The organism is Vibrio harveyi, from assembly GCF_030060435.1.
Classification (GTDB): domain Bacteria; phylum Pseudomonadota; class Gammaproteobacteria; order Enterobacterales; family Vibrionaceae; genus Vibrio; species Vibrio harveyi.
On sequence record NZ_CP125875.1, the window covers coordinates 922742 to 980412 of the forward strand.

Here is a 57671-nt window from a genome sequence, read left to right on the forward strand (position 1 = left end):
ACTGACTTGGTTATCGGCTGGTCAACTTCTTGATCAGACGCGTTCAGGTGTCTATTCACGAGCACAAAGCCTAAGTAACGCCGCTTCAGAAGGTATTTCTGACTGGGTGGCAATTCGTAAAGATATTGCGACGGCTTTCAACGACTACTCAACTGAGCAAGACGTTGTGCCTTTCCTACAACAAGCACGTAAAGCTGGTGGCTTTGACGATATCTTCTTAGGTACACCAGAAGGTGGTATGTATCGTTCTCATCCCGAGCGTAACCGTGCTGATTACGATCCTCGCACGCGTCCTTGGTACAAAGACGCAAACGCAGCAGGCAAGCAAATCATCACAGAAGCTTACCAAGACGCTATCACTAACGCGCTATTGGTGACAATTGCTGAGCCAGTAATGAAAAACGGTAAGTTCATTGGTGTTGTCGGTGCAGATGTATTGATTGACCAGTTGATCAATGACGTCATCAGCCTAGACGCAGGTGACAATGCTCATGCAATGCTGATCGATATGAACGATGGCACTTTCCTTGCTCATCCAAATAAGAGCCTAACGCTTAAGCCAATCACCGACCTTTCTAAAGAATTTTCTAAAGATTCTATTGAGCGCGCAGCCAACTCTGGTGCGATTGAAAGTGCAACAATCAAAGGCAAAGAGAAGCTTTACTACTTCAGCAAAGTGCCTGGCACACATTGGATGTTTGCGATTGAAATGGATCGTGCGACAGAAGAGGCAAGCCACGCTCAATTGCTACGAGAAATGCTGATCACCGCTGTGTTGATCACTATCGTCGTGATTGTTGCTGTTTCATGGCTAGTAGGTTTCTTGTTCCGCGATTTGGGTCGTGTTTCACAAGCATTGGAAGAAATTGCTTCTGGTGAAGGTGACTTGACGCAACGTCTAGAACCGCGCAGTGATGACGAAGTCGGCAAGCTGGCTGATAACTTCAACCGTTTTGTCGGCAATATGCACACGATGGTGACGAAACTAAGTCACGTATCGTCCGCACTGTCTGAGCAAGCTCGTACAACGGCACAGCAAGCCGAAGAACGTAGCCAGCGTATTTCTTACCAGCAAGACGAAATCAACATGGTGGCGACTGCGGTTAACGAAATGGCGGCAGCAACACAAGAGATTGCTGGTAACGCGGACAACACAGCATCAAGCTCGGAAGAAGCGGTACAAGCATGTGTGCATGGCTCTGGTCAAGTAACGCAAACGCAAGGTTCGATCCAAAACCTAGCGCAAGAAGTTCAAGTCGCGACCAACGTGATTCAAGAGCTAGAAGCGCACGGTAACGCGATTAATACGATTCTTTCGACTATTCAAGGTATTGCCGAACAAACTAACTTACTGGCACTGAATGCGGCGATTGAAGCAGCGCGTGCTGGTGAACAAGGTCGCGGTTTTGCGGTGGTTGCGGATGAAGTTCGTGTATTGAGCCAACGTACTCACGCTTCAACGCAAGAGATTCAAGAAACCATCGAAATGCTGCAAGGTACTACGGCGAAAGCGGTGGGTATTATGGATGACAGTCGTCGTCTAGCAGATACTAGCGTGGATGATGCAAACTCTGCGGCAGTTAGCCTGACGCAAATTCACTCTGCGGTAGAGCGAATCAGTGATATGGCAACTCAAATTGCTTCAGCAGCAGAAGAGCAAGCGTCAGTAACCACTGAGATTACTCGTAATACAGAGGGCATTCGTGACGTATCGAATGAGCTTTCTGTGGAAGCGCACCAGGCGGCTGAGCAAGCAGCGCACCTGTCTGAGCTTTCTCACGAGCTAGAACAAGAGATCAGACGCTTTAAGCTGTAAGCTTTTGTTGTTTTGAATAAAAAGGAGCCATATAGCTCCTTTTTTGTTGCTCAAAGATAACGTAAGCCGAATTACAACCACAGGCTACTGATAGGTTGCTCTGGGTTATAATGATGGGCAATTTGGGCTTGCAGCAGCTCTGCTGTAGCAATGGCATCGGTTAGAGCATGGTGCGGTGTATAGTCTGGTAAGCCATAACGACGGCGAGACTGGGCTAAGCGTAATGATTTTGGCTTATTGCCCTTGAGCTTGTTCCAAAGACCGCCCGCTGCTTTTTGTTGAATGTTTTCTTCAATTTGCAACGTATCAAGAACTGGAAACTCAATACCTTCGCCAATACGAGAGCGCAGTGCTTGGTCGAGAAACTCACGCTCGATACGGCGGTAATGTACCACTACAATCTTACCCGCTAAGCTTTCTAGCAAGGGAGCGAGGATTTCACCCAGATCGGGAGCGTCAATCAGTTCACTGTGAGTGATACCATGAATGATGACTGATTCTTCATCGAGTTTTTCCTGTGGTCGTACCTTCCAGTGCTTTGCTTGGCGTAGGAAAATTCGATTGAGATCGAACGGCACCAAACCAATGGTGATGATGCCGTTTTTTTGTGGGTTCAAACCGGTAGTCTCAAAATCAAGCGCAACGAACTCCACTTGGGATAGTGGCGTCTCAGGTGCTGGCAGCGCTTTACCGTAAAAGGCGACTAAGCGTTCATCAGTGGCACGCTCAAGTTTCTGTTGAAACTTCACTGGCCACTGAATACTCGGCTTTTGAAATAACTTCTTTATCACTTCACGCCTCACTTAAACTTGTTACTAGCCTGATAGCGGAACTTAAGGAAGTTCTGGCCATTACTTAGGATCTGGAACGCATCTTTCAAATTACGACGTTCAAAATCCGACAAGTTTTCAGGCTCAATGTTGTTGTCTGGTTCAATACCTAACTCAACATCAATTGCTTGGTGGCGGATACGCACCATTGAGATGAACTCCATGGCGTCTTTAAGATCTTGTGCGCGCCCTTTTGGTAAGATGCCAGCATCAATGATGTCATCGAGACGCTCAAATGAATTCTGTGCACGTGAGCCTACCGCAAGAGAATGAACGCGGATCAGATCGACCAATGGCGCAGTACCACGGCGTTTCAAGTTGATTGAGTTTTTATGTTGACCGTCTTTTTCCATCACAAAGTCTTTGAAGAAGCCAAGTGGTGGAGTTCGATTTAATGCGTTACGTGCCAAGCAGGCTAGGAAGCGATTGTTCTTGCGGGCACGACGTACGATGAAGCTGGTGAGCTGCTCTGCCCATTTTAAGCGGCCGTAAACCCCATCTAAATCAAAGAAGATGGATGCGTTGAGTAGCGCTTTTGGATTGGGGTCATCAATCCAATCGGCAAAGCATTCTTCCCATTGTGAGCGGGTCATTCGCCACATCGGGTTGGTCGCCATAATGTCGCCAGTACAGTACTTGTAACCGCATACGTTCAAACCATCACTGACATATTGTGCGAGAGCCTCAAAGTATTTACCGTGTTTCTCTTCTTTGTAGGTGTCGTCTAGGATGATTGCATTGTCTTGGTCAGTGACCAGCAACTGTTCGTCGCGTCCCATTGAACCAAGAGCAAGGAAGCAATAAGGGATAGGAGGTGGACCGAGTTCTTCTTCTGCCATTTCTAAAAGGCGTTGCTTAAAGCTGCGACCGATCACCGACATCGCGCTGCCCACCATGTGTGAGTTGGCGTCTTCGTTGACCAAGCGAACAAAACTGCTCTTTACTTCTTCTGCCACAATCGCTAAATCTTCGATGCTTTGCTGCTGGAAGATACTACTGACCAGCAACAGTGAGTTTTGCGATTCATAACGTACAATATCGGTAGCTTCGATAATACCAATCGGCATTTGATCTTTAACCACTGGCAAATGATGCACGTTGTAGCGCAACATGGTCAGCATGGCTTCGTATACGTATGCGTTATGATCGAGTGAGATAACCTCAGTGGTCATCACCGTGGAGACATCGTCTTGCGGTGATAAGCCTTCGGCTAACACTCGGGTACACAAATCACGGTCGGTAATGATACCTAGCACCGGAGATTGTGGGTCTTCTTCGTCCAGCACAAAGTCTGGGTCCACAATCAACAATGAAGAAACATTGTCTTGCGCCATCAATTGCGCGGCTTCTTGGATCGTCTGTCCACGTTCAATCGTCGGTGCGTCACGGGTTAATAAGGTTTTGACCTTAGAAGTGGTTAGGTCATTGGCATCGTTGTTTTCTGACACTGCTTGGCGCAAACGAGCACTGTTCTCTACTTCAACAAAATCAGCGAATGAGTCGAAGTTATCATACAGTTCTTGGAAAATGTCTTGAGGAATGCAGTAGAGTAGGGAATCTTCGATCGCTTTTACTGGGAAGCGAACTTTGTTGTTGGTCAGAAGCCCCATTTGACCAAAAAGGTCACCCTCGTCGAGTCGGTTGTAAAGTTCACCTTTGCGTCGATAGACCTCAACCACGCCACTACGAACCATGTATAGATCGTGGATCTGGTCGCCGAAATGAATGACGGGAGTATCTTGACGATAGTATGAGATTTCGATGTTCTCGGTCACTTTGGTGAGCGTTTCTTCCGGAAGCTCGTTGAATGGGGGATACTTGGCGAGAAAGTTATATATCTCGAGAAGTTCTGCTTCCATTAAGGTGCCTTTTGGTTTGCAAGTGATAGGGTAATCTTAACTTAGTTTTAAAACAGAATCTTATCGGATCACTGTTTTTCGTGCGCAATGATAAGATTCGGACAAGTCGCACGGCAAATCGCCATCAATTCGGCTACGCTGTCATCAAGATGCCGAATTAAATCAATACAATGGGCGTATTAAAGAAGAGTTTTGGATGACACTCATGGAAGGAAGTAGAATGGTAAGACTATTATTCGCTGCACCTCTTGTAGCATTACCACTAATGAGCGTTGCCTCAGAGTCAGAACAGGTCGAGAAGTTTGGTTACGAGCACATTAATTTAGACATTGGTGCCGGGACAACGAATGAAGAGTGGCTCGATAATTCTAACGCTACCACTCTAGGGCTTGGCGGTAATTACCTATTTACCGATAACTGGCTGTTTAACGTTGACTACTCGGCGCAATTTTTCCACCCAGACAATTTCACTTTGCGTATTGACCGTTTGTTGTTCGGTGGTGGTTATCGTTATGGCGTCAACGAGAAGTTTGATATCTACGGGATTTATGGGCTTGGCGCAATTAAAGCCAAAGCGACTGATGATAAAACCGACCGTACACTGTCCTCGGATAGCGAGTTTATTCAAGGCGTCACGTTTGGCGCAAATTACCTATTTAGTGAAAAGTTAATGGGGACGGCAGAAGTGCACTTGAATCGAAGTGATATCGTCGACGAGAACAACTATAAGATTGCCTTTAACTACCAATGGCATCGCGTGATTGGTACCGGTCTTTATTACCAGTTCCGTGACACCGATTATCAAGGTCAACCGTCAGATCACATCAATGAAGTTGGAATTAGCTTTAAGTTTGTGTATTAGTTCATAGGAGTGTAGCGCCACCTTGTATAGTGGCGTTTCAACAAGCGGTAGAATCAAAAAAGGTCAGCGAGTGCTGACCTTTTTAATTTGTGACTTTCGACGCGATTACAGAACCGCAGCGATGCCTTTACATAGAGGACCCATGTTTGCTTTTGTCATACCTGCAACGCTGATACGACCTGAGCCTACGATATAGATACCGAACTCTTCTTTTAGACGGTTTACTTGCTCTTTGGATAGACCAGAGAACGAGAACATACCGTTTTGGCGCTCGATGAAGCTGAAGTCAGCATCCACACCTTCTGCCTTAAGAGTAGCAACGAATAGTTCACGCATCTCTTGGATTCGGTCACGCATTTCCGCTACTTCCGCTTCCCATTCTGCGCGCAGGTCTGCGTCACCAAGAATGTGAGTCACAACAGCGCTACCGTGCGCTGGTGGGTTAGAGTAGATAGAACGGATGATGGCTTTTACTTGTGAGAACGCCGTTGTTGCAACGTCTTCTGATTCAGCAACCAGAGTGAATGCACCAACACGCTCATTGTATAGACCGAAGTTCTTAGAGAAAGAACTCGCGACTAGGATTTCTTTGTTGTACTTAGCGAAAGTACGAAGACCTGCTGCATCTTCTTCTACACCTTTAGCAAAGCCTTGGTATGCGAAGTCGAATAGAGGAAGCAGTTTTTTCTCTGCAACCAGCTTAGCCAGCGTTTCCCACTCTTCAGCTGTTGGATCGATACCTGTAGGGTTGTGACAGCAGCCATGCAGAAGAACAACGTCACCTTCAGATGCACCTTGCAGGTCGTTAACCATAGCAGCGAAGTCTTTATCTTTGGTTTCTGCGTTGTAGTAGCTGTATTGTGTTGTTTCGATACCAGCTGCAGTGAATACGCCGTTGTGGTTTGCCCAAGTAGGGTTGCTGATCCAGATCTTCACATCACCAAGCTGACGCTTAATGAACTCACCTGCTACACGTAGAGCACCTGTGCCACCTGGTGCTTGTGCTGTTTTAGCACGCTTGCCAGCAACAATTTCCGCGTCTGCACCGAAAAGCAGTTTTTGTACTGCTAGACCGTATTCTGCTGTACCTTCGATTGTTAGGTAAGATTTGGTTTTTTCAGTTTCAATCAGTGCGGCTTCGGCTTTTTTAACAGTCGCAAGAACAGGGGTTTCACCTTGTTCGTTCTTGTAAATACCAACGCCTAGGTTAATTTTTTCGGCGCGAGCATCTTTTTTAAACTCTTCAGTAAGTCCAAGAATAGGGTCAGCCGGAGCGGCAACTACTTTTTCAAACATAATCTTCATCCATGTTAATCGAAGGGGTCTGCTGACATTTATACCTTTCAGCAATATTCGTTACAACAGTTAGTGATAAGAAAACTTAAAAAAGTTTTGATTTGAAACAGAAATCTAACATAACGGAGGCTTTTGATATAAAAACCCCTCTTAACAAGCGTTTTAAGAGGGGGATAATTGGCTAAGCGGCGATGTTTTGCTCATCTTGATATTGATGTGCGATATGTTGAAATTCAGTTTCAACTGCAAGAAATGCATCGACGATTTGAGGATCGAAATGTTTGCCTTTACCCTCTAGGATGATGGCTTTCGCCTTGTCATGGCTGAAAGCAGGCTTATATACACGCTTAGAAATAAGAGCGTCATACACATCTGCTAATGCCATTAAACGACCGGATAAAGGGATGTTCTCGCCGCTTAATTGATTTGGATAGCCACTACCATCCCACTTTTCATGGTGTGTTAGGGCAATCTCTTTAGCAACGCGCAAAAACGAACTACTTCCTAGCTGTTTTTCAGCAATTGACAGCGCTTCGGCACCAATTTGTGCATGTCCTTTCATGATCTCAAACTCTTCATCGGTCAGTTTTCCCGGTTTCAGTAACACGCTATCTGGTACACCGACTTTTCCGACGTCATGCAGCGGCGCCGATTTGTAAAGTAGTTCGATATAATTTGGAGTCAGTAATGAACAATGTTGTTCAAATTGGCTTAAATGTTCAGCCAATACTTTTACATATTGTTGCGTGCGCATAATGTGCGCACCGGTTTCGTTATCACGTGATTCAGCCAATGCCGACAAACTGACAATGGCAACATCTCGCGTGGCTTTGACCTCATCTTGCGAAACTTGCAAACTGTCGAGCATTTGGTTAGTTAAACAGGCCATCGAGCCAAGCTCATCATGTTGGAAAACTGGTAAACGTTGCGCAATTTTCCCTTGTGTCACTTCCAGCAAAGCTTGCTCTTGGCTAAACAAGATTTTTTGCATCAAGCGAGTCCAAAGCACCATAATCGCGATTACATAGCCTCCGACGACAAGTGCGATGTAAACCAACTCTTTAATGAAGCTGATTTTGCCTAGCCCATTGGTGATTTGCTCTGGGTTTTGCTCCAACCAATAAATGTCTTTGACTGCGACCATGGTCAAAATGGTGGTCAAGGTGATGAGCAAGGCGATCATCATGCCTATCATTTGTTTCACCATGGATTGGCGCTGACCTGATAACGCAAAGCCAAATTGGTTTTGTTGACGTAGGCTGTCAAATTGAACCAGCTTGCTTTGCAGTTGCAAGATAGAACCAGTTAAAAAGCCAAAGAGCGCCATACCAAACAACACTTTCACATTGCTGTCGAAGGTAAAGTCGTATTGAAGGTTATAGTACGCAGCAAAAGGAATACTTACAGCGGTAAACAACACAGTATCAAGCTTGGCTTGTCGGTTTTGTGCAATCAAAGGATGTGAGACAAGAATAAAGTGGCGAACAAGATAGAGGAACGTAAAAACCACCGCGCAATGTAAGATCACTTCGTATACGCTCAGCGTGCTGAGCATCGGGCAGACGCGTCCACCGTATGTGCCAAAAAAGAACGCCGCAGCTAGGTAAAGTTGGAATGTAAGTGGTGCATTGTAGTTAGTATTCACCATGGTTATCCTTTTTTGGACAAATCTCAGCATCGTTTTCTCTCTTAGTTGAGCAAGAAGAGAGAGGTACTGTGGAATTGATGTCTGTTGATTGATCTGTCACTAGTAAAATCGAGACCTGAAATTTTATCGATAGATTCTTATAAATGATAGAAATTTGTTATGTATATGCTCAAGTAACCTTGAGATGCTTGCTTCAGCGAGGATGGCTTGGTTTGAAGGTGAGGCAACAATTTGAAGATCTAGGGGGGCTAATTCGAAAATTGTTAAAGAAGCATGTGAACTAAAGCCACTCGCCCTTCGGGAGCCTGTCACTGAAGTACGTTCTTTGCTAACTAAATAGCATCGTCAAACAACTTGGATATAGCTTGCAATTCCGCTTCGCTGTTTTCCTTGCTGTCTTTTGGTAAAGAGGGAATAGTGACAATACTCTGAATCTATACCCAAGTAACCTCGAGATGCTAGGTTCAGCGAGAATGACTTGGTTTGTAGACGCGGCGACGATTTAAAGATCTAGTCACTCTAAATCAAGAATCGGCAACAAAGTATACAAGCCAAGACAACTCGCCCTTCGGGAGCGTGTCATTGCCTCGATTTCTGCGTCAAACAACTTGGAAAGAGCTGGCTATTACGCGGTGTTGTTTTCCTTGAACTCGAATCAATGACAACGCTCTGAATCCTGCATCTTGAAGTCACTTGGGTATAGCATCTTGAAGTGACATTGATATAGCGAAGGATTTACAAAAAAGCCCCGCTATGGCGAGGCTTGGTCTCAATCATCGACATGAAAAAGGGTAGGAATTACTTTTTTAAATCCATTTGTGATTCATGTGCATTCGTTTCGATGTCTGGGTTAGAAGACAGTTTGCCTGTTGCCCAATCGTTCATGTGCTTAAGGATAGCTTTCAATGCATGTTTTTCTGTTGGTGCTTCAGCGGATTCTACTTCGATTTTTTGTTTAGGATGAGAACCCGTTGCGTCTTCAGCAACGTGCAACCAATCTGGGTGCCAGTAGTAAGGCTGACCTGATGTTGTACTCCAAGAGTGAACACCATTAGATTCGCCTTTGTATTGAATGTCGTTTTCGTTGTATTTCGTCATTATTATCGTCTCTCATAGTCATGAGTTGAGGTGTGCGTCACCATTACTCTATAAATGTAACAGATGTCATCGGAATTAATGTGACTGCTATCTATTTATCTTGTTGATAAATGATCCATTCCGTTGCACAGCTCTCATTCAGATATATTTGTTGATCCCACCTAGCAATAACCGCCTGAAAAATAGGTATTTATGCCCAAGTAACCTCGCCCTTTGGGAGCGTGTCGTTGATTCGATCTCTGAGTCAAACAACTTGGAAAGAGCTAACTATTCCGCTGCGGTTGTTCTCCTTGACCTCGAATCAATGACAGCGCACTGAATCCTGCATCTTGAAGTCACTTGGGTATAATCAATATTATTGCCCATTGAGATGTTTGATAATTGCTGCCTTTGCATGCTCAGGTGTGGCTGCTTCACCCTCTGGGACATCGAGCTCTGCTTTTGGGTGCACCCCTAGTGCATCCTCAGCGATGTGCAACCAATCTGGGTGCCAATAATATGGGTTATTGCCTTCTGGGTGGTCCCAGCTATGAACTCCTTCGTGTATGCCTCGATAAGAGAGGTCATCCATCGTAAACATTTTCATCATTTCCTCCCGTAGAATATTCATACCTTTGAAAGTATGGAACATAAATTCTCATTTCGTAACGTCAATTGATATCACTAAGATTGATTAATTACCTTTCGAGTTTGATAAGTCGAAGATCGGAATCAGGGCGTGAAGTATGCTAAGGTGCGCTCGGTAGTAAGAAATGAGGGAAGCATGAACCGATACCGCCAACTGGCTGAGCTGTTTAAAACGCAAATTCAACAAAATACATGGAGAGCAGGAGAGAAGTTGCCCTCCGTGCGTGTCACTAGCCGCAACCATTCGGTCAGTACAGGAACTGTGTTACAAGCCTATCAATTGCTCGAAGCGCAAGGTTGGGTGATTGCTAAACCTCAGTCGGGTTACTTTGTTACTGCTGAGCTCGAACGTCTCGACGCTGCTGGTGCTGATAACAATGCGTATCGTACTTCACTAAACGATGAGTTGTACGATTTCCTCAAACAACAAACCGTGCCAAACGCGACAAAGCTAGGCTCCGCGTTTCCTGACCCAGCACTTTTTCCTCTCGAAGCACTAAACCGTAACCTTGCCAGTTCCGGGCGAAAAATGGGACCAGATACCTTGTTAGATAACCTACCACCGGGTAGTGCTTCTCTACGCCGCTCGATTGCCCAGCGCTATATACAGCAAGGCATGACTTTAACGCATGATGATATCGTTATTACCTCTGGCGCGTTAGAAGCGCTCAACCTCAGTTTGCAAGTGGTTACTGAGCCAGGGGATATGGTTGTCATTGAGTCGCCAACATTTTATGGTGCGTTACAAGCAATTGAACGACTAGGGTTGAATGCCATTGAGATCTCGGTAGATGCCGAGAAAGGGCATTCCTTGGCTCAGATGGAACAAGCTTTTGCACAGCACAATGTTAAGGCTTGCTGGCTTATGAGTAACTTTCATAATCCCACAGGCACTTCGTTGAGTGACGAACAAAAGCAACGTGTTGTTGAGCTTGCCAATCTACATGATGTGTATCTGATTGAAGATGATGTTTACGCAGAGTTGTATTTCTCCGACAAGAAGCCGACATCGCTGAAAACCTATGATGACCAAGAGCGCGTTTTGCATTGTGGCTCTCTTTCAAAAAGTCTTTGTCCTGGCTATCGGTTGGGGTGGGTGATCACCAAGCGCTTTAACGAGCGTGTTCAAAAGCTTCAACTGATGTCGACGCTATCTGGCAGTGCACCTATTCAACAGGGAGTTGCGCATTACCTGCAAAATGACAGCTATGACAATCATCTAAGAAAGTTGCGTAAAGGGCTTGAACAGCGCCAAGCTATGTTTGTGCAAACAATGAAAGAGTGTTTGCCTAAATCTATCGAGTACTATCTTCCTCCTGGCGGTTATTTCTTATGGCTTAAGTTGCCTCAAGGGATAAGCAGTAAAGCGGTTCATCACACCTTGCTATCACAGCAGGTAACTGTTGCGCATGGTGCGTTGTTCTCGGTCGATGAGCAATATCAGGACTATCTGCGTTTGAATACTTCTCTGCCCATTGATGACAATCTGTGTCAGGCTTTGCGGAAATTGGGTGAGTTACTTCACTAAAGAAACTGTTTAATCCTTTTTTGACCTAACTGTATCAGAGTGGTTTACTTGGGTTGTGCTTCAATCGGATACAGAAATATTGTGATGATTGGAGTGACAATGAAAAAGCAGTTGGTAAAACATGAATTAAGATTGATCGCCGTTGCCATTTTTAGCGCATTTCTGTTGGTATTTGCGCACCTTATTTTGGCGAAATCGTTCTCTCACATGGCGTGGACGGAATACACCGCGGCTGTGATCCCCTTTATTATGTTTGGTTTGTGCGTACTGGGTGTTAAGTATGCCGCCAAGGCAGATAAAGATGATGAGGATAAGCCTTAGATTCATGAGATAGAAGTTAGGAATAAACACTATGAAACATGCATGGCTACTGGCACTGTCTGCTATCACTTTTGGTTGCACGGCTAATCAAGGTGATGAGCCCGAATCGGTGATCTTACACTACGGCAAGTCGGAGCTTGTTGCTCAAATACAAGCCAACGAACAGTTCGAAGCCCAAATCAACAATGATCAAGAGCAGGTTGATTTTTCTGGCTTTGTGAGAAAACAGTCGTCGGGCTACCTCGTTGACGTTGTTGCTATGCAAGAAAGTAAAACCCAGCATTCTAGCTCTAGTGTGAACACACAAGTGTTAATCAAAGAGGGTGACGTAGGTAAGCCACTCATGATTGGTGCGGTTAACGACAATGCAATGAGTGTGATGCTGAAATAGTTGAAATAACAGAAACGATGAAACTGCCACTAAAAGACCTCCACTTGGGAGGTCTTTTTAATTCTGTATCACTCTAGGTGATTAGAAGTTCGCAGAGCGAGGAGTACGTGGGAATGGGATCACGTCACGAACGTTGCCCATACCTGTTACGTAAGATACTAGACGCTCAAAGCCTAGACCGAAGCCTGCGTGTGGCACTGTGCCGTAACGACGTAGGTCGCGGTACCAGCTCATGTGCTCAGGATCGATACCCACTTCACGCATACGTGCATCTAGGATATCGAGACGCTCTTCACGTTGAGAACCACCGATGATTTCGCCGATGCCTGGTGCTAGTACATCCATCGCTGCAACTGTTTTACCGTCATCGTTAGCACGCATGTAGAATGCTTTGATGTCTTTCGGGTAGTTCTTAACGATTACAGGTGCTTTGAAGTGTTCTTCAGCAAGGAAGCGCTCGTGCTCAGAAGACATATCGATACCCCATTCAACTGGGAATTCGAATTCACGACCAGAATCAAGCAGGATTTGGATCGCGTCTGTGTAGTCAACTTGTGCGAAGTCAGAAGAGACAAACTGCTCTAGGCGAGTGATTGCTTCTTTGTCGATACGTTGAGCAAAAAACTCAAGGTCATCACGACATTCTTCAAGAACGGCTTTGAATACAAACTTCAGCATGTCTTCAGCCAATTTTGCAACGTCGTCTAGTTCTGCGAACGCAACTTCAGGCTCAACCATCCAGAATTCCGCTAGGTGGCGGCTTGTGTTTGAGTTTTCAGCACGGAAAGTAGGACCAAACGTGTAAACTTTGCTTAGTGCACAAGCGTAAGCTTCTGCGTTTAGCTGACCAGATACCGTTAGGAAAGTCTCTTTACCGAAGAAGTCTTCGTTGTAGTCAACTTTACCATCGTCAGTGCGAGGCAGGTTTTCCATGTCTAGCGTAGATACGCGGAACATTTCACCAGCACCTTCTGCGTCAGAAGCTGTGATCAATGGCGCTGATACCCAGAAGTAACCTTGCTCGTGGTAGAAGCGGTGGATTGCTTGAGATAGGCAGTTACGTACGCGTGCTACTGCACCAATCACGTTTGTGCGTGGACGTAGGTGAGCTACTTCGCGTAGGTACTCGATAGAGTGACGAGTTTTTGCCATTGGGTAAGTGTCAGCATCTTCAACCCAGCCAACAACTTTAACGTCAGTTGCTGCTAGTTCGAAGTCTTGACCTTTCGCAGGAGAGGCAACAATCTTACCAGTTACTTCAACAGAGCAGCCAGTCGTTAGCTTAAGTACTTCGTTGTCGTAATTATTAAGATTATTAGGGACCACGGCCTGAATCGGGTCGAAACAAGAGCCGTCATAAATGGCAAGGAAAGAGATTCCAGCTTTGGAATCACGACGTGAACGGATCCAGCCACGAACAGTTACTTCACTGTCTACTGCTAGCTGACCTTTCAAAACGTCTGATACAGGCGCGTAAGTCATGTTTTCAATATTCTCCATTGAGGTAAAAATTCAACTCAACACTTAAAAGTGCCTGTCTCACAACAAAATTGTTTAAAAAACAAGCGAAGTGTTGAGTTGGATAGAATTTTTTAGATTCAACGAAACATATTACCTGTCAAATCGTCAGCTTCAACCTTTATATTCAATTTGAAGGAGAGAATTTCCTTATTTATTCTCTTGCGCTCTCTCTGACAGGGTAAATTGGTTAAGTAATGACTCCAAACGCTCTGAAAGATGTTCCAGATCGACACTGATCTCGCGAGTATGTGATGCCGATTGCGAGGTCTCGTTTGCGTGTAAGGTAATGGTGTCAACTTTGCTTTGGATGTGCTTGCTTACCCCAGATGTTGTTAGTGTCTGATGTTGGATATTTTCAGCGTGTTTAAGTACTTGATGCATCTCATCGACCACATTGTGCATGGTCTGTGACAATGCTTCGACATCTACTGAGCGCTGATGAGCAAACTCGCACACTGTATCGACCGAGGTTAACGACTCTTCGCTGCCTTGTTGGAACTGAGAAATAATCGTCTCAATATTACTGGTGGCTTCGGCGGTGCGAGAGGCAAGATTGCGCACTTCATCGGCAACTACCGCAAAACCACGACCTTGATCTCCGGCTCGGGCGGCTTCAATAGCGGCGTTAAGCGCCAATAAATTGGTTTGCTCAGCGATGCCTTTTATCACGCCAAGAATTGATGATACTTCATCAGTTTGTTGGTTTAACGTCGCAATGTTCTCACGCACTTTATCAATATCGGTCACAAGGTGCTTGATGTCTTCGCTGACATGATGGGCTTGACCTGCGCTGGTGGTTGCAACGTCAACGGTATGGTTAACTAAGGTTGTCGCATCGACTGTCGCTTGCTCCACCACGCTTTGTTGCTCAAGCATATCGGTAATATTGGTTTGCACTTCATTGGTTTCGACTTGTTGATTATCAGCAGCTTCATCGGTCGATTGAGCTACATCAGTCAGCCTTCCTGCAGAGTCTGCAAGAGAGTGGGAGGTATCTCGAACGCGTTCTAAACTCTCTGACACCGTATCCATAAACGAATTGATGGAATCCGACAATTGACCGACTTCATCATTTTGCGTGCCCGACAGACGCTTGGAGAGATCTTTACTGGCACTAACGCTAGACATAAAGCGTGATGTATTTTGAATAGGGCGGACGATGATTTTTCGGATGAGTCCCATAGTGATGAGGAAGCCAACAAATGCGATCACTGACATGATCCCCATCGCAAACACGGCTTGCTTGTTAATCAGCGTGTTGACGTGACTCATGTTGTATTCAAGACGAATAGCACCAAGCACTTCGCCCTCAGGAGCAATATGGCAGGACACGCAATTTGTGCCTCGATAGTCCTCACTTGATTTCATTGGTAGAGCGACGACCAAGCCCTTACCCCATTCAGCACTGATGGGTTCAATGACCAATTCTCCGCTCAGTGCCCGTTGATCGATGTCGTCGAGAGGTTGTTGGTTGGCTTGCCCTTGACCATAAAACTTTGACACGGCATCGGCACGCAACACGCGTACTTGTTCAATGCCTTCCTGTGCCAGCGCTTTTTGTCGTAGTGTCTCTTTCTGCGACATCGTGCCTGTCAGCATCATCATGTTTAAGCTGTCGAAGTAGTTACTGGCTTTGTCGTGTAACTGTTCGCTTAGTACATCATTAATAAGTGTTTTTTGTTGGTAGTACTGATACCCAGTGGACACGGCAAGAACACAAGTGAACACGGCGATCAGGGCGAGTAGGAGTTTAAAGGTAATAGTTGAGCGCATATTTTTATAAGTGTTATTGGAACGAACCCCACAATATTAAGAGGTTAGTTGCACTTGAGCGATGAATTGGCTAACTGAATGTGACCCCAAACATTTTGTGGTTATGTAAATGTGATGTAAGTGGTGTGTAATCAAAACTTTGACGTAGTGACAAAAAAACGGCACGGTGTTTTTTAAGATCTTTTAATGCCAAAAATTTTCTACTTGGTTAGATAATGGCGCCTGCGTTTTCAATTTCAATACGTCATGATTTACTGCTTTATCGTTTGCCTTGCTATTCATAGCGGGCGCTATTGATAAAGGTTGTCATTAAAGGGTGAATTCCTTAGTATTGCGTGTCTTTTTAAAGCCTGAGAATCAAGATGAAAACAGAATTGTACAAAGAGTTTATGTTCGAAGCGGCACACCACTTGCCACACGTACCTGAAGGTCATAAGTGTGGACGCTTACATGGACACTCTTTCCTTGTTCGTCTTTATGTAGAAGGTGAAGTAGACCCTCATACAGGTTGGGTTGTAGATTTTGCTGAAATCAAAGCCGCATTCAAACCTATCTATAACCGTCTCGACCATTACTATTTGAACGACATTGAAGGTCTGGAAAACCCAACCAGCGAAGTTCTAGCAAAATGGATTTGGCAACAACTTAAGCCAAGCTTACCTCTGCTTAGTAAAGTAGAGATCAAAGAGACGTGTACCGCAGGTTGTATTTACAAAGGTGAGTAATCGTCTTCTGCATGCATACAAGAAAGGCAAGCCCAACGGCTTGCCTTTTTCTTTATCAAGAATTTATTAGTGGGCGTTTAATAGCCTATGCCATTTCTCAGTGCAAACTGAACTAAATCTGCATGACTATCCAGCTCTAGCATGTCTAGCAACCGATATTTATGAGATTCGATCGTTCTTGGGCTTAGATTGAGTTCTGTGGCAATTTCTTTTGCTGATAATCCTTTAGCCAGCAAACCCAGCACGTCACATTGACGGTGACTCAAACGTAACATGCGGTGATTTTCTTGGTCGGTTTTCATGTCTGGACGGTGCAAACTACGATGTAGCTTTGAATGTTGCCAAAAGGACAGCCACATATGAGAGATGAAGCTAACCTGTTCAAGCTGGCTTTCGGATAGGCCGCAACTGTTGCTACCAAAGAGAGTAAAAGAGAGACCGCCCCAGCGCTGACCAAATTGGACTAGTGGAATAGTGTAATGGCAACACGCGCCTTGTGCTGACAGCATGCGCAATACCACTACATCACTGTTGGCTAAAGCGTTTTTATCGAAAAACTGGGTTTTCTCAGAATTACCAATTAAGCGCAGGTAGCGTTCGCCATCTTCGACCCCGACTTGCTTAGTCGTCAGAACTTGGTGTGGCTCGCGAGCAACAGAAAGCGTTTTCCCTTGATTGAAAAACAGCATGGAGTTGGGAAACATCGTCATACGATCGATTTCAAACCATTCCATGGCTTCTAGCATAAACTGCTTGAGGTAGCTTTCACATTCGTCAGCATGTGCGGACGTTAAAAGCTTCGCTTGACGTATCATCAACGCATCAAAACTGGTGGATTTGGTGGTGTTACCTATATCACTGCCCATAAAAGTTGGCCCATCTTATCGTTTTTTATAAATGCAGTATTTTTACTCTACACCCTTGCCCTATCATTTTGCAAAATTGCTCCCGCAATAATTCGAAGTTTTTCGAATCACATATACGGTATCCATTTTATCTCAAGGAGAGAGTTCACGCACGTATGGGCAAAGGGCTCCAACTGCATGGATACGGTCATTTTTTATTATCATTTGGGTGAATGGCGAGCAAGTTAAGCCTCTTTCACCTTGCGGAGAGGTGTACAATGAAGATGATGAAACTGCGTTATCGCGCGGGATCACATAGCATGTGGGTGGAAGTCGTAGTATCGACGTTTGTTGCCGAAGAATTGGCGAAAGAATACATTGGCTATGGCTGGCAAGCTGAAGTCATGGCAGTTTAAAGTGAAATGGGCAGTCCAATATAGACTGCCCATTTTTTATTTCGGTGGTTTGTTTTCGACTTAACTCAATGCATGGCGCATGATCAGCGCTTTACCTTGAGCGTCGTAAATGGTCTTTTGCGTATTTTCAAACCCAGTTGTCTCAAACAGTTTGATCGCCGCTTGGTTGGTGCTGGTGATCGTCGCACATATCGAGTTGCTTTCGGCATCAATAGCGTAACCATACACCATCAACTTTTGCAGCGTCGCTTTGCCTATCCCTTGACGCTGAAAGCGTTTATCAATCATGAGGTAGGTCAACCCAAGTTCATGACGTTTAGCAAAAGGCGCGTGTTGAGCAAATGCTTTATCAATCACCAAATACCCCACAGTCAAATAGTCGTGGAATATGGTGTAAAACACTTCCGATTTGGCGCGTTGTTGGTAAGCCTGTTCAAAGGGCTTGAAAAATCCTTTTTGATCGTCGTGCACATCCATTTGCATCAAGCTGGCAAAATCTTTCAGCTTGGCTGGTTTAATAGCGATCATGTGCTGAATCTATTTAGAGGCGGTAAAGTCGATACCGCCATTATAGTTGTGGATATAAAAAGTACGCAATCTGGTTATGTGCAGATTTTGTCAATAAATAGAAGCCGCTAGCGACACAATGGGTAATAAAACCCTTGATGGATGTGCGCGCCAAGGGTGGTGAGTAGATGTGCGCATTCTGCAGTTTCAACACCTTCTACGATCACAGTGCAGTGGTACGTGTGTCCCATCGCGATTAGTTGGCGCAGAGTTTCAACCTTTTTGTCGTCTTGCTTTAAGTTCATGACAAACAGACGGTCAATTTTCAGGTAATTCGGAGTAATGTGGCTAATCAGCTCAACATTGTTATTCCCAGTACCAAAGTCGTCAATGCTGATTTTACAACCAAGCTGTTTGAGCTTACTGATGTTGTCAAATATCTCGCGCGTGTAATACATCGAGGCATTTTCCGTGATCTCAATGGTCAGCAGTGTACAGTCTAACTGGGACAACTGACGATAAAGACGCGTAAAATTGCGCCCAATGAGAAGAGAAGGACATACGTTGATGCTGAGAGGGGCGAGTAATGACTTTGCGTCGCCATAGACGGTTTTTATCACCAGTAAGGTGTGATTGATCAGTAAGCCATTGGCAATCAAACGTTCAATAAATCGCTGAGTGTTTTTAACTTTAAAACGTGACAGTACCTCATAGTGAATATTTTGCCGATTTGATGTGTTATGAATAGGTTCAAGCTTTAAGGTGAACTGACGAATTGCCCATAGGTAGGAGACCAGCGAACGCAGCTTTTTATGCCTGGCAATAAACATTAGTATAAAGCTCAAAACAAGGATGCTTGTGATCGGTCCGGATACGTAATAGATCTCTTTGTAGCCGTTATCATTGACGTTATATAAAAACGAGTTGCCCTGGGTATCGCCAATTTCGAGCGCTGTACCGGTGTTAGTACACACTTTCATTCCCGACAAAAACATCCGCGACATGTGGCTCTCTATGCTATTCGCTAGATTGATGTTTTTCACTCGCACCAACACTTCTGCGCCGTCAAAGAAAAATGAATGCGTGGTGTAACTTTCGTTATTGAGCCAAAGGTTGCGGTCTCTCTCGTTGACCGGCACGACGGCTTCTGGTGTCACCAAACAACGAATATTGTGTTTGTCCGTCATTAAGGCGGACTCGACCAGTTGGATATTATCGAACAAACCACGTAAGCGGTCTTCATGCTCAAAGCAGCTACGCTGTGCCAGATCATGGGCAAAGTCCATCGCATCATCAAAATAGTTTTGCCTGACAATCGTACTGATTGTGTAAAAGCAAATCGCAACATACAAGATGATAGTAAAAACGAGAAAAAACAGTAGATTCAAGTACAGCGCACGACTGCGTAAGCAGATGCCTATTGCTCTTCTTATGCTGTGTGTCGCTTGTTGATGGATCCGCGCTTGCTGCAGAAGTCCGTCTTTTTGTGCATGTTGGCTATCGTATGGCACAAAATATCCCTTTCGGTGGATGTTTTCGATCAGAGACTTAGGTGCCTCTACGTGATTCTTTGTCAGTTGCCTGAACTTCTTTCGTACCGACGCAACAGCGTTCTTAAATCCATTTTCCGGCAACATCAAATGATGTTGCGCTGATAACTTCTTTTCGATTTTCCTCTGGCTAATAGGCGCGTTTAGGCTGCCAAAAGCGGCGATGGTGCTAAGGATCAAATATTCGATTCGGTTTACAGGAATAGAAGAGTGGATGGAATGATTGAGCTGTAGTGAAAGTTCTTTTTCGGTCAGGCAAACGCAGATTTGGTTTCCGAGTTCAAACCTAATCATGTGTTATTGCGCTCCAGGATTAATTTTTTGAATACGTTATCAATATTGATGTATCAGGTATGTGACCTTCTACGGGCATATCCTAAACTTCTGGATATAGTGACCATTTTAGATTTTTTTATAAAGCTCAATCTAGTTGTATTTCGGCGGATTAAGAATGCAGAAACGAAAAAAAAGCCCGAGCAATGTGCTCGGGCTTTTCAATTGAGAGGGGAGGATTAGCAAATCACTTTGATTGCTAGACCGCCTTGAGATGTCTCACGGTATTTTGCGTTCATGTCCTTACCGGTCTCTAGCATGGTTTCGATAACCTTATCCAGAGAAACCGTAGGTGCAGATGAGCGACGCAGTGCCATACGAGTTGAGTTGATCGCTTTTACTGCCGCGATGCCGTTACGCTCGATACATGGAACCTGAACCTGACCCGCTACAGGGTCACAAGTTAGACCTAGGTTGTGTTCCATCGCAATTTCTGCTGCCATACATACTTGCTCAGGGCTACCACCCATCAGCTCAGCAAGACCAGCTGCAGCCATCGAACACGCTACGCCAACTTCGCCCTGACAACCAACTTCTGCACCAGAGATAGATGCATTACGCTTGTAAAGACCACCGATTGCACCAGAAGCCGCAAAGTAACGGATGTAATCTTTTTCAGTTACTGTCTGGATGAACTTATCGTAGTAAGCCAGTACCGCTGGGATGATGCCACACGCACCGTTCGTTGGTGCTGTAACAACGCGACCACCGGCAGCGTTTTCTTCGTTTACTGCGAAAGCGAACATGTTTACCCAGTCAACAACCGACATTGGATCGTTAGTTGTCTTTTCAGAAGTAAGCAGTTGCTGACGAAGTGCTGCCGCACGACGAGGTACGCGTAGTGGACCAGGCAGAATGCCTTCTTCGTTCATACCGCGATCCATACATTCGCGCATTGTGCGCCAGATGTTTGCGAAGTATGTACGAGTCTCTTCATCAGAGTGCAGAGAGTGTTCGTTTTTCATCACAAGTGCGCTGATAGAAAGACCGCTTTCTTTACACTGGTGAACTAACTCTTCTGCCGTTGTGTATTCGTAAGGAACCTTGATAGGGTTCTCTACTTCTTTACCGAAATTCTCTTCATCAACGATGAAACCACCGCCGATAGAGTAGTAAGTCTTTGAGTATACTTTTTCGTCATCGATCCAAGCGTGGATCTGCATGCCGTTTTCGTGTAGCTCAAGGTTAGTGGTATGGAAGTTCATACCACCATCTTTCGGGAACGATACTGTATGACAGTGCATGCCAACAGGTAGGCGCTCAGTTTCTTCTACTCGAGCGATAAAGCCCGGAATAGAGTCGATATCTACTTTCTCAGGGGAGTTGCCTGCAAGACCCATGATGATCGCGATATCCGTGTGGTGACCTTTCCCTGTCAGTGATAGTGAACCATAAACGTCAACGGTGATTTTAGTGATGTCGCGCAGTTTTCCCATTGCACGAAGATCATCAATAAATTCTTTACCCGCTTTCATTGGACCTACAGTGTGTGAGCTTGAAGGACCAACACCGATTTTATAGATGTCAAAAACACTAATCATATCGATTACCTCAGAACAAAGCCTCCCAAGGGGAGTTGGGAGGCTTTTTATTATCGTTATATTCTTGGATTAATCACGCTAAATAAAGCAGCAGTGATTAAAGAGCGCCGTAGATTACAGAACTAATTGCCGCAAGACCACAGATTGCTGTGAAAATCTGTACAGGTGCTGAAGTTTTGTACTTCGCCATTGCTGGTACTTTCTGCATTGCGAATACAGGCATCAAGAATAGGATTGCCGCGATCATCGGTGCACCCATTGTTTCAATCATGCCTAAGATGCTTGGGTTAACGATAGCAACGATCCAAGTTGTGATTACGATGAACAGTAGCGATACTTTTTCAATCTTGCTGACAGGAGTTTGAGAGCGAGATTTGATTAGACCTACTAGACCTTCGTGCGCACCAAGGAAGTGACCAAAGTAGCTAGAAGTGATCGCTGCAAACGCTACTAGAGGACCCATGTAAGAAATAAGTGGAGACTCATGAACGTTAGCTAGGTAAGACAGTACTGAGATGTTTTGTTCTTGCGCAGATGCTAGTTGCTCTGGAGATAGAGAAAGTACTACAGAGAATACGAAGAACATTACAAAACCCATAAGCATCATTGCTGCGCCACCAGTGATAGCGTCAGTTTTCTTCACTGCGTCATCACCGTATACACGACGTTGTTCTTTAGAGAACTGAGAAATGATTGGGCTGTGGTTGAAAGAGAATACGATGATTGGAATTGCTAGCCAAACGATGGTCGGCATTTCGCCCCAGTTTGGTGATACTTCCATCATTGATGTATTCCAATCAGGAATTAGGTAGAAAGAAAGTGCTAGTAGGATAAATACTAGTGGGTAAACCATTGCTGATGTTGCTTTCAGCATTAGTTCTTTACCAAATACTACACCTGCTGTCATTGCTGCGATAAGTGCACCAGACAGTAGCCAGCGAGGAATAGATTCCATACCCATTTGGTTGACTAGGAAAGAGTCAACTGTGTTTGTGATACCAACACCGTAGATAAGTACGATTGGGTAGATAGCGAAGAAGTAGGCAAAAGTAATAAGGTTTGCGCCAGTTTTACCGAAGTGCTCTTCTACTGTGTCAGTGATGTCCGCTTCAGGGTTTTTCGCAGAAAGTACGAAACGAGCGAGAGATTTGTGTGCGAACCAAGTCATTGGTGCCGCGATTAGCGCTAGGATAACTAATGGCCAGAAACCGCCAGCACCTGCTTTAATAGGAAGGAAAAGTACACCTGCACCTACTGCTGTACCAAACAGGGACAGACACCAAGTGAAGTCTTTGTAAGAAAACTTACTAGACGATTGTGCGGTCGAAGCCGCAGAAGTAGTTGTATTCATTTTTGAGTTACTCATTTTGGGAACAGGAAATAAGTCGGGAGCAATTTTGCAAGATTTTGCACTAGGAAAATTAGATCTAAATCATGTATTGCTCGAGCTTATTGAATGATATGTCAAAAACCTGCTTTTTATCACGAAAACGGCGTGCTACACGTGATTATTGCTAATGAGTAAAATTAGAAAAACTTATCTGAAGGGGCGATTGTATAAATTTATCTCACCGCAAGCGTTTGCGATATAAAATCCAAATTAAACTAATGTGAACGAATGTTTGAAAAATAACCTTTTATTAATATTGATGCACATGATGTTTGCTATAGAAGCAAGATTATCATTGATAAGACAGTTAGTTAGAAATGATGTGTTTTTGCATCGATTCGATAATTTGTGCTGTCATTCCCCAAATGAAATGCTGTTGATAGGGGATTGCAAACACACGGTGACTGGTGTTTTTTAGTTTGAATTTTGTACTGTAAAGCTTTTTTGGATTCAAAATATGATCTGCTGGCACCTCAAAAACCTCGGCGACTTCGTTTGGGTCGATCTGAGTCGAATAGTCTGGTGAGACAAAGGCTAAAAATGGCGTCACATTAAACTGGCTAATAGTAGGTAGCTTGGGCAACTGACCAAACACCCTTATATCTGTTTGATGAATACCAATTTCCTCTTCTGCTTCTCTAAGGGCGGTATTTACAAGTACTTGATCGTCATCTTCAAATTTGCCCCCAGGAAAACTGATTTGCCCTGGATGATGCTTTAAGTGCTCGGCACGCTTGGTCAAAATCACTTGCAGACCTTGTTCACGTTCGACAAAGCCAATCAATACGGCCGCTTCTCTCAACTTCAATGATTCTAAGTGCGCTAAGCGTCCCAAAGACTCACGATGATAGCCTGTGGGCATTTGCAGTTGGAAGTTCTGCAGTAATGTCGATTTATCAATAACCAATGCTCAATCCTTTTACTGAAAACACCTGTGTGCTGAAGCATATTAATTTGAAAGTTATACCTTTATACACCATTCTTTATTTTAAGGCGTCACTATAAGGTTAGTTGAGGACGATGAAAGGGATTATTTTCACAGAGTTCATGGAGTTAGTGGAAGAGAAGTTTGGTCTGGAAGTTTTGGACCAAGTGCTCGACTTATCTAATGATGAAGGCATCTACACCTCGGTCGGCAGTTATGATCATCGTGATTTGGTCAAGTTAATTGTCAACCTCAGCAAAATATCCAACATTCCACCCGAGCAGTTACAAGAAGTGTTTGGTGAGTGTGTGTTTCAAAACCTGCTCAAATCAATCCCAAACCATGCCAGCTTGCAGCAATGCTCCACTACGTTTCAATTTGTGCGTCATGTGGAAGACTTTATTCACGTGGAAGTGAAAAAGCTTTATCCAGATGCCAATCCACCGAAATTTGACTTTATCAGTGAAACTCAATCGGAGATGGTGTTCGATTATCGGAGTGCGCGCTGCATGGCGCATGTGTGTGCGGGGTTAATTAAAGGATGTGCTACCCACTTTGATGAAACGGTGATCATTAAGCACCAAAATCAGTCGCAAGATGGAAGCCAAGTTCGTTTTTGGCTGGAGGCTCAATAAGGCAATATGGCAGGAAGTTCCTCATTAGAAAGGAAACTCAAACGAGAAGTGGCATCGCGAAAAGCAGCAGAAACACTGTTGGAGCAAAAAAGCTTAGAGTTGTACGAGGCGAATCAGCAACTGAGCGTAGCCTTAAAAAAGCTGGAAATGCAGTCAGAGCACGACTTGCGCAAGTTTGAGTTTGAAGAGCAAATCGATGCCACGTTGATTAAGTTTGGTCGTACCTTCCTTTCTAGTACCTTTGATGAAACCATGATTGCCAGCTTTTTGGAGCAACTGACATCTAATTCAGTTGTGTCGGGTGCGTACCTGTATTTGAGCGATACGCATTTATCTTCGTTGCGTCGTCATCAATTTGGTCATCTTAATCTTGCTCATGATGCGCCCATCGATGCCAAGCCTCGCTGGCAAGCGCAGAAGCTTTACCTGCCGATTATTATCGATTCAATGAATTTAGGCGAGCTTGTGTTTTCCGTGGATCTTGAACAAGTTGACCAAGAATTCATTTCCAAGCAAATGGTATTAGTGTCTGATTTAGTTCATGGCGTTATTAGCCGTCACTTGAGCCTAGAGCGTGAAGTTGAGTTACGTAAGCGTGCCGAAGCATCGGAAAAGGCGACCAAAGAATTCGTTGCCATGATTAACCATGAGTTGCGAACGCCTTTAAATGGTGTGCTCGGCAGCGCGGAGCTGTTAAGTAAAACCCCCTTGGAGGAAGAGCAGCTTCAATACCTTGGTAATCTAAGTCAATCAGGCGATCTGCTACGCGTTATTATTAACGACTTGCTCGATTTCAGTAAGATGAATGCGGGTATGATGGAAATCATAAACAAAGTATTTGCTTGGAAAGACCTAGAAAATGCTTTGACCGGCGTATTTGCAGCCAAAGCTGCGGAAAAGCGCATTCACTTTTCTATTGATAAGAAGTTGGGTATTCCTGAGTACTTGATTGGAGACTTTGAACGTATTACGCAAATTCTGGTCAATTTGATTGGTAATGCGATTAAGTTTACCAATCTTGGAGGGGTGGTGCTTCGTGTCGAATGGAGCGATGGCTGCGCTCTGTTTGAAGTGGAAGATACTGGGATTGGTATCCCGCTGGAAGCGCAGCAAGCTTTATTTGACCCCTTTGTGCAAGCCGACCGCTCTACCAAGCGAAGTTTTGAAGGCTCTGGGCTTGGACTTGCGATTTGTAAGAATTTGGTTGATTTGATGGACGGCGAAATCAGCTTTGTCAGTGAGCCGCGCAAGGGCACTATCTTTAAAGTCAAATTGCCACTGAAACAAGGGCAAGCACAGGGCAGAGCGGCTGGCGATGTTTTAATTGGTCATCAGATTGACCTGTCCGGGCGTTCCGTATTGGTGGTGGATGATATTCGCATGAACCAAGTGATTGTGACTCAAATGCTGAAAAAGCTCGATATTACTCCAGATTTGAAAAACAATGGGTTAGAAGCGCTTGATGCGGTGAAAGAGAAAGATTACGAATTGATCTTTATGGATTGTCGGATGCCGGAAATGGATGGCTATGAAGCAACGGTACGCCTTCGAGAAAATGGCTTTCACAGACCGATTATTGCACTAACAGCAGGCACCACCCTTGAGGAAAGACAAAAGTGCGTGGAGTCTGGGATGGATGACATCCTAACCAAACCATATACTGCTGCGGATATTGAGCAGATGATGTGTAAGTGGCTAGACGAATAGAGAGCACGAGAACATATAAAGAGAAGCGGCACGGTTATGTTGCAGTGCCGCTTTGTTTATTTCGATTGAGGTTCTTTGCTCATGATTTGAGCGCTGGTAGTATCTTTGAGAGCTTATCCAGGGTCTCTTGATATTCTGCAGCGCAGTCACTGTCTGCGACCACACCGCCACCAGCCCATGCGTAGAGCCGTTTGTCTTCTGCGACCAAAGTGCGGATTGTAATACTGGTGTCCATACGCCCATGACGGGAAATATAGCCAATACTGCCACAATAAGCGCTGCGTCGATGAGGTTCTAACTCTTCAATGATTTGCATCGCCCGTACTTTCGGCGCACCAGTGATCGAACCGCCGGGAAAACATGCACGAAGCAGATCTGCAGCGCAGTAGCGAATGTCTAAGTTGGCCCGAATGGTGCTCACTAAATGATGCACTGCGGGAAAGCTCTCAATATCAAATAGCTTCGGTACATGTACGCTACCTGGTGCCGCGACCCGACCAATATCGTTGCGAAGTAAGTCGACTATCATCAAGTTCTCTGCTTGGTCTTTCTCTGCGGTCTGTAAATCAAACGCGTTGGCGGAATCTTGATGTGGATTTTGACTGCGAGGACGAGTGCCTTTGATCGGTTTGGTTTCAATAACGTTATCTTTAAGCTCTAGAAAACGCTCTGGTGACACGCTAATAATCGCTGATTTAGGCATACGAATGAACGCGGAAAAAGGCGCTTGATTTGCTTCTTCCAGTTTTTTGTAAGCTTGCCATTCACTGCCTTGATAGGCGGCGTTAAAACGTTGTGCTAAGTTAATTTGGTAGCAGTCGCCGCTCAGTAGGTACTGTTGCACACGCTCAAAACGAGAAGCGTAGGACGCTTGCGTCATATTGGATTGCCAGTCGCTAATCAGCTTGAAGTCTTCAACATCCGCGCTCGATTGCGCATTGAGCCATTGCCATGCTTGCTCGATGTTTCTGCCGACCATACACGCTTTGTTTAGCTTGTGGTCAACGATCAGCGCCCATTCATACAAGCCTACAGCCATGTCTGGAGTACGCAAATCTTTGTCTGCCAGATTAGGCATGGATTCGACTCGACGACCTAAATCGTAGCTGAAGTAACCCAGTGCACCACCGACAAACGGTACATCCCATTTCGTATCAGCTTCAACCTGTGGTAGTAGCCGCTGCTGAAGGTCTTCTAGCAAAGAAAATGGGTCATCTTGGGAAACGTAGTTTTCGTTTGATGTGGTGATTTGTGTGTCACTGCTCACTGTCTCAAGGGTAGCGATTGGGTTTGCGACTAATACGTCGAACCGGCTATCGATGTGCGTCTGCGAGGCAGAGCGTAAAAGCATCGCCCAAGGTTGGCTTTCAATAAGGGAAAATAGCGAAAGAGCGAGGTCGTTGGCGTAATCCAATGCCTTAAAATCAAGCAATTGCGTATCCATGTTGTTCATTTGTTTAAATTGTGACAAAGAGTTCATTCACTGCATGGCATGTCATGGGCAGCAAGAGTATCATAAACCCTTGTATAGCCAAACTACCTCTATACAAAGGCTTGGAGGTGGTTTTACTATAAAAGAAGGCGACTTCATTTACTCGTGTGTCGATATCAGCCGTTCGACAATTGTTTATAAAACATGGTTTAAAAATAAACGTTTATAAAAACAAAGCTCATCAAGAGCAATAAGCTCAACAAACACGATTGAAGCCAAGCCAATAATGGAAGCAAAGCATAACAATAATGAGGCATGCAATGACGGTAATACGCACGCAGGATGTCATCAGCAGTGTTGCTGATGCGCTACAGTATATTTCTTACTACCACCCGCTAGACTTTGTTCAAGCCCTTGAAAAAGCCTACCACCGTGAAGAGAGCCAGGCGGCAAAAGACGCCATCGCTCAGATCCTAATTAACTCTCGTATGTCGGCGGAAGGTCATCGACCGATCTGTCAGGACACGGGGATCGTGACTTGTTTCGTGAACATCGGCATGGGCGTCCAGTGGGACTCGATCGATATGACGGTACAACAAATGGTGGATGAGGGTGTCCGACAGGCTTACACAAACCCAGACAACCCATTGCGTGCCTCGGTTCTTATGGACCCTGCTGGTAAGCGAATCAATACCAAAGACAACACGCCAGCAGTCGTGCACATTAATATGGTGCCTGGAGACAAAGTTGAAATTCAAATTGCTGCGAAAGGTGGCGGTTCTGAGAACAAAACTAAGATGGTCATGCTGAACCCGTCAGATGACATAGCAGAATGGGTAGAGAAAACGCTACCAGCTATGGGTGCTGGCTGGTGTCCTCCAGGTATGCTTGGCATTGGTATCGGCGGCACTGCAGAAAAAGCAGCGGTACTGGCAAAAGAATCTCTAATGGAACACATCGACATTCAAGAGTTGATTGACCGTGGTCCTCAAAATGCGGAAGAAGAGCTTCGTCTTGATATCTTCAATCGTGTAAACAAACTTGGCATCGGTGCTCAAGGCTTAGGCGGTTTAACGACAGTTGTTGATGTGAAAATCAAAACTGCACCGACTCACGCCGCTTCGAAACCTGTGTGCTTGATCCCGAACTGTGCAGCGACACGCCACGTGCATTTCACTCTTGATGGCAAGGGACCGGCAGAGTTGACGCCGCCAAAACTGGAAGATTGGCCAGACATTACTTGGGAAGCAGGCGAGAACACACGTCGCGTTAACCTTGATACGGTCACTAAAGAAGAAGTCCAAGAGTGGAAAACGGGTGAAACCGTTCTGCTGTCTGGCAAAATCCTTACTGGTCGTGATGCGGCACATAAACGTATCCAAGGCATGCTAGAGGCGGGAGAAGGTCTACCAGAAGGTGTCGATCTTAAGGGTAAGTTCATCTACTACGTTGGTCCGGTTGATGCAGTGGGTGATGAAGTTGTTGGTCCTGCAGGTCCAACAACCTCCACGCGAATGGATAAGTTTACTGACATGATGCTAGAGCAAACGGGCATTATGGGTATGATAGGTAAAGCCGAGCGTGGTCCAGCTACGGTTGAATCAATCAAAAACCACAAAGCCGTTTATCTCATGGCGGTAGGTGGAGCGGCTTACTTGGTTGCGAAGGCGATCAAAAAAGCACGCGTTGTGGCGTTTGAAGATTTGGGTATGGAAGCAATTTACGAATTCGAAGTTGAAGACATGCCAGTTACCGTGGCAGTGGACTCGAATGGTGTAAATGCGCACCAAATTGGTCCAGATACGTGGAAAGTGAAAATCCAAGAGATGGAAGCGTAAGACACGAGTTGCTAATTTGTCAGGTCACAAGGTTTGTGTCATGCGGAGTCTGACTCGGCGAGGCGCAGGCGTCTCAATCGAGAGAATGTGACAAAGTGCTGATTTACCTAGCAAACATTTGACAAAAGTGCAGCGAAAGCTGCACTTTTTGTCTATATAATCAGATATAAACTTATAGGCATAACAAATTTTGTTGTTATGCTGACCATGATTAGGAGACGGCATGCCTCGTTTTATTCAAATTCTACAAATAGTCCTTGCGGTTGTGATCGGTAGCTTTGTGGGCTACGACTTGATCCTTCACGGCATCAGTATCTTCGATGAAAAATACGTCACCATCACTTGTGTCTTGTGGTTGATTTTGGAGATTGCACTGTTTGTTATCTACAAGCTTATCGAAGACGATTAGAGTGTAAACTGGTTATCAAGATCCCCGAAGCCTCTGAAGTTCTCAGAGGCTTTTGCGTTTTTAAACGTCAGATTTTGCCGTGAATACTTTGTTCATCTTTGATTAAGGTTGGTAAAATTACACTGCGTAGCAGAAATTGATGAGATAAATAAAAAGTATGAAAAGAATAACGCAAGAAGTGAATGACTTTATCAGCCGTGGTATGGACGCCAATGTCCGAATCGCCGTGACTGGGTTATCTCGAGCGGGGAAAACCGCCTTTATTACTTCTTTAGTCAATCAACTGCTGCACACTGCGACACACGATAATTTGCCACTGCTTAATGCGGCCCGTGATAAGCGCCTGATTGGGGCTAAACGTGAACCACAAACGAACATGATGGTGCCACGTTTTGCCTATGACGAAGCAATGAGTCAAATTCATGCTACACCTCCCCAATGGCCGGTGCCGACTCGTGACGTGAGCGAAATTCGTCTTGCACTCAAATATAAACCGAACAAAACCACTAAAAAGCTGCTGAGCAAAACCGCGGTATTGAACGTCGATATCATTGACTACCCGGGTGAGTGGCTTCTTGATTTACCTTTGCTTGATATGGATTTTGCAAGCTGGTCTCGTACCCAGTTTGATGCGCTAAAAGGTCAGCGTCTTGAGCTTGCCAACCCTTGGTTAGAGGCGCTTGATTCTGTGGATTTGAATGCAGAAGCCAGTGAAAAACAGCTTGAGCAGGTTGCTAACGCATACACAGATTATTTGCATGCTTGTAAAGACTCAGGGCTACACTGGGTGCAACCTGGTCGATTTGTTTTACCGGGTGAGCTTGCTGGTGCGCCAGTGCTGCAGTTTTTCCCGTGTCGAGTTGACGAAGGGGTTAAGCCTTCTAAAGGCAGCAACCTCGCGATGCTAGAAGCGCGTTACCATGAATACCAGCAAAAGGTCGTGAAAGCGTTTTACAAACATCATTTTGCTACTTTCGATCGACAGATCGTACTGGTCGACTGCTTGCAGCCACTTAATGCGGGTGATGAAGCTTTTTATGATATGCGCCAAGCGCTTGAACAGATCATGCATAGCTTCCGGTATGGGCGCAGTAGCTTCTTGCGTCGTTTGTTCTCACCAAAGATCGACAGAGTTCTGTTTGCTGCGACGAAAGCGGATCACGTGACCCCAGATCAGCACCCTCACTTAGTGTCATTATTACAGCAAATGGTCCACCCAGCATGGCAAACCGCAGCGTACGAGAATATTGAAATGAGCTGCATGAGCATTGCGTCGATTCAAGCGACTATGTCAGGCTTTATTGCCTCCGGAGATAAAACCGTCCCCGCGCTGCAAGGCACGACGTTAAAAGGGGAGCCAATGACGATGTTCCCGGGAGAAGTCCCTAAGAAGCTGCCGAATACCGCCTATTGGCAAAACAGTGGCTTTGATTTTACTTCTTTCCGTCCAATGCCTTCAGAAACGGATGAGCCGATGAAACACATTCGCCTAGACAAAGCATTGGAATACCTATTGGGAGACAAATTGAAATGAGTGAACTAAAACAAAAACAAGTCTTCTCAGAAAAAGTGATGCAAAGTGATCAAGAGAGTGTTTCTCCTGAGTTGACGGCTCAAAAGACGTTTTCAGAAAAAGAAACCTTCGTACCTGTGGCGATTGAAGAGCAACAGGATGAAACAGAACAAGAGTTACAGCTTGAACATGTCATTCGCCCGAGAGTGGGTCGCAAATGGCTGACAACGGGGCTCTTTGCAACCTTTGCCGGTTTAGTTGGTTGGCAGGCGGTCGATTCTGTCGTTACCGCAGTACAAACTGCTGATTGGCTTGCTCTTGGCTGGGCTGGCTTTATCACCACTATCGCTTCTTTTGGTTTGGGTGCACTAGGCAAAGAGCTATGGAAGCTGCGTAAACTTCGCAATCATTTTAGTGTGCAGGAAGAAAGCGAAGGGCTTATTGATAGCCAAAGCGTCGGTAAGGGCAAAGCCTTTTGTGAAAAAGTGGCGGAGCAAAGCGGCGTGTTGGCAGAAAACCCGGGGTTTGATCGTTGGAAAAACAGCGTAAACCCAGCTCATAGTGATGCCGAAATTCTAGACATGTATGATTCCATGGTTGTGAGTCAGCAAGACAAGCTCGCAACCAAAATTGTTTCGCAACATGCAACTGAATCTGCCGCGTTGGTGGCTGTGAGCCCATTAGCAGCCGCTGATATGTTGCTGGTGGCATGGCGTAACTTCAAAATGATCGACAATCTTTCGAAGGTGTATGGCGTTGAGCTGGGGTATACTTCACGCATCAAACTGCTACGTGCAGTGTTCGTTAACATGGCAGCAGCAGGTGCCAGTGAGCTCGCGATTGATGCCAGTATGGATCTGATGTCGATGGATTTAGCTGGAAAAGTCTCTGCGCGAGCAGGGCAGGGTTTGGGTGTGGGTATTTTGACTGCGCGCCTAGGGCTCAAATCGATGGCACTGCTTCGTCCATTACCTTGGTATCCGGAGCGTCAGGTGAAACTAGGTGCGATTCGCAAAGAAGTGGTGGCGAAAGTTGCATCAATCACGATGAAACCGTAATCAATGTCACCTTTGACGGTGAGGATTACTTGACGCCATTCCAAGCTTGGTAGAAACTACTGTCAACTTTTCCTGACAGTTGTGATTTGGGATATTTTCAGTGCGTCTTGAAGTCTTTTGTGAAGATAGACTCGGTCTTACCCGAGAACTGCTCGATATTTTAGCGTCTAAAAGCATCGATTTACGTGGTATCGAAATTGATATTAGTGGCATCATTTACCTAAACTGCCCTGATATTGATTTTGATACCTTTAGCGAACTAATGGCAGAAATCCGCCGTATACCGGGGGTCAAAGACGTACGTAAAATCCAATTTATGCCAATGGAGCGCCACAATACTGAGTTGCTCTCTTTGGTAGATAATCTTCCAGATCCTGTCTTTGCCATCGACCTCAAAGGTGCGGTAGATATGGCGAACATGTCAGCATTGTCTCTACTTGGTCAGCACAAACAAGATGTGATTGGCACTCAAATCGGAGTTTTGTTACCGAGTGTGCGTTTTTCTCGTTGGTCGGAAGGCGTTAATGCCCGCACTCGTGAAAGCTTAGTGATTGATGGTTTGGACTACATTCTTGAGTTGATGCCTGTCTACATTAAAGACGAAGCGCAAAACTCAACTCTTGCTAGTACGTTGATGACTATTCGCTCTAGCCAGCAAGGTGTGCAGATAGAAGAAACTCTGCCATTGCATAACCAGTTAGGATTCGAGCATTTTGTTGGTTTATCGAATCGCCATAAGGCGTTGATGAACCAAGCGAAAAAACTGTCAGTGCTTGACCAACCCCTATTGATTGAGGGTGAAACTGGTACTGGCAAAGAAATGCTGGCAAAAGCATGTCATAGCCGATCTGGACGCGCGAGCAAGCCATTTATGGTGCTGAGTTGTGCGTCGATGCCGGACGATGTTGCGGAGACCGAGTTATTTGGTCATGCACCTGGCTCGTTTAATCATGAGCAAGGGCATAAAGGTATTTTTGAGCAAGCCAATGGCGGCACCGTTTTTCTCGATGAGATAGGCGAGATGAGTGCGCACTTACAAATCAAACTACTTCGCTTTTTACAAGATGGAAACTTCCGTCGTGTTGGTGCAGAAGATGAGATGCATGTTGATGTGCGTATTATTGCCTCAACCAAGCACAACCTAGCCGAACTTGCCGAAGCAGGTAAGTTCCGTGAAGATTTGTATTATCGTCTCAACGTTCTAACGTTGAACATCCCGCCGCTGCGTAAACGCTCGAACGATGTTGCACCATTGCTGGATTTGTTTGTCACAAAACATGCTCAGCAGCTTGGTATCGATAAACCAGAACTCGATGATGAACTTGTTGATGCGTTAGCAAATTACCAGTGGCCCGGTAACATGCGTCAGTTAGATAACATGGTGCTTCGCGCGCTGACTGAGATGGAAGGTCATTTGCTAAAAGCGGATAACTTTAATCTGCCTCAACCGCAAGCAATGGGCGGAGGTAGCGCAACCTTGAACCTTGATGGATCATTGGATGAGATCATGCGTGATTACGAATCGCAGATTTTAGAGCGTTTGTATCAATCTTTCCCATCAAGCCGTAAGCTTGCCAAGCGATTGAATGTCTCTCATACCTCTATCGCGAACAAGTTGCGTGATTATGGTATTCGTAAAAGCTAGGGTATTCGTACAAACTGGGCTATCCGAAAATTAATCCGAAATTAAATGGAAGTTGTCATTCGTAATGGAAGATAAAAGCTCCTCAATCGCCGTTCACAAGTTGGACGGCGACTTGCTTCTACGTACCGCAGAAATTGGTGATGCCGATATGATTGCGGCGTATTTTCAGACAAACCGAGAGTATTTAGCGCCTTTTGAACCAAAACGTGAAGAGGCATTTTACTCTGTCAACGGCTGGCTACAAAAGTTGATAAAACTGAACGAGCTGCATAGATTGGGGTTGGGCTACTACTGCCTACTCGTTCACGCTGAATCAGGTAAAATGCTCGGGACGCTCTCTTTCAGTAACCTGACCCGTTTCCCATTTTATGCCTGTAATGTGGGTTACTCTCTTGCTGAAGATGCGCAAGGAAATGGCTATATGCGCCGCGCGTTGAAAATGGCATGCGACTATATGTTTGATGTACAAAAGTTACATCGCATTCAAGCTGGCTACATGCCGCATAACACGCGAAGTGAAGCTGTTTTGCAACATGTCGGATTTGAAAGAGAAGGTTACGCAAAGGATTATTTGTTGATCAACGGTGAGTGGCAAGATCATGTGCTGACATCGCTGACTAACCCGAATTGGAATGCAGAGGCTCGATAGATGGAAAGGCTGGAAAAGCAGTTAGCGCTTTTGATAGAACTAGACCAACTGAAAAGCGTACTTCGACGCACTCGAGTAAAAAGCGCTGATGGACGTCTGGAAAATAGCGGTGAGCACAGCTGGCACGTTGCGCTAATGGCTGTTTTAATGCAAGAGCACGCTAATGCTCCAGTTGATATTGCGCGTGTGATGAAAATGCTGCTTATTCATGATGTGGTAGAGATCGACGCGGGCGATACCTTTGTTTATGATGTTGCAGCGTCTAAAGAGCAAGAAGAGAAAGAGTTCAGAGCGGCTCAGCGTTTGTTTGGTATGTTACCAAGCGATCAAGGTGAAGAACTGCTCGCTCTGTGGCATGAATTTGAAGCCGCGCAAAGTAATGATGCTAAATACGCTAAGGCGTTAGACCGCCTTATTCCAATGTTGCTCAACTACCACAATGATGGTCAAAGTTGGAAAGAAAATGGGGTGACGCGAGAGCAAGCGTTAACCATCAATAAAAGAATTGAGTTTGGCTCTGTCACATTATGGGACAAGGCTAAAGAACTGATTGAAGATGCCACCGAGAACGGTTGGTTGAAGTCGTAAGAAAGGAGACTGAATGTCTTATTTGCCTTTGGATGAATACCAAAGAAAATGGATTTTTACTCACCAGTCAATGCCAGTGCCGGAAGAAGACCTAGAGTTTATCAAACCAATGAGTCAAGCTCGCGCCGCGCAGTTCTGGAAAGAGAACATCAGTGCGCAAAGCCCTGATGCAGATCGTTTGAGCTCATCAGACTGGCCAATGAAAGAGTCTAACTGGTCACAAGAAGTCGATTGGATGGCTGCTTGGGAAGCTGATGAACCTGAACTTCCAGAAGAAGTGGCGACGTTTATTGACTGGCAAGATGATGTAACCGTGTACTTTTGCTATGAGAAATACAACGTGATTGAGACGAAGTGGTCAACGTTTAAAAAACACTGGAAGAATTTCTTGTTCTACGACGATGGTCCGATTTTGATTGGTCGTCGCCGCGCTCAAGCTCTGTGGTTTGACTCCAAAGGAAACGTCAAGCTAGGAGAGCGCCACTAGCACGACTTTCGCACATAAATGGCTAAAGCCACCGGTGTTTTACTCGGTGGCTTTTGTTTTTTATAGGCTCGATAAAGGGCTCAATACGCCGCCAGCACCTCGCTCGATTACATGCGTGTATATTTGTGTGGTTTTTACATCGGAATGCCCAAGCTGTTCCTGAACCGTGCGTATATCTGCACCGGACTCGAGTAAGTGCGTCGCAAAGCTGTGTCTGAGCGTGTGGCAAGTGACTGACTTTTCTATGCTTGCATCTTTTGCAGCTCGCTTCACTGCTCTTTGTATCGCGCTTTCATTGATATGGTGACGCCTAAACTCTCCTGTTTCGTTGTCGACATTTAACTTGGTGGAAGGGAAGAGGAAGTGCCAATTAAAATCCAGCTCGGCTCCAGGATATTTTCGACTTAAGCCATCGGCTATATTTACACCCGCATAACCTGCCACATGACGATCTTTTTGGTAATAATCTCTTGCTAAGTTTACTTGTGCTTTTAATGGTTCATGTAACTCTTTTGCCAGTGTCACTGTCCGGTTCTTGCCCCCCTTTCCTTGCCAAACTCTGATTGCTCCATAATCGTAATCGATATCTTGAATCCGCAATCGGAGACATTCCATGACTCGAAGCCCTGAACCATATAACAATTGAATATGGAGTTTATATCGTGGATCAATATGTCGAACAAAGCGGCGTACTTCATTCCTTGTTAACACCACTGGCAATTTCATTTCAGCCACTGACTTTTGAAATCGCATGTTTAATGAAAGTGGCATTTGAAAGTATTCACGGTATAAAAAAGAGATAGCATTTAATGCGAGAGCCTGCGTTTTTACTGCCACTTTTTCTTCAATCGCGAGGTGGCTAAGAAAGCCTTCAACATCATCTTCAGAAAGTTTCGAAGGGTGGGCTAGCTGGTGAAAATGTATGTATCGCTTTATCCAAAATAGGTAGGCTTCTATGGTCTTCTTGGCATAGTGACGTGAGATCATATGCTCTTTCACGCTGAGTAAAAACTGACTTTTCATTGTTTAATTTTAACTGGCTATTTATACAGTTTTGTTAATTTAGCGTGCTTAAACGAATTAGGCACGCCTGCGCCGTCTAATTGCGTGGCTGAGCACACAGATTCATACTGATTTTCTATTTGTTTCATGCAGATAAGTGCTAGCATGCATACTTTCTTTTGCATGAAAGAAGGCGGTAGCGTGCCTGAAAGATGGCTTAGAGCCGTATAGAAAGCGTTATTTCCGCAACGGATCTCTCAGGCTGAATGTACGTGGTTGTAGCCTAAGAGTGAAAGTGGCGGGGTAATAGGGTGGAAAAGCGGCGAAAAGGGCGAATATTGGTCATTTCCATGCTAGCCTTAAAGCGCTTTAAGCGCACCTTAATATGGCGCAGCAATTAAAGAGTGACGCTAAAGCGATTTAAGGTAGTGAGCTGCCAAATACTTCGGCTTCGATTTTTGCCTGCATACCGAAAATTTCTCGTCATATCAAAAGATTAGGCGTAAACATAGCCGACTTTAGTTGCGGAATAACAAGACGTTCAAGCCGATTCGAAACGCATTGGGGTTTTAGTGCCCAAATAGGCACGGATTTATCAGAGTTTATTTTAGGTTAGGGTGGATCTGCGTCTCTCACACCTTAACTGCGCGTTATGTGCTTGGAGGGGAAATGCAATTTATCGAAGTCAAAAGTAGCCAAATTCCGCTAGATTTGCTGCTCGAAGCAGATCCTTCTGAAGCGAGTATTTCATCATATCTATCCGAATCATGGTGCTTTGCTGCGTTAGATAATGAGCGTGTTTTAGCAGCATGTATAGTGAAGCCAGAAAACCAAACCCTTGCTGAGATCTTCAATATTTCTGTATATCCCAAGCTACAAGGTCAAGGAATTGGCTCTCAATTGCTTAGGTCAGTTCTGCCTCAGCTAGCAAGTAAGGGGATCACTCGTGTTGAATTGGGTACAGGCACCTTTGGTTATCAACTGACTTATTATCATCGTCTTGGCTTTCGAGTTGACTCAATCATCAAGGATCATTTCTTGCTGAACTACCCAGAACCAATATACGAAAATGGTATTCAACACAAAGACATGCTGAGACTATACGCACAGATTTAGCACGCACATAACAAAGCGTTTAAGACGGATTCCCAACGCTTGGCATTCTCAGTTTGCTTTGAATTTAGTGATTACGGCACAATAGTTTAGGTTGGGTGGTAGCGTTGCTCACCACTTAACGCGGCGTTATGTACTTGGAGAGAAATATGGATTTTCTCGTAGGCGTAGACCTTCAAGATTCATTTGTTTTGGGGTGGAACTACTGCGATCAAACTTTGGAAATTGAACTAGAGTTCAGCATCTGGCCTGAGTCTGAATACTATAAAACTCCAAAGGTAGGTGAGTATACTTGCTATCGCTTGGGCTCTCTTCTGTTTAACGATGTTTCGAGTATTACTGGGCTCTTGAATCAAAGTGATATACAACCGACCCTAGATCCTGATGGCTCAAAAGACTATGGAAACATAGAATACTTCGAAAAGAACCAATCATGTTTCAAGGTTGTTGGTAGCTTTGGGACCATAGAGTTTGAGAGCTCAGGTATTCATTTTGAGCTACGTACATAACAAACTGTTCAAGAGGGATTCGCAACGCGTGGCATTTTTACTATGCGTTGATTTTTTTGATTAAGGTGGTTTGCGGCGGCATCGGTATTGCGTTGCTCACCCCTTAACAGGGCGTTATGTGCTTTGGGAGAAAATGGACATGGATATTCCCGATAGATTCAAAAATGTAAGATACGTTTCATCCCGCATTCCAGGTTGCAAAGATGATTCCGACTTAACGCTTGGAGCTAACTGTCAGGTCTTTGCGTATAATCTGCTCAGAGACTTCGGTCTAAATCCACCTAACTACCGTTCTAGTGAACTGTGGAATGACTCAGAGTTGAGTGAGGTGGTCACTGAGTTTAAGCCGCTAGATATCATGTTGTACAACGACTCTGCTGACTCATACGGAGCACACGTTGGAGTGTACGCCGGTAATGGACTCGTCTACCATCTGTCTTTATCCAATGGCTTACCCAAGTTTGAGCGCCATTTAGACTTACTTCAACAAAGTAAGTATCGGTTTTTTATTGGTGCCAAGCGTATAAAGCAGTTTGGTGCATAACGTAAGCACGCACATAACAAACTGTTCAAGAGGGATTCGCAACGCGTGGCATTTTCACTATGCGTTGGTTTTAGTGTTTAAGGTGGTATGCGGTGGCTTTGGTATTGCGTTGCTCACCCCTTAACAGGGCGTTAGGCATACAAGGTTATTTTTAGCTTACAGGTCAAGTTTATGAGTTGGGCAAAATTAAAAACGGGTATTATTATATTTTTGGTCATCCTCATTTCTGAAGCAATTAGGCTATACACTGGGCTACCTATTACAATAATTGATATTGGGGTGCTGCCTATCACATGTTTGCTAATTTATTGTATGAAATATTATAGGTTTCCTTTTAGTAAAACATATAAAGATACGGATAATCTCCAACAACAAACGCTTTTTCAGCTAATTGGTTTCTTGCTTTTTACAATTATCTTAGCAGCAATGGGTAGCTGGTTAGCTTGGTTTGGAATTCAAGCTCCTCTAAAGTACTTCTCGAGTGTTAAAGGAGCCGCCCATGGATATACATTAATTCAAATTGGTGGTTTAACTGCTTTATACAGTATGTGGGGGGCACTTGTTTTCCTATTTAGGCTAGTTAAGTTACGTGATAAGTCTGCCTAACAAACTGTTTAAGAGTGATTCGCAACGCGTGGCATTTTTACTATGCGTTGGTTTTAGTGTTTAAGGTGGTATGCGGAAGCATCGGTATTGCGTTGCTCACACCTTAACAGGGCGTTAGGCATACAAGGTTATTTTTAGCTTACAGGTCAAGTTTATGAGTTGGGCAAAATTAAAAACGGGTATTATTATAGTTTTGGTCATCCTCATTTCTGAGGCAATTAGGCTATACACTGGGCTACCTATAACAATAATTGATATTGGGGTGCTTCCTATCACATGTTTGCTAATTTATTGTATGAAATATTATAGGTTTCCTTTTAGTAAAACATATAAAGATACGGATAATCTCCAACAACAAACGCTTTTTCAGCTAATTGGTTTCTTGCTTTTTACAATTATCTTAGCAGCAATGGGTAGCTGGATAGCTTGGCTTGGAATTCAAGCTCCTCTAAAGTACTTCTCGAGTGTTAAAGGAGCCGCCCATGGATATACATTAATTCAAATTGGTGGTTTAACTGCTTTATACAGTATGTGGGGGGCACTTGTTTTCCTATTTAGGCTAGTTAACTTACGTGATAAGTCTGCCTAACAAACTGTTTAAGAGTGATTCGCAACGCGTGGCATTTTTACTATGCGTTGGTTTAAGTGATTAAGGTGGTATGCGGTGGCATCGGTATTGCGTTACTCACACCTTAACAGGGCGTTAGTACGGGTTTGACATCAAAGGTCATAAGTTTTGGTGTTTATCTGTTTTGGCGCTCGTCTTTACACCTTTCAGCTTGTACCTTTCACGTTCTTTCCGGTGGCACTATATGCGGAGTGTTCGCTTTGATTTCGCCGTTTACGGCTTCTAACTCTTAGCCTATTTCTTTGGCGCTTTTTCATTTTTGTGGTGTTTTTTGAGAGAACCTTTATTACTTTTGGTGTGGCTGTTGAAGTACGAGGAAAGAATCCTTTTTTAATTTAAAGCCAGTGAAAGTAGGGCAGCTCAGTGCGTTTTTCTTCTAGCCAACTTTTGTCTTTCAATTGGGGTAAAGTTTTGTAGCTGCCCGTCTCACTTCAGTGTTCAAAGCCTTTCATATCATGACACTTTTCAATATCTTGGAGCGCATAAATAGAAGTAGCGCATGTACTAACAAATTGCTTAAGAGTGATTCGTAACGCGTGGCATTTTTACTTTGCGGTGGCTTATGGTGTTTAAGGCGCTGTGCGGTAGCTTTTGTATTGCGTTACTCACACCTTAGCAAGGCGTTATGTGTAATAAAGAGGTTTTATGAAAAAGTTTTTTAAAGTTTTTGCGATACTAGTTGCTCTAACTGTTGTTTTAATTGGGGGGCTACTGTTTTGGGCTGCCTCTCAAACAAGTGAGGTCACTGCTGAAGCGACTCCATTTATTGAAGAAAGCGTGCCTTTAATTTCAACATGGGAAATATCGCAGTTTGAACATCTATTTAGTATTGAAGGGCGTTCAGCGTTAAATAGTGATGAAGGTCAAAAAGTAATAGAGTATCTATCTAAAATAGGTGGTTTAAAATCCTTCGACTCCCCAACCTTTGTCAAATCTAAATCTTCTGTTGCTACTAGTGGTGAAAGTAAAGAAATAGCGATATTTACAGTTGAAGCAAAATTTGAAAATGGTGCGGGTTTGTTTACGTTCGTTCTTTCTAAAGTAGACTCAGAATACAAAATTGACCGCATAAATCTGAATTCGAATGCATTTTTGGATTTATAGTCAAAATTACACATAACAAGGCGTTTAAGGCAGATTCCCAACGCTTGGCATTTTGCATTCTAAATTGGGTTAAGTGTTTAAGGTGCAATAGTTTAGGTTGGGTAGATGGCGTTGCTCACTACTTAACGCGGCGTTAAGTGCTTCGAGGTAACTAAATGGACAGAGAGATATACATTTTAATTAGCGTCTTCTTGGGCGCTGTTGCTGCTTATATTACAGCGAGAGTGGCATCAACTAGCCAACAAAGAATTGCTCAAATAAACGCTGAGAAAGATTTGAGGATACATGAGAGTACGATAAGCGATGAACGAATAAAACTTGAGATTGCTTTAAGAAGAGAAAAGCTTGAAGAGCTTCATTCAATTTTGTCCAAAATCGCCTTAGAAAACTCTCAAACAGTTAGTTTTATTCAATCAGATGAAAAATTGGAACTATCTGAATTTAGGAAGAGATATCTATCTAACTGTGAGTTGATACACAAAGCTGAAGCTATTGCAGCGATCTACTATCCTGAAATGACAGGGCGAATTGAAAAAATATACGGTTGTTCAAATCTATTTTGGGGTTACCAAGAAGGCGTTTTACGAACTGACATTAATGAAAAAAGAGAGATTTGGCATGCTAACTTAGAAAAGGTCATTGAAGCAGGCAGAGAAATATCTTCAAATGCGAATAGTATCAAGCAGGATATAGAAAACAAAGGCAGCGCACTTAACAAAGCGTTTAAGAGTGATTCGTAACGCGTAGCATTTTTACTGTGCGTTTAGTTTAGTGTTTAAGGCGCAATGCTGAAGCTTTGATATTGCGTTACTCACACCTTAACGCGGCGTTAGGCAATCATGAGAATGGAGAAGTTTATGAGACGATATTGGGCTATGAAAACGTACAAAGAGTGGCATAGCACATTTGTTGAACAAAAAGTAATTGGCATTGATCAAGATGGCGTTGATTCTGACTATCTATCGCTCACTGAAGACCACATTAATGAATTGATTCAAAGTGGTATAAGCGAGTCCATAGAAAGGAACTTTAGACAGTTTACAAAATGGATGAACCCAGGTGATTACGTAATTATTGGAACCGGACAAACCACCAAATTTAACATATCGGCGATTGCTAAAGTTACTGGTGAGTACTATTTTGACACTGAGGTTTCGCCTAGGCATGTTAGAAAAGTCGAATTAGTCAAAGTGTTCAAAGAGCCTACGCCCCTCCAACGGTTTTCTCGAGTCGCACGAATAGAGCTAATCGACGAAATCGACTTTCACGAATCGATCATCTCACTGCTTGAGTAATTGCCTAACAAACTGTTTAAGAGTGATTCGCAACGCGTGGCATTTTCAGTATGCGTTGGTTTTAGTGTTTAAGGTGGTATGCGGCGGCTTTTGCATTGCGTTGCTCACACCTTAACAGGGCGTTATAGCGAGTCAAAAGGAGACAGCATTTGGATTTAATACGAAGGCTATTTGGTTATGAGTTTTTAGTACCTTTTGTAGTGACATGCTTAATCTATGGCATGCTCTTTGTTTTCGTGTATTTTGTCTACAAAGTAGTACGGTCATACATTGTAAAGTTCTATGTCTCTTCCAGTTTGGATTCTGAAACAAAGCAAAATATTGATCGAATTATCGCACTGGCGAAAATTATCGATGTTCCCGGTGAGTTACCGGATAACTACCAATCTCTATGGAGCTCTATATACAAGAATAAGAACCAACGTGAGAGTATGAAGAGTTCTATTGGTATTTTTGAACTAACAATACATAACTATAAAAAATCAGCTAGAGAGCCCACTGACTTGCTAGAAGTTATCGACTTACTTGATGGCTTTAAAGTGCAAGCGCTTCGTCAGAAAAAGTTTTTCTATGAAACTAATGAAGCAATAAATATTTCGCTTTCATATTTATTGGTCTCAAAGCATTTTTTAGTATCAAGTGATTCGCTATAACAAACTGTTTAAGAGTGATTCGCAACGCGTGGCATTTTTACTATGCGTTGCGTTCAGTGTTTAAGGTGGCATGCGGAGGCTTCGGTATTGCGTTGCTCACACCTTAACAGGGCGTTAGTTGCCACTCAGTTTTCAAGCAAAGGAGTGGACTGATTACTCCCAATGATTAAAATGAAATTTACAGTTAGTTGTTAGGTATAAAAATGAAAAGTATAAATATACTATCTCTCATTCAAGCGCACTCAGCACTTGAACCGACAGAATATGGCTCATACATCCAGCACTACGGAGTAGACATAAAGAATAATGAGGTTGAAGACCTTCGGCACCTAGCAATAAATATGTACGAAGTCTTACCTTTTATTAACATATTCAATGATTTCTATGTTGGATACAAAATCCAGCATATCAGTAAAGAGTTTGACTTGTTGAGGTTTGGTAGTAATTACATTATTAATATAGAGTTAAAAAATAATAGTGACGAACTAAAAATCAAGAAACAGCTAAAAAGAAATAAATACTACCTAAGTCACATTAATAGAGTGGTTCATAATTTTACCTATGTCGTGCAAAGCAACCAACTTTATAAGTTGGATGGAAACGAAGAATTAGAATTGGTGAGCTTCAACTTGTTAACTCAATTGCTGACTAACCAGAACTTATTAGCACTAGATAACCCAGATTCACTGTTTAACCCATCTGATTACTTAGTTTCGCCATTTAATTCCACAGATAAATTTATTAATAATCAATACTTTCTGACTAATCAACAAGAAGATATTAAAGATCAAGTCATTAGCAAGATCGGTAATGGTTCAAGGGAGTTTATTTCTATCAATGGTGGTCCGGGGACTGGGAAAACTCTTCTGACTTACGATATTATCAAACATGCAAAAAATACTCATAACACTCTGATTGTGCATTGTGGGCAACTGAACCAAGGGCACATGAAACTAATCCAAAAGGGGTGGAATATCATCCCTATTAAGAGTTTAACAAGTTATAATTTATCTGCTGTAGACTTGGTTGTAGTTGACGAAACTCAAAGAATATATGCAAGGCAGTTGGAGCAGTTAGTTACAGATGCTAACAATCACAATATATCTTGTATATTCTCTTATGACAAACAACAAACTCTATCATCAAGAGAGCGTTTAGCTGATATTGAGACTAAAATAAATGGAATTAACGGTATTGTTAAGTTTAAACTTTCAGAAAAAATTAGAACTAATAAAGAAATAGCTAGTTTTATAAAGGTGTTATTTAACAGCAGGCGAACAGATGTTAAATTCAACAACTGTGGGAATATCGACTTTGATTACTTTACAGATTTGCCTACAGTAAAAAATTATATTCAGTTAATTAGTAACGACGGTTGGGAAGTTTTAAAATTAACCCCTTCGCTATACGATACAGAGCATCACGAATCGTATGCTAATGCTGAAAGTAAAACCTCTCATACAGTTATCGGTCAAGAGTTTGATAATGTCGCAGTTGTGATCGATGAGTTTTTCTCTTATGACACTAATGGTATGTTGGTCTATCGTTCAAGAACATATTATGACTCAGTCAAAATGTTGTTCCAAAATATTACACGTACTCGAAAGCGACTAAAATTAGTCATAATTGGTAATAAGCAGGTCTTGAATAGGTGTCTGTCAATTTTAAAGTAATGTGTACAGGCAACTAACAATCTGTTTAAGAGTGATTCGCAACGCGTGGCATATTTACTATGCGTTGCGTTTTGTGTTTAAGGTGGCATGCGGGAGCTTCGGTATTGCGTTGCTCACACCTTAACAGGGCGTTAGTACGGGTTTGACATCGAAGGTCATAAGTTTTGATGTTTATCTGTTTTGGCACTCGTGTTTACACCTTTCAGTTAGTGCCTTTCACGTTCTTTCCGGTGGCACTATATGAGGAGTGCTCGCTTTGATTTCACTGCTTACGGTTTCTAACTCTTACCCTATTTCTTTGGCGCTTCTTCTATTTCGTGGTTTTTACTAAGTCAGAATTGTCTTTCTTTGGTGTTGCCGTCGAAGTACGAGGATCGAATCCTTTTCTAATTTGAAGCAAGTGAAAGTAGGGCATTTCAGTGCGTTTTTCTTCTAGCCAACTTTCGTCTCTCAATGGCAGTAAAGTTTTGTAGCTGCCCGTCTCACTTCAGTGTTCAAAGCCTTTCATATCATGCATCTTTTCAATATCTTGGAGCGCACAAATAGAAGTAACGCATGTACTAACAAATTGCTTAAGAGTGATTCGTAACGCGTGGCATTTTTACTTTGCGGTGGCTTATGTGATTAAGGCGCTGTGCGGTAGCTTTTGTATTGCGTTACTCACACCTTAGCAAGGCGTTAGTTTTATCCGTCAGTTTATCGTAGGAAAAATAGTGGTTATACAAGAACAAGCGTTAAGCAAATTAGCGAATGCCATGAGGATTTATGGCGAAGCACATATGAATTTCAATCGTTTAAAGTTGGTTGATGCCGAAGAGGCTATTGATAACTTAGATAGGGCTATGGAAGCAAAACTTGAAGCTTTCCATAGCTTGTATGATGTAACAAAGGATCTTTTTGATTACTTTGACCATGCAGATACAGCAGTTCTGATTTTATTGAGAAATGCGGTTCATCACCGTAACCATTTGTTATTTAAAACTTGGAATCAAGAAATGGGCTTAAATGATGGGCACAAGAAGTATCTAGGTGGAGAGTTTTTGCTCGCAAGCCACGACATATTGACTAGTGGTCATAAAATGAAGCACTTATATAAGCTAGAGGACTTCTACCTCCGAGTTGATGCTTCACTAGGCTCACCATTTCTTGAAGATCGTATGAGTGATAAAAATCGCCAGAAATTGTTAAACCAGCTTGAAAATGATCTGAGCTTTGGCGAGCTTAAAAAGTATGCCCAAGGTGAAAGATATCCGCTAAAGCAGGTTTATGTAAATATAATCCCAATTTATATATCAGCAGATGTTAAAGTCTTTAAAGCTCTCAATGATCAAGGTGTAAAGTTTGTCGGCTTTGATGCAAACGCATACAAAGAAGCATTTACAAATGAATTAGCTGTAGATTTAAGGACATTTGAGTATTCAACAATACGGATCTTATAAAATAAAACTAACAAACTGTTCAAGAGGGATTCGCAACGCGTGGCATTTTTACTATGCGTTGGTTTAAGTGATTAAGGTGGTATGCGGCGGCTTTGGTATTGCGTTGCTCACCCCTTAACAGGGCGTTAGTCGCCAGAAAAAGCTAGCAATCAAAATCATGTTTCTAAGCTTAAAATTTTGCTGATGATTGTTTGCTATACAGGCTCTTCATCGATACTCAAAAATCAGTTTCAGCTGTTTTAAGTCCAAAGTTTTGCAAGTGTCCAAGCGATTTTTTTGTTCTTTGGTGCTGGCAGAACAGGACAATCGAGCGTCTGTTCTTGGTTGCGACTCCGCTCGGTGAGTTTGCTGGTTCAAAAGCTGATTTATTCGCAGAAAGCACGTTTTCTCTGGTGTGGTAAGTTCCACGTGGTTTCAGTAACTTTGTTGAAAGTCCGCATTGTGAGATTGGTTTTCCAAAAGCGCTTGTTGGTGTTGCCAGTCCGTTTTCTACGGCGTTGGTTGTTCCAAGTGGTTTCATTAAACAGCCGCTTTGAGACTACGCCTGACTTAAGTGCATCAAAGCACATGAAGTTTGTTGTTCGCAAAGTTTAGTTTGGCTTAAAATTGTCGCTCGGTGCCTCGCGACTAACAAACTGCTCAAGAGGGATTCACAACGCGTGGCATTTTTACTATGCGTTGATTTTAGTGATTAAGGTGGTTTGCGGCGGCTTCGGTATTGCGTTGCTCACCCCTTAGCAGGGCGTTATATGCACGGGAAAGTTCAGTGACTGAAAGGGTTCAAAATAGAGAAGTTAAAGTGTGTCCTGTCGTATTGCGAAAATCAGGTTCTGCTCTAGAATCGCTGCTATTTGAACATCCTTTAGCCAATGTTCAGCTGGTAAAAGGGACATTAGAATTAACAGATTGCTCAGTGGAAAGCGCTGCGCTTAGAGAACTGAAAGAGGAGTCTGGTATCTCCAATGTTGCCAATACTAAGTATCTCGGTAGTTGGGAGAGTGGCTTTCAAAATCAGCAGTGGCACTTTGTCCTTTGTGAAATAGCGCAAGACTTGCCGAATAGCTGGAGTTTCTATACTCAAGATGACGGCGGGCATGAATTAAGTTTTTTCGGGCATAAGCTCGGAGATAATCCGACATTTAAGTGCCATAAACTGTTCTCTAATGCCATTAAGCAAGTCGAAATGCTGTGCATATAACAAATTGTTCAAGAGTGATTCGGCACGCGTGGCATTTTTACCATGCGTTGGTTTTAATGGTTAAGGTGGTATGCGGAAGCTTCGGTATTGCGTGCCTCACACCTTAACAAGGCGTTATGTGGTTAAACAGGATGAGCTATGAGTTGTGATAACTGCAAACAAATTAAATTGGAAATCAGCAATCCGAATGACTTGGTTGAAGCAATTCTCCTTGTTAGAAGAAACGTCGAATCTAAAAGTCTTAAATATCTAGGGTACGGTGCTTTTGGTGAACCTTTCTCAAGATTTTCTAAAGGGAAGTATTGGGGAGATATCGTAAATAACTATTTTGCTTGTAGATCGTGTGGTCAACTAATCCATCTCAGAGCTGAAACTTATCACGGAAGCGGCGGTAAACTGGTTCATAGAGCTGCGCTGACTGAGAAAGTTTGCATAGATGGCTTCACCACATAACAAACTGTTTAAGAGCGATTCGCAACGCGTGGCATTTTTACTATGCGTTGGTTTTAGTGTTTAAGGTGGTATGCGGCAGCTTCGGTATTGTGTTGCTCACACCTTAACAGGGCGTTAGATTTTATTTGAGTTCATCTGTTTATTGGTAAAAAAGTGACTGAAAGTAACAAAAGTTCAAAAATGATTGACGCACTAAGCTCTGATGAAATGTTAAGGCAGGTGTCCTCATTCGAATCGTCAGCATTGAAACAAGCTAGTGAAGTAGTGAAGCAAATGTCTCTGCATGAATCTTCGGCTTTAAAGCAAGCAAGTGAGGCGGCAAGGCAAATGTCGTTGTATGAATCGTCGGTCTTAAAGCAAGCAAGTGAAGCGGCAAGGCAAATGTCGCTGTATGAATCGTCGGTTTTGAAGCAAGCAAGCGAAGCAGCAAGGCAAATGTCGTTGTATGAATCGTCGGTTTTGAAACAAGCAAGCGAAGCAGCAAGGCAAATGTCGTTGTATGAATCGTCGGTTTTGAAACAAGCAAGTGAAGCAGCAAGGCAAATGTCGCTATATGAATCGTCGGTTTTAAAGCAAGCAAGTGAAGCGGCAAGACAAATGTCGCTATATGAGTCGTCGGCTTTAAAACAAGCGAGTGAAATAGCTAAGCAAATGTCACAATATGAGCTTTCAGCTCTGAAACAAGCAAAAGACAATTGGAAATCTCTTGCAATGCAAGAAGCTGCTTCGTTAATGGCTGCTAGCTCGATTTCTCGTATGTTTGTCGCAAATGATTCCGTGGCTATCCAAGCAGTAAGAGAAATGTCAGGTTCCATTTTACAGCAAAACTTAGCTGGAATTTTGGACAACTCAAATGTTGAAGCTGGCTTTGAGATTAATGCAGATGCTATCGAGGACGCTGTCACTCAATTTAGCACGGCTCCATCACCAGATAGTAATGGTGGTGTTTTAGACTGGTACAATAACCAACCGCCTTCAACGCAGTTGATCATTGGGCTCATTTTTAGTTATTGGATTGGAGTATTTTGCAATTTATCCATGCCACTTTATGAGGATTGGTCACAGCTATTTAACGATACAAACTCTAGGGTAGCTCCTAAGTTAGTTGTGAAAGAAGCACACAAAGAGTACGACTTAACTGACCTCAAGAGTTACCGTTTTGTTGTCGCTTCAATCTTACATGTTAGGAATGACGCAACGATTAACTCTGAAATAATAGATGAACTAGCAAATGGAAAAACTGTAAAGTTTATCGAAAAGTCAAAACGGTGGGTGCGGGTTGAGTATTTGTGCGATGAAACGGGAGAATATAGAGTTGGTTGGGTCTTTGCGAGGTATTTGCATAGATTCGAGATCTAAAATCTAACAAAGCATTTAAGAGTGATTCGCCACGCTTGGCATTTTTAGCTTGGGTTAAGTTCAGTGATTACGGTGCTAAAATTGGGTTTCGTGGTCGCGTGGCTCACACCTTAATGCGGCGTTAAGTGCATTCGATGTCAACATGACTCAATAGCATGTATTTTTTTGCAATAGGAAGCATAGATATGATGAAGCTTATAGAACCATGGTTGTTTCACCGTAGGGCTATGTACATTGCAAGGAAGTTAATTCCACTGCTTCTCTTATATGGAAAAAAGACTAGATACTCTAAGGAAGAAGTGGACTATGCAATTGAAAGATCAAAATTATCGAAAAAGCACGTAACACTAGCATATGCTATTTATTGTGTAGACTTGTCGCAATACGACTTCCACAGAAGTGAAAGTTTCGAAGAGTACTTATCTCACAAATGTAAGTATGAACCAGCAAATCAACGATTTGATGTAGCCTCTTTTGCTCACTACTCTTCGGATGATTGCACTTCTAACGATGGTGGAGGTGGCGAGTAATGCACTTAACAAATTGTTCAAGAGTGATTCGGCACGCGTGGCATTTTTAATATGCGTTAGGTTTAGTGATTAAGGTATTATGCGGAGGCTTCGGTATTGCGTGCCTCACACCTTAACAAGGCGTTATGTGGTTAAACAGGATGAGCTATGAGTTGTGATAACTGCAAACAAATTAAATTGGAAATCAGCAATCCGAATGACTTGGTTGAAGCAATTCTCCTTGTTAGAAGAAACGTCGAATCTAAAAGTCTTAAATATCTAGGGTACGGTGCTTTTGGTGAACCTTTCTCAAGATTTTCTAAAGGGAAGTATTGGGGAGATATCGTAAATAACTATTTTGCTTGTAGATCGTGTGGTCAACTAATCCATCTCAGAGCTGAAACTTATCACGGAAGCGGCGGTAAACTGGTTCATAGAGCTGCGCTGACTGAGAAAGTTTGCATAGATGGCTTCACCACATAACAAACTGTTTAAGAGCGATTCGCAACGCGTGGCATTTTTACTATGCGTTGGTTTTAGTGTTTAAGGTGGTATGCGGCAGCTTCGGTATTGTGTTGCTCACACCTTAACAGGGCGTTATATGCACGGGAAAGTTCAGTGACTGAAAGGGTTCAAAATAGAGAAGTTAAAGTGTGTCCTGTCGTATTGCGAAAATCAGGTTCTGCTCTAGAATCGCTGCTATTTGAACATCCTTTAGCCAATGTTCAGCTGGTAAAAGGGACATTAGAATTAACAGATTGCTCAGTGGAAAGCGCTGCGCTTAGAGAACTGAAAGAGGAGTCTGGTATCTCCAATGTTGCCAATACTAAGTATCTCGGTAGTTGGGAGAGTGGCTTTCAAAATCAGCAGTGGCACTTTGTCCTTTGTGAAATAGCGCAAGACTTGCCGAATAGCTGGAGTTTCTATACTCAAGATGACGGCGGGCATGAATTAAGTTTTTTCGGGCATAAGCTCGGAGATAATCCGACATTTAAGTGCCATAAACTGTTCTCTAATGCCATTAAGCAAGTCGAAATGCTGTGCATATAACAAATTGTTCAAGAGTGATTCGGCACGCGTGGCATTTTTACCATGCGTTGGTTTTAATGGTTAAGGTGGTATGCGGAAGCTTCGGTATTGCGTGCCTCACACCTTAACAAGGCGTTAGTCGCCAGAAAAAGCTAGCAATCAAAATCATGTTTCTAAGATCAAAACTTGGCTACTGGTTGTTTGATTCATAGTTCCATCTTCGACGATCAAAGCTCATTTTCATTGGTTCTAAATCAATGCATTGCTATTTTCTAAGCGGTTGTTTCGTTCTTTGGTGGTGATAGAGCGGAGCAATCGAAAATCTGTTTTTGGTTGCAAATCTGCTCGGTGAGTTTGTTGGTTTAAAGGCTTATTTACTTGCTGAAAAGACGTTTTCTCTGGTGTTGTAAGTTCCACGTGGTTTCAGTGACTTTGTTGAAAGTCCGCACTGTGAGATTGGTTTTCCAAAAGCGCTTTTTGGTGTTGTCAGTCCGTTATCTCCGGCGTTTTATGTTTCAAGTGGTTTCATTGAGTAGCCGTTTTGAGACTACGCCTGACTTAAATGCATCAAAGCACATAAAGTTTGTTGTTCGCAAAGTTTAGTTCGGCTTAAAATTGTCGCTCGGTGCCTCGCGACTAACAAACTGCTCAAGAGGGATTCGCAACGCGTGGCATTTTCACTATGCGTTGAATTTAGTGATTAAGGTGGTTTGCGGTAGCATTGGTATTGCGTTGCTCACCCCTTAGCAGGGCGTTATGTGCTTTGGTGTTGATGGCGTATAGTTGTACATGAAAGTCATTTTAAATTAGGTAAAAGGAATTACTATGTCCAAAAAGGAATCGAATAAAAGTACTGCAATAAAGTTGGGTTTGTTCATGGCTGGCTCGGTATTTGGTGCAGCCTTGTATATCTTTTTTGCGTTTCCAACATCTTGATTGTTCGGGTTACTAAATGTCGTCGGTTGGGTAGTCACAGTTAGGCTCAAGTTACATGTAGGGATAGAAAATTAGCTGCCATCGTATACATCATTGTCACACTTCTTATGGTTAAAGTACTTTAAAGAAGAGAGTCTCCAAAAGTGTACTTTTTTATTTCGCACTTGAACTCTATTTTTGTGCAGTTGCGGTCGCCTCTTATATCGATTATCTGTTTTGTGAGCAAAGGTGTTCAACTTAAGCACGCACATAACAAACTGTTTAAGAGTGATTCGCAACGCGTGGCATTTTTACTATGCGTTGCGTTTAGTGTTGAAGGTGGTATGCGGGAACTTCGGTATTGCGTTGCTCACACCTTAACAGGGCGTTATTGCTCATTTAGCAACCAAATGTAGATAACGTTTAGTTATAAACCTGATTGAAATTATTGATTATACCTTTCTGAGTACTTTCAGTATTCTCATCAACTTTTTGATAAAAATCATGCTAATGAGAGGTCTAGTGTGTTTGATTTGGTTGGTATTGTCGAAGCATTTGAACAGCCATATAAAATGGAATGTGTATTAATAGCAGACCAAGTGTTTAAAGGTGATAAGAATCAGCATAGAGAAGAAGCTGGTCAAATAGGAAGTAAGCATGACGCATACTTTAACTCGAAACATTTCAATTCATATGTTGGACGATTTATGTATATGAACAATGAAGTCGCTAGATCTGGAGATAAAATAATAATCAGAGAATATGGCTTTGGTGAGATTATATGGGATAAGGAAACTAACATATTGAAAGCGGTTCACTATGGCACATCCATTGATCGTGAAATGCATTATTCATGCAAGAAAATTTGATATGAAAGCTTCTGAAAGTGCTTGTTTTAAATGAGAAATAACAAACTGTTTAAGAGGGATTCGCAACGCGTGGCATTTTCACTATGCGTTGAATTTAGTGATTAAGGTGGTGTGCGGTGGCTTCGGTATTGCGTTGCTCACCCCTTAACAGGGCGTTAGTCGCCAGAAAAAGCTAGCAATCAAAATCATGTTTCTAAGATCAAAACTTGGCTACTGGTTGTTTGATTCATAGTTCCATCTTCGACGATCAAAGCTCATTTTCATTGGTTCTAAATCAATGCATTGCTATTTTCTAAGCGGTTGTTTCGTTCTTTGGTGGTGATAGAGCGGAGCAATCGAAAATCTGTTTTTGGTTGCAAATCTGCTCGGTGAGTTTGTTGGTTTAAAGGCTTATTTACTTGCTGAAAAGACGTTTTCTCTGGTGTTGTAAGTTCCACGTGGTTTCAGTGACTTTGTTGAAAGTCCGCACTGTGAGATTGGTTTTCCAAAAGCGCTTTTTGGTGTTGTCAGTCCGTTATCTCCGGCGTTTTATGTTTCAAGTGGTTTCATTGAGTAGCCGTTTTGAGACTACGCCTGACTTAAATGCATCAAAGCACATAAAGTTTGTTGTTCGCAAAGTTTAGTTCGGCTTAAAATTGTCGCTCGGTGCCTCGCGACTAACAAACTGCTCAAGAGGGATTCGCAACGCGTGGCATTTTCACTATGCGTTGAATTTAGTGATTAAGGTGGTTTGCGGTAGCATTGGTATTGCGTTGCTCACCCCTTAGCAGGGCGTTAGTCGCCAGAAAAAGCTTGTAGTCAAAATCATGTTTTTAAGCTCAAAATTTGGCTACTGATTGCTTGGTTCATTGTTCGATCTTCGATGGTCAAAGCTGAGTTTCATCGGTCCTAAATCAATGTGTTGCTATTTTCCAAGCGGTTGTTTCGTTCTCTGATGCTGACAGAGCAGGGCAATCGAGAGTCTGTTCTCGGTTGCAACTCCGCTCGGTGAGTTTGTTGGGTACAAAAGCAGATTTACTCGCTGAAATGACGTTTTCTCTTGTGTTGTAAGTTCCACGTGGTTTCAGTGACTTTGTTGAAAGTCCGCACTGTGAGATTGGCTTTCCAAAAGCGCTTTTTGGTGTTGTCAGTCCGTTTTCTGCGGCGTTGTTTGTTCCAAGTGGTTTCATTGAATAGCCGCTTTGAGACTACGCCTGACTTAAATGCATCAAAGCACATAAAGTTTGTTGTTCGCAAAGTTTAGTTCGGCTTAAAATTGTGGCTCGGTGCCTCGCGACTAACAAACTGCTCAAGAGGGATTCGCAACGCGTGGCATTTTTACTATGCGTTGAATTTAGTGATTAAGGTGGTTTGCGGTGGTTTTTGTATTGCGTTGCTCACCCCTTAGCAGGGCGTTATGTGCTTAGAGGAAAATCGGTAGTGATAAGAGAAATGCATATCTCAGATTACTCGCAAGTAATCGGCTTGTGGTCAACAACAGAAGCGATGTTGCTGCGAGATGCAGATTCAAAGGAAAACATAGGTAAGTACCTAAAACGCAATCCAAATCTTAGTTTCGTCGCATTGGATGGTGACAATATTATTGGTGCTATTTTAGTTGGGACTGATGGTCGTCGAGGTTATGTGCAGCATCTGGCTGTTGATTCAACTTTTCGAGGTAAAGGCGTTGGTGCAAAGCTCATATCTTCAGCAGTGGAAGCTCTATCAAAAATAGGTATAGCCAAAACGCATCTATTTGTCGCAAATGAAAACATTAATGCGCAGTCTTTCTACGAAAAATTAGGTTGGTTTCCTCGCGACGAAGTTCGTATGTTTTCTTTCAATTCTTCTAGCAGTGACAAGGTTTAGTACGCACATAACAAACTGTTTAAGAGTGATTCGCAACGCGTGGCATTTTCACTATGCGTTGCGCTTAGTGTTTAAGGTGGTATGCGGGAGCCTCGGTATTGCGTTGCTCACACCTTAACAGGGCGTTAAGCGTCATTAGAATTAAGAGAAAAGTAGTAAGATGAGTGATTTTCAAAAAGTATTAAACAAACTCCTGCAAGGGCATAGATTAAAGCAACCTTTTGTCTATGATTCATACAACTCAAACTATCGTGAAGATCTAAAAGATCGACTCGATAACTTCCAGAAGAGGGTAAATAAACTCCAAGATGATGGTGTTGTTGAAAGTTACTTGTATACAAGAAGAGCGGAGTTACAAGAGGTTTCAAATCATATTATAGAATCACTAGATGAGTACCTATCTGGCAGTGCTGGTGGAGCATACGATATTTTTGAACGCCTAATGAATCTACCGATAATTAGTCAAAATATTCCCAAGTTAGTTCATGATATGAAGCACTTTTCTAAAGGTGATGATAGTTTATATCGTGTTCGCTGTTCAGATTCCGAGCTGTCCGAACGTAAAGAGATGTTTCATATTCCCTTTCATTTGCGTCATTTAGTTGGAACTCAAAGATACTCGATTGCTGGTCTGCCATGTTTGTATCTAGGCACATCAATCTATGTATGCTGGCAGGAAATGGGAAAGCCCGACCTCAATAAGATGCACCTTTCTCGATACAGGTGTGAGAATAAATCTGATGTGAAAGTTATAAACTTTTCATACTCTCTAGAAACGCTAAAGAAGAGTAACTTCGAAAACTTCCTATTCTTCGAGAATGAAGACGATAATATAGAACTTCAGATTGCTTATTTAGTAATGTACCCACTTCTCATGGCTTGTAGCTTTAACCGTGCTTTTAATGGTGGTGCATTCAATATTGAATACATAATACCCAACTTGTTACTACAGTGGATTAGTAAAGAAAAGTCACTGGTTTCCGGTATCAGTTATTTTTCAACCAAAACACCTCAGTTAAGGCATAGTAAAATTGGAATTAACTTTGTATTTCCTCCTGACCGAGCGAACATCCAGTTAAATGGCTTTTGTTCGAAACTAAAGCGTGATTTTAGTTTAACAAAGCCAATTTCATGGCAATTATTAGATACTATCGGAGGAGGTGAACTTTTTGAGGTTGATACATACCCTTGTTTTGATAGTGTTGATGAGGGGTTTGTAAAAAATTACGATATGACTAAGTTCTACCAAGTTGAAGAACTACTTAAAAAGATTTTAAATACCGATACCGTTGACGCTTAACAATCTGTTTAAGAGTGATTCGCAACGCGTGGCATTTTTACTATGCGTTGCGTTTGGTTTTTAAGGTTGTATGCGGCGACATCGGTATTGCGTTGCTCACACCTTAACAGGGCGTTATACCACTATGTGAGAAACTGAGTTTCAGCATACAAGAAAGTAGTTTACGATTCGGCTTTTTGAAGCGGTTCTATATATGTCATATGCAGTTAAAGCTGAAGCTCTTGCTAAAGCTATTCTAGTTCTTGTCGATGGTGGAGTTGATGATTCTCATTGTTATCGCAATTTAGTTGATAATTTGTATGCGTATCGTGTCGGTGCAGTAAATGGGACAGGTAAGTGGGATACAAGAAAGATAAAAGAGCAATGCCAATGGACAATCTCAGCTCGGAATAGCGACAAAGTTGAGAAAGAGCATGTTGTGCCCATGGCTGAGGTTGTGCGCATCTTACTATCGTTAACTAACCCCCAAGTCTCTGATGTATATGATGTTATCGACAAGTACTGTGTCTACTGTATTGTCACGCCGAAAGAGCACAGTATTTTGAATGTAAAATACCAAAGAAAAATGCCATCAGAGTTCTGGGACAGTAACAGTGACTACTATATGGATGCTTGGGCAAGATACAAGTTGTCTAGTTTAGAGGTCGTATTTTAGTAGTGGTATAACAAACTGTTTAAGAGTGATTCGCAACGCTTGGCATTTTTGCTATGCATTGCGTTTTGTGTTTAAGGTGGTCTGCGGTGGCATCGGTGCTGCGTTGCTCACACCTTAACAAGGCGTTATGTTTCCGATTGATTACCTGAGGTAATAATGAATCAAGAACTAGAGAGCTTATATAGGTCGAAGTGGGATGCCTTGCTAGAAGCGGCAAGCGGATTATCTTCAAAAGCTTCAAATCCTCTCCTCATCAAAGTTGATCAAACCTACATCGATTCAGACGTCAAAGTCATGATTATTGGTCAAGAGACAGATGGATGGTGTGGACAGTTGAATGCTGGTGATGCAACAGTCGAAAACTTAATGAATGAGTACTTTAATTACTTTCATCAAATTTCCGGGAGCGGCAAAAATCGAGGGAAGCGAGCCTTTTGGAATCGAAAGAATTTTAGGTTTTTCCAAGAAAAGCTTACTGAACAGTTTAGCAATAAGACTGTGTCATTTATCTGGAATAATATTTCAAAAATAGGTAACGACGGACGTGGAAAACCTAGCCCTTCGATACGAAATTTGGAGCGAGAGTATTTCAATATTCTAGCTGAAGAATTCTCGATACTTAGACCTGATATTGTAATTTTTACAACGGGAAGTACACGAGACTCTTTTATTAAGCATCACTTTGGTACTAAAGTTCAGTTCCTACCGAAGTTGAGCGTTTTGGATGGCGAGCTTGCAGAGCAGACTCTGAACTTAATCGCTGAGGTTAGAATCCCTCAATATCCCGAGCTTAAAGCAATTAGGATCGAGCATCCTAACAGGCGTACATTGAGTAATTCTGTGAGTTTTAGTGCTTTAAAGCAGATGATAGAAAGAGAAACATAACAAACTGTTTAAGAGTGATTCGCAACGCGTGGCATTTTTACTATGCGTTGGTTTTAGCGTTTAAGGTGGCATGCGGAAGCATCGGTATTGCGTTGCTCACACCTTAACAGGGCGTTATGTTGTTTGAGGCTAACAATGAAATATTGGTTACTAATATTGGTATCAATTCTACATTCAGGTTTAAGTTTTTCGGGTGACGAAGTGAAGAGTAATCCAGTTTTATCCAATGACTTTTTATGGCAGAGGACAATTATCGAAGCTAAAGCGAGCATAGGATCCTTTCGCGAGCTATTGTCTAAACCTGAGCTTGCATCTAGTTTTG

General features: G+C 43.2%; 57 protein-coding genes and 1 pseudogene (2 of these 58 running past the window's edge). 40 read left to right on the plus strand and 18 right to left on the minus strand.

The features are described from left to right. Positions 1 to 1816 carry the 3' portion of a methyl-accepting chemotaxis protein gene (locus QMY49_RS04270; protein WP_005445153.1) on the plus strand. Its footprint begins 68 nt before the window's first position, so 1816 of the gene's 1884 nt are visible here — the last part of the coding sequence; the start codon falls outside the window, past its left edge; the stop codon is at positions 1814 to 1816. 71 nt (positions 1817 to 1887) lie between these two features. Here the strand turns inward: QMY49_RS04270 and QMY49_RS04275 are convergent, their stop codons facing one another. Together QMY49_RS04275 and QMY49_RS04280 are read right to left on the minus strand one after the other, a co-directional pair. After that, positions 1888 to 2604, minus strand: a complete 717-nt coding sequence (locus tag QMY49_RS04275) for a 3'-5' exonuclease (protein ID WP_033001524.1) — start codon at positions 2602 to 2604, stop codon at positions 1888 to 1890. Positions 2605 to 2615: 11 nt separating this feature from the next. Beyond that, positions 2616 to 4505 carry a DUF294 nucleotidyltransferase-like domain-containing protein gene (locus QMY49_RS04280; RefSeq protein WP_005445155.1) on the minus strand — a complete coding sequence of 630 codons (1890 nt, stop codon included), beginning with the start codon at positions 4503 to 4505 and terminating at the stop codon, positions 2616 to 2618. 220 nt (positions 4506 to 4725) lie between these two features. On the opposite strand from QMY49_RS04280, the gene QMY49_RS04285 reads away from it, so the two are divergent. Continuing rightward, positions 4726 to 5367: an outer membrane beta-barrel protein gene (locus QMY49_RS04285; RefSeq protein WP_005445156.1), complete on the plus strand. Its 642-nt coding sequence runs from the start codon at positions 4726 to 4728 to the stop codon at positions 5365 to 5367. Positions 5368 to 5472: 105 nt separating this feature from the next. Here the strand turns inward: QMY49_RS04285 and QMY49_RS04290 are convergent, their stop codons facing one another. The 4 genes from QMY49_RS04290 to QMY49_RS04305 all read right to left on the minus strand — a co-directional run bounded on the left by QMY49_RS04290 (position 5473) and on the right by QMY49_RS04305 (position 9995). Beyond that, on the minus strand, positions 5473 to 6663 hold the full coding sequence (locus tag QMY49_RS04290; protein WP_283312946.1) for an amino acid aminotransferase: 1191 nt from the start codon (positions 6661 to 6663) through the stop codon (positions 5473 to 5475). A 181-nt stretch (positions 6664 to 6844) separates the two neighbouring features. Next, entirely contained in the window at positions 6845 to 8311 is a 1467-nt protein-coding gene (locus tag QMY49_RS04295; protein WP_009698381.1) for an HD domain-containing phosphohydrolase, read from the minus strand. A gap of 798 nt (positions 8312 to 9109) precedes the next feature. Continuing rightward, positions 9110 to 9409 (minus strand): hypothetical protein, encoded by a 300-nt coding sequence (locus QMY49_RS04300; protein WP_005445160.1) that lies wholly within the window; start codon positions 9407 to 9409, stop codon positions 9110 to 9112. A gap of 355 nt (positions 9410 to 9764) precedes the next feature. Next, positions 9765 to 9995, minus strand: a complete 231-nt coding sequence (locus QMY49_RS04305; protein ID WP_026000256.1) for a hypothetical protein — start codon at positions 9993 to 9995, stop codon at positions 9765 to 9767. 177 nt (positions 9996 to 10172) lie between these two features. On the opposite strand from QMY49_RS04305, the gene QMY49_RS04310 reads away from it, so the two are divergent. From QMY49_RS04310 to QMY49_RS04320, 3 genes are all read left to right on the plus strand, one after another. Next, positions 10173 to 11564: an aminotransferase-like domain-containing protein gene (locus QMY49_RS04310; protein WP_283312950.1), complete on the plus strand. Its 1392-nt coding sequence runs from the start codon at positions 10173 to 10175 to the stop codon at positions 11562 to 11564. Between the two features lie 99 nt (positions 11565 to 11663). Next, entirely contained in the window at positions 11664 to 11885 is a 222-nt protein-coding gene (locus tag QMY49_RS04315; protein ID WP_050924887.1) for a hypothetical protein, read from the plus strand. Between the two features lie 31 nt (positions 11886 to 11916). Then, positions 11917 to 12276: a hypothetical protein gene (locus QMY49_RS04320; RefSeq protein WP_256892778.1), complete on the plus strand. Its 360-nt coding sequence runs from the start codon at positions 11917 to 11919 to the stop codon at positions 12274 to 12276. Between the two features lie 81 nt (positions 12277 to 12357). Here the strand turns inward: QMY49_RS04320 and asnS are convergent, their stop codons facing one another. Both asnS and QMY49_RS04330 read right to left on the minus strand, forming a co-directional pair. Then, entirely contained in the window at positions 12358 to 13758 is a 1401-nt protein-coding gene (asnS, locus tag QMY49_RS04325; protein WP_005445169.1) for an asparagine--tRNA ligase, read from the minus strand. 186 nt (positions 13759 to 13944) lie between these two features. Then, positions 13945 to 15570, minus strand: a complete 1626-nt coding sequence (locus QMY49_RS04330) for a methyl-accepting chemotaxis protein (protein ID WP_283312956.1) — start codon at positions 15568 to 15570, stop codon at positions 13945 to 13947. Between the two features lie 362 nt (positions 15571 to 15932). Here QMY49_RS04330 and queD point away from each other — a divergent pair, with 362 nt between their 5' ends. Next, positions 15933 to 16295 carry a 6-carboxytetrahydropterin synthase QueD gene (gene queD, locus QMY49_RS04335; RefSeq protein WP_005376896.1) on the plus strand — a complete coding sequence of 121 codons (363 nt, stop codon included), beginning with the start codon at positions 15933 to 15935 and terminating at the stop codon, positions 16293 to 16295. A 77-nt stretch (positions 16296 to 16372) separates the two neighbouring features. Here queD and QMY49_RS04340 read toward each other — a convergent pair whose 3' ends face one another. Continuing rightward, positions 16373 to 17161 (minus strand): response regulator transcription factor, encoded by a 789-nt coding sequence (locus tag QMY49_RS04340; RefSeq protein WP_005445181.1) that lies wholly within the window; start codon positions 17159 to 17161, stop codon positions 16373 to 16375. Positions 17162 to 17418: 257 nt separating this feature from the next. Here QMY49_RS04340 and QMY49_RS04345 point away from each other — a divergent pair, with 257 nt between their 5' ends. Beyond that, positions 17419 to 17556 carry a hypothetical protein gene (locus tag QMY49_RS04345; RefSeq protein WP_005445182.1) on the plus strand — a complete coding sequence of 46 codons (138 nt, stop codon included), beginning with the start codon at positions 17419 to 17421 and terminating at the stop codon, positions 17554 to 17556. A gap of 60 nt (positions 17557 to 17616) precedes the next feature. Here QMY49_RS04345 and QMY49_RS04350 read toward each other — a convergent pair whose 3' ends face one another. From QMY49_RS04350 to QMY49_RS04370, 5 genes are all read right to left on the minus strand, one after another. Further along, positions 17617 to 18084, minus strand: a complete 468-nt coding sequence (locus tag QMY49_RS04350; RefSeq protein WP_005445185.1) for a GNAT family N-acetyltransferase — start codon at positions 18082 to 18084, stop codon at positions 17617 to 17619. Positions 18085 to 18191: 107 nt separating this feature from the next. Beyond that, on the minus strand, positions 18192 to 19907 hold the full coding sequence (gene tpdA, locus QMY49_RS04355) for a cyclic di-GMP phosphodiesterase TpdA (protein ID WP_009698375.1): 1716 nt from the start codon (positions 19905 to 19907) through the stop codon (positions 18192 to 18194). Between the two features lie 218 nt (positions 19908 to 20125). Beyond that, complete coding sequence (locus QMY49_RS04360) at positions 20126 to 21487, minus strand: L-serine ammonia-lyase (RefSeq protein ID WP_005445190.1); 1362 nt, start codon at positions 21485 to 21487, stop codon at positions 20126 to 20128. A gap of 97 nt (positions 21488 to 21584) precedes the next feature. Next, positions 21585 to 22838 (minus strand): aromatic amino acid transport family protein, encoded by a 1254-nt coding sequence (locus QMY49_RS04365; protein ID WP_005445192.1) that lies wholly within the window; start codon positions 22836 to 22838, stop codon positions 21585 to 21587. Between the two features lie 346 nt (positions 22839 to 23184). Further along, positions 23185 to 23784 (minus strand): CoA pyrophosphatase, encoded by a 600-nt coding sequence (locus tag QMY49_RS04370; RefSeq protein ID WP_005445194.1) that lies wholly within the window; start codon positions 23782 to 23784, stop codon positions 23185 to 23187. Positions 23785 to 23897: 113 nt separating this feature from the next. On the opposite strand from QMY49_RS04370, the gene QMY49_RS04375 reads away from it, so the two are divergent. Further along, positions 23898 to 24437, plus strand: coding sequence for a heme NO-binding domain-containing protein (locus QMY49_RS04375; RefSeq protein ID WP_283312963.1), 540 nt, complete (start codon positions 23898 to 23900; stop codon positions 24435 to 24437). Between the two features lie 6 nt (positions 24438 to 24443). Continuing rightward, positions 24444 to 26144, plus strand: coding sequence for an ATP-binding protein (locus tag QMY49_RS04380; RefSeq protein WP_283312965.1), 1701 nt, complete (start codon positions 24444 to 24446; stop codon positions 26142 to 26144). Between the two features lie 79 nt (positions 26145 to 26223). Here the strand turns inward: QMY49_RS04380 and pabB are convergent, their stop codons facing one another. After that, complete coding sequence (gene pabB / locus QMY49_RS04385; RefSeq protein WP_283312967.1) at positions 26224 to 27588, minus strand: aminodeoxychorismate synthase component I; 1365 nt, start codon at positions 27586 to 27588, stop codon at positions 26224 to 26226. A gap of 308 nt (positions 27589 to 27896) precedes the next feature. Here pabB and QMY49_RS04390 point away from each other — a divergent pair, with 308 nt between their 5' ends. The 8 genes from QMY49_RS04390 to QMY49_RS04425 all read left to right on the plus strand — a co-directional run bounded on the left by QMY49_RS04390 (position 27897) and on the right by QMY49_RS04425 (position 35763). Then, positions 27897 to 29414, plus strand: a complete 1518-nt coding sequence (locus QMY49_RS04390; RefSeq protein ID WP_047516406.1) for a fumarate hydratase — start codon at positions 27897 to 27899, stop codon at positions 29412 to 29414. A gap of 223 nt (positions 29415 to 29637) precedes the next feature. After that, positions 29638 to 29823 (plus strand): hypothetical protein, encoded by a 186-nt coding sequence (locus tag QMY49_RS04395; RefSeq protein WP_005433708.1) that lies wholly within the window; start codon positions 29638 to 29640, stop codon positions 29821 to 29823. A gap of 157 nt (positions 29824 to 29980) precedes the next feature. Then, the gene (locus QMY49_RS04400; RefSeq protein ID WP_009698368.1) at positions 29981 to 31357 is read left to right on the plus strand and encodes a YcjX family GTP-binding protein; all 1377 of its coding nucleotides are present in this window, start codon (positions 29981 to 29983) and stop codon (positions 31355 to 31357) included. After that, complete coding sequence (locus QMY49_RS04405; RefSeq protein ID WP_283312975.1) at positions 31354 to 32394, plus strand: YcjF family protein; 1041 nt, start codon at positions 31354 to 31356, stop codon at positions 32392 to 32394. The genes QMY49_RS04400 and QMY49_RS04405 overlap by 4 nt, the downstream gene beginning before the upstream one ends. Positions 32395 to 32494: 100 nt before the next feature. Continuing rightward, entirely contained in the window at positions 32495 to 34039 is a 1545-nt protein-coding gene (gene tyrR / locus QMY49_RS04410; RefSeq protein WP_009698366.1) for a transcriptional regulator TyrR, read from the plus strand. Between the two features lie 64 nt (positions 34040 to 34103). Continuing rightward, on the plus strand, positions 34104 to 34688 hold the full coding sequence (gene rimJ / locus QMY49_RS04415) for a ribosomal protein S5-alanine N-acetyltransferase (RefSeq protein WP_005445212.1): 585 nt from the start codon (positions 34104 to 34106) through the stop codon (positions 34686 to 34688). Then, on the plus strand, positions 34689 to 35276 hold the full coding sequence (locus QMY49_RS04420; RefSeq protein ID WP_005445214.1) for an HD domain-containing protein: 588 nt from the start codon (positions 34689 to 34691) through the stop codon (positions 35274 to 35276). Positions 35277 to 35289: 13 nt separating this feature from the next. Continuing rightward, positions 35290 to 35763 carry a DUF2947 domain-containing protein gene (locus QMY49_RS04425; RefSeq protein WP_005445216.1) on the plus strand — a complete coding sequence of 158 codons (474 nt, stop codon included), beginning with the start codon at positions 35290 to 35292 and terminating at the stop codon, positions 35761 to 35763. A gap of 60 nt (positions 35764 to 35823) precedes the next feature. On the opposite strand, the gene QMY49_RS04430 is transcribed toward QMY49_RS04425, so the two are convergent. Beyond that, positions 35824 to 36786, minus strand: coding sequence for an integron integrase (locus QMY49_RS04430; protein WP_199450586.1), 963 nt, complete (start codon positions 36784 to 36786; stop codon positions 35824 to 35826). A gap of 648 nt (positions 36787 to 37434) precedes the next feature. On the opposite strand from QMY49_RS04430, the gene QMY49_RS04435 reads away from it, so the two are divergent. The 11 genes from QMY49_RS04435 (at position 37435) to QMY49_RS04525 (ending at position 46329) form a co-directional block, all read left to right on the plus strand. Beyond that, a complete protein-coding gene (locus tag QMY49_RS04435; RefSeq protein WP_283312987.1) occupies positions 37435 to 37881 on the plus strand; it encodes a GNAT family N-acetyltransferase in 447 nt (148 codons plus the stop codon). Between the two features lie 146 nt (positions 37882 to 38027). Continuing rightward, entirely contained in the window at positions 38028 to 38387 is a 360-nt protein-coding gene (locus QMY49_RS04440) for a hypothetical protein (protein WP_032550858.1), read from the plus strand. Positions 38388 to 38526: 139 nt separating this feature from the next. Beyond that, positions 38527 to 38931, plus strand: a complete 405-nt coding sequence (locus QMY49_RS04450) for a hydrolase (protein ID WP_224721380.1) — start codon at positions 38527 to 38529, stop codon at positions 38929 to 38931. Between the two features lie 171 nt (positions 38932 to 39102). Then, a complete protein-coding gene (locus tag QMY49_RS04460) occupies positions 39103 to 39537 on the plus strand; it encodes a hypothetical protein (RefSeq protein WP_283312995.1) in 435 nt (144 codons plus the stop codon). Positions 39538 to 39691: 154 nt separating this feature from the next. Then, entirely contained in the window at positions 39692 to 40126 is a 435-nt protein-coding gene (locus tag QMY49_RS04470; protein ID WP_038892661.1) for a hypothetical protein, read from the plus strand. Positions 40127 to 40810: 684 nt separating this feature from the next. Continuing rightward, positions 40811 to 41269 carry a hypothetical protein gene (locus QMY49_RS04480; protein ID WP_045384470.1) on the plus strand — a complete coding sequence of 153 codons (459 nt, stop codon included), beginning with the start codon at positions 40811 to 40813 and terminating at the stop codon, positions 41267 to 41269. Positions 41270 to 41424: 155 nt separating this feature from the next. Continuing rightward, positions 41425 to 42009, plus strand: coding sequence for a hypothetical protein (locus tag QMY49_RS04485; RefSeq protein ID WP_283313003.1), 585 nt, complete (start codon positions 41425 to 41427; stop codon positions 42007 to 42009). 135 nt (positions 42010 to 42144) lie between these two features. Beyond that, positions 42145 to 42564: a hypothetical protein gene (locus tag QMY49_RS04490; RefSeq protein ID WP_283313004.1), complete on the plus strand. Its 420-nt coding sequence runs from the start codon at positions 42145 to 42147 to the stop codon at positions 42562 to 42564. Between the two features lie 296 nt (positions 42565 to 42860). Further along, complete coding sequence (locus QMY49_RS04500; RefSeq protein WP_155485664.1) at positions 42861 to 43217, plus strand: hypothetical protein; 357 nt, start codon at positions 42861 to 42863, stop codon at positions 43215 to 43217. A gap of 203 nt (positions 43218 to 43420) precedes the next feature. After that, entirely contained in the window at positions 43421 to 44890 is a 1470-nt protein-coding gene (locus QMY49_RS04510) for a DNA/RNA helicase domain-containing protein (protein WP_283313010.1), read from the plus strand. A 713-nt stretch (positions 44891 to 45603) separates the two neighbouring features. Continuing rightward, the gene (locus tag QMY49_RS04525; protein ID WP_283313014.1) at positions 45604 to 46329 is read left to right on the plus strand and encodes a hypothetical protein; all 726 of its coding nucleotides are present in this window, start codon (positions 45604 to 45606) and stop codon (positions 46327 to 46329) included. A 217-nt stretch (positions 46330 to 46546) separates the two neighbouring features. Here the strand turns inward: QMY49_RS04525 and QMY49_RS04535 are convergent, their stop codons facing one another. Then, positions 46547 to 46849 carry a hypothetical protein gene (locus QMY49_RS04535; RefSeq protein ID WP_029790594.1) on the minus strand — a complete coding sequence of 101 codons (303 nt, stop codon included), beginning with the start codon at positions 46847 to 46849 and terminating at the stop codon, positions 46547 to 46549. Between the two features lie 246 nt (positions 46850 to 47095). Here QMY49_RS04535 and QMY49_RS04545 point away from each other — a divergent pair, with 246 nt between their 5' ends. From QMY49_RS04545 to QMY49_RS04605, 7 genes are all read left to right on the plus strand, one after another. Then, on the plus strand, positions 47096 to 47527 hold the full coding sequence (locus QMY49_RS04545; RefSeq protein ID WP_283313017.1) for an NUDIX hydrolase: 432 nt from the start codon (positions 47096 to 47098) through the stop codon (positions 47525 to 47527). Between the two features lie 138 nt (positions 47528 to 47665). Next, positions 47666 to 47980 (plus strand): hypothetical protein, encoded by a 315-nt coding sequence (locus QMY49_RS04555; protein ID WP_019277227.1) that lies wholly within the window; start codon positions 47666 to 47668, stop codon positions 47978 to 47980. A 153-nt stretch (positions 47981 to 48133) separates the two neighbouring features. Next, positions 48134 to 49339 (plus strand): SH3 domain-containing protein, encoded by a 1206-nt coding sequence (locus tag QMY49_RS04565; protein WP_140245362.1) that lies wholly within the window; start codon positions 48134 to 48136, stop codon positions 49337 to 49339. A 188-nt stretch (positions 49340 to 49527) separates the two neighbouring features. Continuing rightward, positions 49528 to 49869, plus strand: a complete 342-nt coding sequence (locus QMY49_RS27300) for a DUF6559 family protein (protein WP_488169063.1) — start codon at positions 49528 to 49530, stop codon at positions 49867 to 49869. 147 nt (positions 49870 to 50016) lie between these two features. Beyond that, positions 50017 to 50331, plus strand: coding sequence for a hypothetical protein (locus QMY49_RS04575; RefSeq protein ID WP_019277227.1), 315 nt, complete (start codon positions 50017 to 50019; stop codon positions 50329 to 50331). Positions 50332 to 50466: 135 nt separating this feature from the next. Further along, entirely contained in the window at positions 50467 to 50898 is a 432-nt protein-coding gene (locus tag QMY49_RS04585) for an NUDIX hydrolase (RefSeq protein WP_283313017.1), read from the plus strand. A 1418-nt stretch (positions 50899 to 52316) separates the two neighbouring features. Beyond that, the gene (locus tag QMY49_RS04605) at positions 52317 to 52661 is read left to right on the plus strand and encodes a hypothetical protein (protein WP_025549008.1); all 345 of its coding nucleotides are present in this window, start codon (positions 52317 to 52319) and stop codon (positions 52659 to 52661) included. A gap of 904 nt (positions 52662 to 53565) precedes the next feature. Here the strand turns inward: QMY49_RS04605 and QMY49_RS27255 are convergent. Continuing rightward, a pseudogene (locus tag QMY49_RS27255) lies at positions 53566 to 53830 on the minus strand (hypothetical protein). Between the two features lie 262 nt (positions 53831 to 54092). On the opposite strand from QMY49_RS27255, the gene QMY49_RS04625 reads away from it, so the two are divergent. The 5 genes from QMY49_RS04625 to QMY49_RS04665 all read left to right on the plus strand — a co-directional run. Further along, positions 54093 to 54509: a GNAT family N-acetyltransferase gene (locus tag QMY49_RS04625; protein ID WP_198042458.1), complete on the plus strand. Its 417-nt coding sequence runs from the start codon at positions 54093 to 54095 to the stop codon at positions 54507 to 54509. Between the two features lie 160 nt (positions 54510 to 54669). Next, positions 54670 to 55809: a hypothetical protein gene (locus QMY49_RS04635; RefSeq protein ID WP_283313024.1), complete on the plus strand. Its 1140-nt coding sequence runs from the start codon at positions 54670 to 54672 to the stop codon at positions 55807 to 55809. 193 nt (positions 55810 to 56002) lie between these two features. Beyond that, positions 56003 to 56464, plus strand: a complete 462-nt coding sequence (locus QMY49_RS04645; protein WP_017190375.1) for a hypothetical protein — start codon at positions 56003 to 56005, stop codon at positions 56462 to 56464. Positions 56465 to 56620: 156 nt separating this feature from the next. Continuing rightward, on the plus strand, positions 56621 to 57349 hold the full coding sequence (locus tag QMY49_RS04655) for a hypothetical protein (protein ID WP_283313028.1): 729 nt from the start codon (positions 56621 to 56623) through the stop codon (positions 57347 to 57349). Between the two features lie 135 nt (positions 57350 to 57484). After that, positions 57485 to 57671, plus strand: the start of a protein-coding gene (locus tag QMY49_RS04665) for a DUF2314 domain-containing protein (RefSeq protein WP_283313033.1). 296 nt of this gene lie beyond the right edge of the window; only the first 187 of its 483 coding nucleotides appear in the window; it begins with the start codon at positions 57485 to 57487; the stop codon falls past the right edge of the window.

What these genes read in the sequence shown, in the direction of transcription:
- QMY49_RS04490 (WP_283313004.1), top strand. Translation starts at nt 42,145, where the DNA reads ATGAAAACGTACAAAGAGTGGCATAGCACATTTGTTGAACAAAAAGTA.
- QMY49_RS04290 (WP_283312946.1), bottom strand. Translation starts at nt 6,663, where the DNA reads ATGTTTGAAAAAGTAGTTGCCGCTCCGGCTGACCCTATTCTTGGACTT.
- QMY49_RS04405 (WP_283312975.1), top strand. Translation starts at nt 31,354, where the DNA reads ATGAGTGAACTAAAACAAAAACAAGTCTTCTCAGAAAAAGTGATGCAA.
- QMY49_RS04485 (WP_283313003.1), top strand. Translation starts at nt 41,425, where the DNA reads ATGGACAGAGAGATATACATTTTAATTAGCGTCTTCTTGGGCGCTGTT.
- QMY49_RS04340 (WP_005445181.1), bottom strand. Translation starts at nt 17,161, where the DNA reads ATGGGCAGTGATATAGGTAACACCACCAAATCCACCAGTTTTGATGCG.
- asnS (WP_005445169.1), bottom strand. Translation starts at nt 13,758, where the DNA reads ATGACTTACGCGCCTGTATCAGACGTTTTGAAAGGTCAGCTAGCAGTA.
- QMY49_RS04480 (WP_045384470.1), top strand. Translation starts at nt 40,811, where the DNA reads ATGAAAAAGTTTTTTAAAGTTTTTGCGATACTAGTTGCTCTAACTGTT.
- QMY49_RS04575 (WP_019277227.1), top strand. Translation starts at nt 50,017, where the DNA reads ATGAGTTGTGATAACTGCAAACAAATTAAATTGGAAATCAGCAATCCG.
- QMY49_RS04320 (WP_256892778.1), top strand. Translation starts at nt 11,917, where the DNA reads ATGAAACATGCATGGCTACTGGCACTGTCTGCTATCACTTTTGGTTGC.
- queD (WP_005376896.1), top strand. Translation starts at nt 15,933, where the DNA reads ATGAAAACAGAATTGTACAAAGAGTTTATGTTCGAAGCGGCACACCAC.
- QMY49_RS04305 (WP_026000256.1), bottom strand. Translation starts at nt 9,995, where the DNA reads ATGAAAATGTTTACGATGGATGACCTCTCTTATCGAGGCATACACGAA.
- QMY49_RS04425 (WP_005445216.1), top strand. Translation starts at nt 35,290, where the DNA reads ATGTCTTATTTGCCTTTGGATGAATACCAAAGAAAATGGATTTTTACT.
- QMY49_RS04280 (WP_005445155.1), bottom strand. Translation starts at nt 4,505, where the DNA reads ATGGAAGCAGAACTTCTCGAGATATATAACTTTCTCGCCAAGTATCCC.
- QMY49_RS04380 (WP_283312965.1), top strand. Translation starts at nt 24,444, where the DNA reads ATGGCAGGAAGTTCCTCATTAGAAAGGAAACTCAAACGAGAAGTGGCA.
- QMY49_RS04365 (WP_005445192.1), bottom strand. Translation starts at nt 22,838, where the DNA reads ATGAATACAACTACTTCTGCGGCTTCGACCGCACAATCGTCTAGTAAG.
- QMY49_RS04430 (WP_199450586.1), bottom strand. Translation starts at nt 36,786, where the DNA reads ATGAAAAGTCAGTTTTTACTCAGCGTGAAAGAGCATATGATCTCACGT.
- QMY49_RS04435 (WP_283312987.1), top strand. Translation starts at nt 37,435, where the DNA reads ATGCAATTTATCGAAGTCAAAAGTAGCCAAATTCCGCTAGATTTGCTG.
- QMY49_RS04420 (WP_005445214.1), top strand. Translation starts at nt 34,689, where the DNA reads ATGGAAAGGCTGGAAAAGCAGTTAGCGCTTTTGATAGAACTAGACCAA.
- QMY49_RS04635 (WP_283313024.1), top strand. Translation starts at nt 54,670, where the DNA reads ATGAGTGATTTTCAAAAAGTATTAAACAAACTCCTGCAAGGGCATAGA.
- QMY49_RS04285 (WP_005445156.1), top strand. Translation starts at nt 4,726, where the DNA reads ATGGTAAGACTATTATTCGCTGCACCTCTTGTAGCATTACCACTAATG.
- QMY49_RS04510 (WP_283313010.1), top strand. Translation starts at nt 43,421, where the DNA reads ATGAAAAGTATAAATATACTATCTCTCATTCAAGCGCACTCAGCACTT.
- QMY49_RS04535 (WP_029790594.1), bottom strand. Translation starts at nt 46,849, where the DNA reads ATGAAACCACTTGGAACAACCAACGCCGTAGAAAACGGACTGGCAACA.
- QMY49_RS04360 (WP_005445190.1), bottom strand. Translation starts at nt 21,487, where the DNA reads ATGATTAGTGTTTTTGACATCTATAAAATCGGTGTTGGTCCTTCAAGC.
- QMY49_RS04375 (WP_283312963.1), top strand. Translation starts at nt 23,898, where the DNA reads ATGAAAGGGATTATTTTCACAGAGTTCATGGAGTTAGTGGAAGAGAAG.
- pabB (WP_283312967.1), bottom strand. Translation starts at nt 27,588, where the DNA reads ATGGATACGCAATTGCTTGATTTTAAGGCATTGGATTACGCCAACGAC.
- QMY49_RS04450 (WP_224721380.1), top strand. Translation starts at nt 38,527, where the DNA reads ATGGATATTCCCGATAGATTCAAAAATGTAAGATACGTTTCATCCCGC.
- QMY49_RS04350 (WP_005445185.1), bottom strand. Translation starts at nt 18,084, where the DNA reads ATGATCGCTATTAAACCAGCCAAGCTGAAAGATTTTGCCAGCTTGATG.
- QMY49_RS04625 (WP_198042458.1), top strand. Translation starts at nt 54,093, where the DNA reads ATGCATATCTCAGATTACTCGCAAGTAATCGGCTTGTGGTCAACAACA.
- QMY49_RS04295 (WP_009698381.1), bottom strand. Translation starts at nt 8,311, where the DNA reads ATGGTGAATACTAACTACAATGCACCACTTACATTCCAACTTTACCTA.
- QMY49_RS04330 (WP_283312956.1), bottom strand. Translation starts at nt 15,570, where the DNA reads ATGCGCTCAACTATTACCTTTAAACTCCTACTCGCCCTGATCGCCGTG.
- QMY49_RS04645 (WP_017190375.1), top strand. Translation starts at nt 56,003, where the DNA reads ATGTCATATGCAGTTAAAGCTGAAGCTCTTGCTAAAGCTATTCTAGTT.
- QMY49_RS04390 (WP_047516406.1), top strand. Translation starts at nt 27,897, where the DNA reads ATGACGGTAATACGCACGCAGGATGTCATCAGCAGTGTTGCTGATGCG.
- tpdA (WP_009698375.1), bottom strand. Translation starts at nt 19,907, where the DNA reads ATGATTAGGTTTGAACTCGGAAACCAAATCTGCGTTTGCCTGACCGAA.
- QMY49_RS04440 (WP_032550858.1), top strand. Translation starts at nt 38,028, where the DNA reads ATGGATTTTCTCGTAGGCGTAGACCTTCAAGATTCATTTGTTTTGGGG.
- QMY49_RS04555 (WP_019277227.1), top strand. Translation starts at nt 47,666, where the DNA reads ATGAGTTGTGATAACTGCAAACAAATTAAATTGGAAATCAGCAATCCG.
- QMY49_RS04460 (WP_283312995.1), top strand. Translation starts at nt 39,103, where the DNA reads ATGAGTTGGGCAAAATTAAAAACGGGTATTATTATATTTTTGGTCATC.
- QMY49_RS04345 (WP_005445182.1), top strand. Translation starts at nt 17,419, where the DNA reads ATGAAGATGATGAAACTGCGTTATCGCGCGGGATCACATAGCATGTGG.
- QMY49_RS04300 (WP_005445160.1), bottom strand. Translation starts at nt 9,409, where the DNA reads ATGACGAAATACAACGAAAACGACATTCAATACAAAGGCGAATCTAAT.
- QMY49_RS04395 (WP_005433708.1), top strand. Translation starts at nt 29,638, where the DNA reads ATGCCTCGTTTTATTCAAATTCTACAAATAGTCCTTGCGGTTGTGATC.
- QMY49_RS04655 (WP_283313028.1), top strand. Translation starts at nt 56,621, where the DNA reads ATGAATCAAGAACTAGAGAGCTTATATAGGTCGAAGTGGGATGCCTTG.
- QMY49_RS04310 (WP_283312950.1), top strand. Translation starts at nt 10,173, where the DNA reads ATGAACCGATACCGCCAACTGGCTGAGCTGTTTAAAACGCAAATTCAA.
- QMY49_RS04470 (WP_038892661.1), top strand. Translation starts at nt 39,692, where the DNA reads ATGAGTTGGGCAAAATTAAAAACGGGTATTATTATAGTTTTGGTCATC.
- QMY49_RS04400 (WP_009698368.1), top strand. Translation starts at nt 29,981, where the DNA reads ATGAAAAGAATAACGCAAGAAGTGAATGACTTTATCAGCCGTGGTATG.
- QMY49_RS04315 (WP_050924887.1), top strand. Translation starts at nt 11,664, where the DNA reads ATGAAAAAGCAGTTGGTAAAACATGAATTAAGATTGATCGCCGTTGCC.
- rimJ (WP_005445212.1), top strand. Translation starts at nt 34,104, where the DNA reads ATGGAAGATAAAAGCTCCTCAATCGCCGTTCACAAGTTGGACGGCGAC.
- QMY49_RS27300 (WP_488169063.1), top strand. Translation starts at nt 49,528, where the DNA reads ATGAAGCTTATAGAACCATGGTTGTTTCACCGTAGGGCTATGTACATT.